A 57,235-nucleotide genomic window follows, 5' to 3' on the forward strand; every position below is an offset into this window, starting at 1 on the left:
TCTTCTCGGCTTCGATCCACACCATCTCGGTGCGCGGCACCATGACCGCGCGGGCGGCGGTGTCGCCGAGCTCGAAAACGCTTTGGATCATGCGGCGTTCGTCATCGGCCACCACACCGCGTTCACCGGCGAGGTCGACCACTTCGCGCAGTTCGATCTCGGATGCGAAGGGGCCGTTGCGGAAGCCCTTACCGGGAGTGATGGCATTACCGATGAGGATGAGCAGCTTGCTGATCGGACCCAGCAGCCGTCCGATGGCCAGCAGCGGCAGCGATGCGCCCAGCGCCAGCGAATACGCGTGCTGGCGGCCGAGCGTGCGCGGGCCGACGCCGATGACCAGGTAGTCCACCAGCACCATGACGGCGGCGGTGATGATCAGCGCGGCCGCTTCGCCGAGCCAGTCCATGAGCACCGCGGCCAGTAGTACCGTCGCGGTGATCTCGCAGGTCAAGCGCAGCAGCACCATGAGGTTCACATAGCGCGGCCGGTCGGCGATGATGCGCGCCAAGCGATTCGCGCCGGTGCGCTCGGCGCGCACCAGGTCGTCCACCCGGGCCGGTGAGATGGTGTTGAGCGCCGAATCCAGCGCCGCGAACACCCCGCCCGCGGGCACCAGCACAATGGCCAGCAGGAGCAGAACGAACGAATTCACGCGGGATCCAACGGATCACCGGCATCGGTGAATCCGGTCTTGCCCAGCAGCCGGCGATCCCGTTCCGCCAGTTCCGCGCGGCGCTGCGCCTCGCGCAGGCTCTCGTACCAGCCTTCGAGCAGCGAAGCCTGGAGCGCGAACATCTCCTTCTCCTCCTCGGGCTCGGCATGGTCATAGCCGAGGAGGTGCAGGACGCCGTGCACGGTCAGCAGCGCCAGCTCGTGATCCATGGAGTGCCCGGCCTTTTCGGCCTGCTGGGCCGCGAACTCCGGGCAGAGCACGATGTCGCCGAGCATGGAAGGGCCGGGCTCGGCGGCATCGGGCCGCCCGCCCGGCTCCAGCTCGTCCATGGGGAACGACATGACGTCGGTCGGACCGGGGAGGTCCATCCAGCGCTCGTGCAGTTCGGCCATGGTGTCGAGATCGACCAGCACCATGGACAGCTCGGCCGCCGGATGCACATCCATCTGACCGATCGCGAAACGCGCGACGCTGACCAGTTCTTCTTCGGATACCTCGATACCCGACTCGTTGGCGATCTCGATACTCACGGGCTAAGGGTATCGGCCGAGTTCAGTGCCTCGCCGTCCGGCTCGCGGCACGCCGCTGCGCCCGGTTGCCCGGATAGTGGCCCACCTGAGGCGCACTCTCCGCCTCGAAGCGGTCGTAGGCGTCGACGATCTCCCCGACCAGCCGGTGCCGCACCACATCACTGCTGGTGAGGTAGGCGATGTGAATATCGTCGATATCGGTGAGGATCTCGGTCGCCGCCCGCAACCCGCTGCGCGAATTGTTCGGGAGGTCGACCTGGGTGACGTCACCGGTCACCACGATCTTCGACCCGAACCCCAGTCGAGTGAGGAACATCTTCATCTGCTCGGCCGTGGTGTTCTGCGCCTCGTCGAGAATGATGAACGAATCGTTCAGGGTACGACCGCGCATGTACGCCAGCGGCGCGACCTCGATGACGCCCGCGGCCATCAGCTTCGGGATCGCCTCGGGGTCCATCATGTCGTGCAGGGCGTCGTAGAGCGGGCGTAGGTACGGGTCGATCTTCTCGTTCAGGGTGCCCGGCAGGAAGCCCAGCCGTTCACCCGCTTCCACGGCGGGACGCGTCAGGATGATGCGATTGACCTGCTTGGTCTGCAACGCCTGCACGGCCTTGGCCATGGCGAGATAGGTCTTACCGGTACCGGCCGGACCCACGCCGAAGACGATGGTGTGCGCGTCGATAGCGTCCACGTATCGCTTCTGGTTCAGCGTCTTGGGCCGGATGGTCTTGCCGCGCCGCGACAGGATGTCGAGGCTGAGCACCTCCGCCGGAGAATCCGAAGACCCCTCGGTGAGCATGGAGTAGGTGTGCCGCACGGCTTCGGGGGTGACCACGCGATTACGCGCGGTGAGTGCTACCAGCTGCGCCACCACCCGCTCCGCGAGGGCCACGTCGGCGGGCTTGCCGGTCAAGGTGACGGAGTTGCCCCGCACATGGATGTCGGCATCGAGGTGACGCTCGAGTTCACGCAGGTTCTCGTCAGCAGAACCCAGGAATCCGAACACCGATTCCGGTGCCAATTCGATGCTGGAACGAACGGTCCGCCCCGCCGGTCCGGACCCGTCGGCGCCGGCCCCGATGCCGGCGATGGGAGTGTTCTGGTCGCCGATTTCGCCTGGTGTTCTCAAAAGTGGCTATAGCCTGCTTCCCGGTCTCGAGCTCTGCTTCGTTGATGAAAGTTTAGCGCCGCAGACCGACAGCGCCCAGTGAATATGCCGCTACCAGCTGCGCAAACGCGCCGATGGAACACAACCGCCGCGGGTCCGCCGCCATTCCGTCATACACTCCGCCGATGTCTGATCAGTGGATGTCCATGGGCGGACCTGACAGCAAGTGGCCGGTCGGATCGGTGCGCCTGGTGCTGGGTGCCGCCGCGATCCTGATTTGCATGATCGCCCCGATCGCCGGGTACACCGGGCCGCGGGGGGATCACAGCACCCTGTGGGAGCTCGGCGAACACACCGGCCCGATGATGATGCCGCTGCTGCTCCTGGGCACCATCCTGCTGCTGGCCATCGGGCTGTTTCCCGCGCGAATCCAGGGTCCCGCTGTGCGGCATATCCTGGTCGTGGTCACCGCCGCGCTGATCGTGCTCATGCTCTTGGCGGTGGCGGCGGGATTCTCCAACGCACCGGTCCACCTCTATTCGGGCAGTTCCCGTGGCGAGAGCCACCTGGAGTACACACCGTGGTTGTACGTCCTGGTCGCCGGACTCGTACTGATCGTCTCCGCCACGATGGCTCGCTGGAACGCGAACAATGACGGGTCTACCAACGCGGGGTAAGGGCTCCCAGCGCGCCGAGAGCGACGGCGGCGGCCGTGGAGGTGCGCAGGACGGTGGGGCCGAGCAGGACGATGTCGGCGCCGGCGCCGGCGAGGGCGGTGAGTTCCGAATCGTCCAGGCCGCCTTCGGGGCCCACGATCAGAACGACCTCGGGGACGTCGGAGAAGTCGAGTTCGGTGAGGCGGCCCGCACCGGATTCGTGCAGGGCGGCGACGATCGCGCCGTTCGACTTGGCGGTGCGGACCAGCTCCAACAGCTCTCGGGTGGAGTGCAATTCGCCGACATCGGGGATGTAGGGGCGGCGGGATTGGCGGGCGGCCTGTTTGGCGGCGGCACGCCATTTCTCGACGCCCTTGCGGGCCTTGGCTTCCCAGTTCGAGACGCAGCGCAGCGCCTGCCAGGGGACGATGGCGTCCGCGCCCGCCTCGGTCATGAGCTCGACGGCCAGTTCCGACCGGTCGGACTTGGGTAGGGCCTGGACCACCGTGACCTGCGGGGTGGCCGGGTCCGCCACCCGCCGGTTCAGGATTTTCAGTTCCAGGCGATCCTTTTGGGCCGCTACCACTTCGGAGTCGGCGAGGAGGCCGTGCCCGTCGGAGAGGGTGATGGGCTCCCCGACCCGGATGCGGCGGACGGTCGCGGCGTGGCGGCCTTCCGGGCCGTCGAGGACGGCGGTCGCACCCGGTTCGGGGATCTCGTCGAGGTAGAAGACGGTGGCGGCCAAGGGGTCAGCGTCCGCTGAAGGAGGCGCGGAGGCGGGCGAAGAGGCCGGAGTTGTGCTCGGACTGGGCCGAGAGAACTTCGGTGCGTTCGTTGCCTCGGGTGGCCTTGTACTTTTCGAGCAGGTCGGACTGCTTCGAGTCGAGCTTGGTCGGCACCACGATGTCGAGGTGCGCGATCAGATCGCCGCGAGAGGTGGCGCGCAGCTTGGGCATGCCGTGGCCGCGCAGCACCGACGCTTCGCCGGGCTGAGTGCCCGGCGGGATGGTCAGCTCGACGGGGCCGTCGAGGATGGTGTCCACGACGACCGTGGTGCCGAGGGCGGCGTCGACCATCGGCACGCGGATGGTGCAGTGCAGGTCGTCGCCGTCGCGGACGTAGGTGTCGTGGGGCTGTTCGACGATCTCGATGTAGAGGTCACCGGCGGGGCCGCCGCCGGGGCCGACCTCACCCTGGGCGGCGAGGCGCACTCGCATGCCGTTGGCGACACCGGCCGGGATCGGCGCGGCGATCTCGCGGCGGGCGCGCACCCGGCCGTCGCCGCCGCACTTGCGGCAGGGATCGGGAATGGTCTCGCCCGCGCCGCGGCAGGTGGGGCACGGCCGCGAGGTCATCACCTGGCCGAGGAAGGAGCGCTGCACGGTCTGCACTTCGCCTGCGCCGCCGCAGGTTTCGCAGCGCACCGGCTTGGAGTTGCCGTTGGTGCCCGCACCCTGGCAGAGGTCACAGAGGATGGCGGTGTCGACGGTCAGATGCTTGGTGACGCCGACGGCGCACTCCTGCAACGACAGTCGCGTGCGCAGCAGCGAATCCGCGCCGGCCTGCACCCGTCCGCGCGGCTTGCGGGTGCCGCCGCCCTGGTTCATACCGCCGAAGAACGCCTCGAATACGTCGCCGAGGCCGCCGAAGCCGGCGTTGGAGAACCCGCCGCCCATGCCGCCGCCGGATTCGAGCGGGTCACCGCCGAGGTCGACGATGCGCCGCTTCTCCGGGTCGGAGAGCACCTCGTAGGCGCTCGACACCTCGCGGAACTTCTCCTGCGCTCCCGGGTCGGGGTTGACGTCGGGATGCAGTTCACGTGCCAGCTTGCGATAGGCGCGCTTGATCTCCTGGTCGGTCGCGTTACGTGCGACACCAAGCAGTGCGTAATAGTCCCGTGCCACTTGCGCTCTCTAGTCCTGTTTCGTCTCCGCGGCTCACCGTTCGGCGAGCACTTCACCGATGTATCGGGCCACGGCCGCGACCGAGGCGATCGTCCCCGGATAGTCCATTCGCGTCGGGCCCAACACCCCCATGCCTCCGAGCACCGTACCGGTCACCCCGTAGCCGGTACTCACCACGGCCGTTCCACGCATCTGTTCGAGCTTGGTTTCCTCACCGATCTGCACCGTCACGGTACCGGGTTGCTGAGCGGCGGCCAGCAGCTTCAGCACGATCACCTGTTCCTCGAGGGCCTCGAGTACCGAACGCAGCGACCCGGGGAATCCATTCCCGGCGAAGTCGGAGGCATTGCGGGTGAGGTTGGCCGTGCCGCCCAGCACCAGGCGCTCTTCCGGATGCTCGACGAGGGTCTCCACCAAAACCGTGGATACCCGGATCAATACGTCGCGCAGGCGCGGCGGCGCATGCTCGGGTAGCTCGGCCACCGACGCCGAGGCCGATGCCAGCCGTTTGCCCTCCATCGCCTTACCGAGCATGCCGCGCAGCCCCGCGAGGTCCTCTTCGCTGATCAGGTTGCCCAGATCCACCAGGCGCTGATCGACGCGCCCGGTGTCGGTGATGACGACCAGCAGCAGCCGCGCCGGATTCAGCGCCACCACCTCGATATGCCGCACGGTGGACGCCGACACGGTCGGGTACTGCACCATGGCGACCTGCCGGGTCAGCTGCGCCAGCAGCCGCACGCCCCGGCGCAGCACGTCGTCGAGGTCGACACCGCTCTCCAGGAACTCCATGATCGCCCGGCGTTCGGCGTTCGAGAGCGGCTTCACCTCGGAGATGTGATCCACGAACTGCCGGTAGCCCTTGTCGGTCGGGATCCGCCCGGAGGAGGTGTGCGGCTGGGCGATATAGCCCTCCGCCTCCAGCACCGCCATGTCATTGCGCACGGTGGCACTGGACACACCTAGGTTGTGCCGTTCCACCAGGGTTTTCGAGCCGATCGGTTCCTTGGTCGCGATGTAGTCCGCGACGATCGCCCGCAGGACCTCGAGCCGACGTTGCTCGGTGCTCGACATGGGGCCCCACCTCCTCGTTCGCCTTCGGGATCTGCCGTGCACCCGCCGGAAACCGGCACAGCGGTGACCGCGCGGATTCCCGGACATCCGAGATCCAGTTTAGTTGCCGATCGGCAAATTGCCCGCGCGGCCGGGTTCACCCGGGCGAGGGGTGTTGGTCACCCGGGTTCGTTACCGGCCTTCCACTTGATGCCGCAGCCGATGCTCGGGGTGTGTGGTTCGGGCACCGGCTCGCCGGCCAGCACCAGTTCGACGGCCGCGCGCAGCGCCGAACCGTCGGCGGAGACGCTGTTGCCGGGCCGCGCCTTGTCGAATTCGCCGCGATAGGCCAGCCGGCGGTCGGCGTCGAAGAGGAACAGGTCCGGGGTGCAGGCGGCGCGGTAGGCGCGGGCCACCTCCTGGTCCTCGTCGAGCAGGTACGGGAAGGTGAAACCGGCCCGCAGCACCTGTTCGCGCAGATGCTCGGCGTCGTCGTCCGGATAGTTGACGATGTCGTTGCTGGCGATGCCGACGGTGACCAGGCCGCGTTCGCGCAGTTCGGCGGTGACCGCGCCGAGCGCCTGCTCGATGCGCCGGACGTAGGGGCAATGGTTGGAAAGGAAGATCACCAGCAGGGCGGGGGCCTCGGCGAAATTGCCGAGTCCGACCTTGGTGCCGTCCACCGCTTCGAGGTTGAAGTCCGGGGCGGGAGTTCCGATCGGGGCCATGAACGATTCGAGCGCCATGGCACCCATTGTCCGGACGAGCGCCGATCAGTCCATCAGTTCGGCGCAGAATGCGCGAATGTCGGCGACCAGCAGCTCCGGGGTCTGCATGGCGGCGAAGTGGCCGCCGGAGTCGTAATCGGTCCAGCGGACGATGGTGTTGAGTTGCTCGGCGAAGCGGCGAATGGCCGGGTCGCCCTCGAAATTGGCTACGGCCGTCGGCGTTTTCGACAGCGTCGGGGTGTTCGGCGAGTGCAGCGTCTCGTAGTACATCTGGGCGGAGGAGGCGCCGGTGTTGGTGAACCAGTACACCGAGACGTCGGCGAGCATGTGATCGCGATCGACCCGCTCGGCCAGGGTGCCCGCGGTCCCGGTCCAGGCGTGGAACTTCTCGACGACCCAAGCCAGTTGCGCCGCAGGGGAATCCGCGAGCCCGAAGCCGAGGGTGTGCGGGCGGGTGCCCTGGATGCGGAAGTAACCGCTTCCGTCGGAAAGGAATTCGCCGAGCGATGCCAGCCGCCGCTGTTCGAGCGGGGTGAGGGTGGCGGCCACCTCGTCGGGCACCGGCCCGTATGGGATGAAGCCGCCGGTGGCGGCGTTGACGTGCACGCCAAGCACATGTTCGGGGTCGACACGGCCCAGATCCGGGCCGATGAACGCGCCGTAGTCGCCGCCCTGCACCAGATAGCGTGGATAGCCCAGCCGCCGCATGAGTTCGGCGTAGGCGCGGGCGGTGCGCATGCTGTCCCAGCCCGCATCCGGTGCGGGGCCGGAGAATCCGAAATTGGGGTGCGAGGGAATGATCAGGTCGAAGGCTTGGCTGCCGTCTTCGGGGTCGCTGAGCGGTTCGATGACTTCGAGGAACTCCACCACCGACCCGGGCCAGCCGTGCAGCATGATCATCGGTGTGGCGCCGGTGCGATGAGACCGGATGTGCAGGAAATGGATTCGCGCGCCGTCGATGACGGTCGTGTACTGCGGGTAGGCGTTGAGCCGTTTCTCCCAGCCGCGCCAGTCGAACCGGCCGGCCCAGTACTCCGCCAGCTCCCGCAGCTCCGCCACGGGGGTGCCGCGAGTCCAGCCGACCCCGGGAACCTGTGCGGGCCAGCGGGTTTCGTTCAATCTGCGGCGCAGTTCGAGCAACTGCGCCTGCGGCACGTCCACTTGGAACGGGACAATGTCATCGTCGAACATGACGACTTCCTCGCGACCGGAGCGCCACCCAACAGCGGCTCGTATGTTTCGCCAGCCTAGTCAGCGCCGGTCGCGAAGGTGCGTGAACCGGCGGATCGGCGCGTGACGCCGGGCAGATCAGGTCAGCAGGGTGCGCACCACGGCGTCGGCGAGCAAGCGGCCGCGATCGGTGAGGATCAACCGCTCGTTCCGGAGTTCGGCGAGCCCGTCCGCGACGACCCGCTCCGCGGCGGCGCGACCGCCGGCGTCGAGGTCCCGGATCGGAAGTCCGGTACGCAGCCGAGCGGTCAGCATGACGCGTTCGGTGTATTGCTCTGCGGCGCTGAGGTTTTCCCATCCGGCGGCGGGCAGTCCGCCGAGCGCCACCCGATCCGCGTAGCGCGCAGGGTGTTTCACGTTCCACCAGCGCACGCCGCCGATGTGGCTGTGTGCTCCCGGTCCCGCGCCGAGCCAGTCGCCGCCGTCCCAGTAGCCGAGGTTGTGGCGGCAGCGGGCGTCGTCGTTCGCGGCCCAGTTGGAGACCTCGTACCAGCTCAGGCCGGCCGCGTCGAGCCGCGCATCGATGCGCTCGTATCGCGCGGCCAGCACATCGTCGTCGGGCGCGGGCAGTTCTCCGCGCCGCACCCGCCGGGCCAGCGCGGTTCCGTCCTCGACGATCAGTGAATACGCCGACACATGATCGACGCCCGCCGAGAGCACCGCATCGAGGCTGGCGTCCAGGTCCACGTCCGTCTCCCCCGGCGTCCCATAGATCAAATCCAGGTTGACGTGCTCGAATCCGGCCGCTCGCGCCTCCTTGGCGGCGGCCACCGCCCGGCCCGGGGTGTGCGTGCGGTCCAAGATCTTCAGCACATGCTGGGCCGCCGACTGCATCCCCAGCGAGATCCGGGTGAACCCACCGGCGAGCAGTTTGTCGAAGAACTCCGGCGAGGTGGACTCCGGATTGGATTCGGTCGTCACCTCCGCGCCCGCCGCCAGCGTGAAGTTGTCCCGCACCGCGCGCATGACGTCCGCGAGCCCGTCCCCGCCCAGCAGCGACGGCGTGCCGCCGCCCACGAAGATCGTCTCGACCGCCGGGGTCGCGGTCGGGAAAGCGGCGAATCGCTCAGCCGCCGTGGCCAATTCGCCACGCAGCGCCTCGAACCAGGACTGCGGCGACGCGGAGGTCCCCAGCTCCCCCGCCGTATAGGTGTTGAAATCGCAGTACCCGCACCGGGTCGCACAGAACGGCACGTGAATGTAGATCCCGAACGGTCCGCCCCCGAAATCGCGCAGCGCCGGTACAGGCTGGTCGGCGACAGCGGCATCGGCGGACTTCGTCATCACTCAAGTGTGACGAGTAGCCCTCGTCACACCGCACCGGCCCATCCCGCCCTGCGAATCGACCGCGGCTCGAATAGCATCCACTGCCGTTAGGGGGCGGTATGCAGGACGACGATCGCACGGTCGAGACGGTGGCACGGCACGAGTTCGATGCCGGGGCGATCGCGGTGGCGGCCGCCGGTGAGATGCTGACCGGAATGCTCGTACAGGACCCGTCGGCTCGGCATCCGGCGGTCTGGTTCGGGGCGCGGCAGACCCAGCAGGCGTTGACCGCTCGATACCGGTCGGGCGCGACCGGTGCGGATCGTGGTGCCGATGTCGCCGGATGGCTGGCCGCGTTCTGGTGGGCGCTGATCGCGCGGGACGACGAGGCGATGGCGGCGCTCGTGGCCTACCCGGTGCAGCGGCTCCGCGAGTCCGGCGGCGGGGATTTCGATGAATGCCATTACGAGTGGGCGCGAATTCTCCAGGAGGGCAGGCGATTCGGGCCGGAATCGGTTTCCGAGCAAGCTTGGGCGATCGAAACGGGTAACCGGATCGGGGCAACGCGGGCACTGGATCGATTGCTGCGGCCGGTGATCGAGGTGTTCGTGCGGCTCGGCTCGGGCGACCGGGACGGATTCAACTGGGAGCTGGCCAATGCCCTGCGGCGGCATCGGGCCTTCTTCGATACCGCCGACCGGTGCCAGGATCCAGCGGGGCTGATGGCGCTACCGCTGCTCGGCCTGGCTTGCTGGGCACAGGATCTCGGCATGCGGGTCGATGTCGAATCGGATTATCTGCCGATCGGTTTCATGGAGCGGCGGGACTGGTGGCATTCCGCGGAGCTGGCACAAATGCGGGAGCTCGCCGAGACCACCGAGCAGCGCGCACGAGTCGAGCGGCATCGGATCGACGAGGTGCGGATCGTGGACGCCGGGTCGGTCGCGCCCATCGTGTACCCGATTCCGATGCCGCCGGTGCGGCCGGAAGGCCCGAATTTCGTGCGGTCGGCGACCTCGCTGTTCCTGGGCCGATTGCTGGCGGAGGTCGATCCGCAGGGCAACAACGCCACGACTCGGCGCAGCGCGGCCGATACCGCCGAGCAACTGGGCGGACGCTATCGGGCTGGTTCGATCACCACCGGATTCGACAAGAACGACCGGGTCGCCGGGTGGCGGGCGGCGTTCTGGTGGGCGCTGATCGCGCGGGATGCGCCGACCATGGCGATGCTGGCGGAGTACCCGGTGGATCGGCTGCGGAGTTTCGACGACGGCACGCTGTTCGACGAGTTCCACTACGAGTGGGCGGAGGTCTTGCAAACCGCCTGGCTGCGCGGACCGGAGGCCGCGGGCGAGCGCGCAGCGTCGATCAGCACCGAAAGCCGTTTGGGCGCACAGCACTCCGCGGACCTGCTGATCCGGCCGACGATCGAGGTGTTCACCCGCTTGGCGGCAGCCGATCCGGCCGGATTCAACGCCGAATTGGTGACCGCCCTGCGCAAGCATCGCGAGTTCTTCGACAACGACACCTGGCGTGATGATCCCGAGGGCGTGTTCTCGCTGCCGTTACTGGGCCTGGCCTGCTGGGCCGCGGATCTCGGCATCCCCATCGAGGTCGAATCCGCCTATCTCCCCGAGGGTTTCCTGCTCCGGCCGGATTGGGCGCGGTCGGCGGAGGTGTCCGCGGATCGCGGGGCCGGCGATTCCGGCGCGCACGAGACGACCCGGGCCGAGCTGTATCAGCGCATCGGTGCGGTGCTGGCGGCGACCGCACCGGCCGACCGGACCACGGCCTGGCTGACCGCGACCAGGACCGGTCATCGCATGCCGATCACCCCCGAGTACCTGACCGAGGACGGCGAACGCCGGCCCTTCACCCCCGACCCGGACGCGGTACGCGATCTGGCCGCGAGCCTGTCTCGCCTGTACGCGGATACCGTTGCCGCAGGCGAGAAATGGCCGCGGACCTGGACGCTGGTGCTCAATGCCGACGACAGCATGGAGCTGTTGCAGGGCCGGGCATCCGGAATTCCGCTGGGCGCGCTCGGAACCCGCTTCGTCGCGCGCCATGCGGGCCGCAAACCCGTCAACATCGAGCCGCGGTCCGACGCGGTGGCCGATGACGCGGTGAAGCCGCCCGCCACCACCGAAGAACTCCGCGAACTCGTCGAAACCGCCTACACCCGAACCGGATTCACCACCTTCACCGACGCCCACGGCCGCACCGACGATTTCCGCGACCAGCTCGACGCCCTCGCGAATGCCGCCACCGCACGCTTGCAGGCCGCCCTCGCCCCGGCCGGCCGGCAGCCGATCAGCGCGCTGCTCGCCGGCGAACTCCGCCTGGTCGAGCCCGCCGAGGGCAGCCCCGCCACCCCGTCCCTGGCCGACTACCTCGACGCCCTCTGGCCCGCGGTCATCACCCGCAATCACCGCCTCACCGATTTCCTGCTCGGCACGCACGGCCGTCCGGGTTTCCCCCTCGCCGCCACCCGTGACCCCGGCACCCCGGGCGACGATCTCCGCTATCACTGGGCCCATTGCTGGCAGTCGATCTGGACCGAAACCTACTCCGCCCGAACCGAAATCGAGACGGTGCTGTCCGCCGCCGATGCCGATGCCGACGAGTACGCGGCGCAGATCATCGCTCCCGCCCTGCGCATCCTGCACGCGGTGCTCTTCAGCTACAAGGACGAGCCCCACCTGGACAACGCGGTCGTGGCGGCATTGCGCAAGCACCGCGCCTACTGGTCCGCCCACGGACCCGCGGATCCCCGGGGCTTCATCGCCTGGCCCGTCCTCGCGGCCGTCTGTTACGCCGCCGACCGCTACAAACTCCCGGCCGCGAGCTCCGGTTACCTACCCGCCGCGCTCATTCCGGCCGATTGGACCGAGCCGTCCCGCAGGGACATCGTGCAGCGCCCCCGCGTTTCCCACGATGCCGACGGCGACCGCCTCTTCCCGATCCGGCTCGGCGCCGACGGCCGTTGGCAGACAGTTCGTTTCGCGATCTGAAGCGCCGCGTCAGTGATCGACGACGGGCGTGTTCTGGCAGAAGGTGAGCAGCCAGCGGCCGTCCTCCCTGGTGAGGCCGTAGAGCGGTGACCCCTCGGCTTGCAGTTCGTGGTCGTGGTTGAAGTACTGCTGGCGCACCTTGGCCACCGCCACGTCGTCGCGGATGAAGCGGAGGAAGTAGGGGGTGTAGGTGGCGTAGCCGTCCTTGGTGGCTCCGGTGATGACGGAGCGGGTGAAGGCGGAGATCTCGGGGAGACCGTTCAGGAATTTCCCGCCACCGGTCGTCCAGATGGCTTCGGGATGGAAGAGGGCGAGGAAGGCGTCCGCGTCCTCGGCGCGCTGCGCGGCGTCGACCGCGGCCACGACGGCGTGGATGGCTTCGATATCGGCGGCGCGATCGAGTTCTGACGTTGTCATGATCGAATCTTGAAACCTGAACCGCAGTGCAGGTCAACCGTCCAGGGTCGATCACCATTCGATCTATGACTCCTGTCACAAACCGGGGTTGCTATCCAGGGGATTTCCCGGAAAACTGCGGAAAATCTCGTCCGCCGGTCGGAACGACCCGTCTGACGTGGCACAATAAGCTCCATGACTGGACTTGGAGTACGACTCGTGGCGCGACGCCATGTCGACTTCAAGCGTGTCTGTAGCGCGAGCTGTCTGCCCGGATGCCTCCGGTAGATCGGCTCCCATTCTCTCCGGATACGGCGTACGTGACCCGTCGCCGCAAGAGCCGGTTCTGATCTCGGAGGCGTGAGCCAGCCCCTCCCGCCTGCCCGCAAGACCTTCAGGAGCGACCCCCATGACGTCGAGTACCGACGCCACCTCCGATTCCGCTCAGCCTGCCCGGCCCGCCCGGCGCGAACGCACCGTCGGTAAGCCGGTGCGCCGCAAGTCCGAGGGCCAGTGGGCGCTCGGCTACCGCGAGCCGCTGAACGCGAACGAGCAGAGCAAGAAGGACGACAACCCGCTGAATGTGCGGGCACGCATCGAGAACATCTACTCGAAGGCCGGATTCGACTCCATCGACAAGAGCGATCTGCGCGGCCGCATGCGCTGGTGGGGTCTCTACACCCAGCGTGAAGAGGGCTACGACGGCACCTTCACCGGCGACGAGAACATCGACCTGCTCGAAGCCAAGTACTTCATGATGCGGGTGCGCTGCGACGCCGGCGCGCTGAACGTGCGGCAGCTGCGCACCCTCGGCCAGATCTCCACCGAGTTCGCGCGCGACACCGCCGACCTGTCGGACCGCGAGAACGTGCAGTACCACTGGATCGAGATCGAGAACGTGCCGGAGATCTGGCGGCGGCTCGAAGCGGTCGGCCTGCACACCACCGAGGCGTGCGGCGACTGCCCGCGCGTAGTGCTCGGCTCGCCCCTCGCCGGTGAGTCGTTCGGTGAGGTGCTGGACCCGACGCCGGCCATCGACGAGATCGTCAAGCGGTACATCGGCAAGAAGGAATACTCCAACCTGCCGCGCAAGTTCAAGACCGCCATCTCGGGCCAGCAGGACGTGGTGCACGAGATCAACGACGTCGCATTCATCGGCGTCGAGCATCCCGAACACGGTCCGGGCCTTGACGTTTGGGTCGGCGGCGGCCTGTCCACCAATCCGATGCTGGCGCAGCGCCTCGGCGCTTGGGTGCCCCTGGACGAGGTGCCGGATGTGTGGGAAGCGATCGTGTCGCTGTACCGCGACTACGGGTACCGCCGCCTGCGCACCAAGGCGCGCATCAAGTTCCTGGTCAAGGACTGGGGCATCGAGAAGTTCCGCGAGGTGCTCGAGACCGAGTACCTGAAGCGGAAGCTGATCGACGGTCCCGCGCCGGTGCAGCCGGAGCGGCCGATCGACCACATCGGGGTGCAGAAGCTGCGTAACGGCTTGAACGCCATCGGCTTCTCCCCCATCGCCGGTCGTGTGTCGGGCACCATCCTGACCAAGGTCGCCGACATCGTGGAATCCATCGGCTCGGACCGGATCCGGTTCACGCCGTACCAGAAGCTGATCGTTCTCGACGTGCCCGACGACAAGATCGAATGGCTGATCGAGGAGCTGAAGCCCCTCGGCCTGCACGGCCGTCCGTCGCATTGGCGCCGAAACCTGCTGGCGTGCAGTGGCATCGAGTTCTGCAAGCTGTCGTTCACCGAGACCCGCAAGCGGTCCCAGGTGCTCGCGCCCGAGCTCGAGACCCGCCTCGCCGATATCAACGCCGACCTCGATGTGCCGATCACGGTGAACATCAACGGCTGCCCCAACTCCTGCGGCCGGTCCCAGATCGCCGATATCGGATTCAAGGGTCAGCTGGTCGACGACGGCGACGGGAATCAGGTGGAGGGCTTCCAGGTTCACCTCGGAGGCAGCCTCGGGCTCGACAGCGGCTTCGGCCGCAAGCTGCGCCAGCACAAGGTGACCAGCGAAGAGCTCGGCGACTACATCGAGCGCGTGGTGCGCAACTTCGTCAAGAACCGGGACGGCGAAGAACGTTTCGCGCAGTGGGCTGTCCGTGCCGATGAGGCCGACCTGCGGTAGTTGGAGGAAACAGCAATGACCACAACCAAACTCGCCGAAGCCGAACTGCGGGCGCTCGCGGAGAAGGGCGCGGCCGAACTCGGGCCGGATGCCTCCGCGCAGGACCTGCTGAAGTGGACCGAGGAGAACTTCGGGTCCAACTACATCGTCGCGTCGAACATGCAAGACGCCGTGCTGGTGCAGTTGGCCTCCCAGGTTCGTCCCGGCGTCGATGTGCTGTTCCTGGACACCGGGTACCACTTCGCGGAGACCATCGGTACTCGTGATGCCGTCGAGCTGGTGTACGGCGTGAACATCGTGAACGTGACGCCGGAACACACTGTGGCCGAACAGGATCAGCTGCTGGGCAAGGACCTCTTCGCCCGCGATGCCGCCCAGTGCTGCAACCTGCGCAAGGTGGTGCCGTTGCGGAAGTCGCTCGCCGGCTACAACGCCTGGGTCACCGGCATCCGCCGCGTCGAAGCCCCCACCCGCGCCAATGCTCCCCTCATCTCCTACGACGAAGGCTTCGGCCTGGTGAAGATCAATCCGATCGCCGCCTGGTCGGACGAGGAGATGGCCTCCTACATCGAGGCCAACGGCATCCTCGTCAATCCCCTTGTGGAAGAGGGATATCCGTCCATCGGTTGCGCTCCGTGCACGCGGAAGCCGGAACCGGGATCCGATCCGCGATCCGGCCGCTGGGCCGGGCTCGCCAAGACCGAATGCGGGTTGCACGCCTCATGACTTCAACAGAGACCGAATTCGACACCCTGGCCGCGCTGGAGTCCGAGTCCATCCACATCTTCCGGGAGGTGGCCGGCGAGTTCGAGCGTCCCGTGATCCTCTTCTCCGGCGGCAAGGACTCCACCGTGCTGCTGCACCTGGCGATCAAGGCGTTCTGGCCCGCGCCGCTGCCGTTCGCGCTGCTGCACGTGGACACCGGGCACAACCTGCCCGAGGTCCTGGCCTTCCGCGACAAGGTGGTCGAGAAGTACGGCCTGCGTCTGCATGTCGCGAACGTCGAGGACTACATCGCGGACGGGCGGCTCCAGGAGCGCCCGGACGGGATTCGTAACCCCTTGCAGACCGTGCCGCTGCTGGACGCCATCAACGAGAACCGTTTCGACGCGGTCTTCGGTGGCGGCCGCCGCGACGAGGAGCGTTCGCGCGCCAAGGAGCGCATCTTCTCGCTGCGTGACGCGTTCGGTCGCTGGGATCCCAAGCGGCAGCGTCCCGAGCTGTGGAACCTGTACAACGGCAAGCACGCTCCGGGCGAGCACGTGCGCGTGTTCCCCATCTCCAACTGGACCGAGCTGGACATCTGGCGCTACATCGCCCGCGAGGACGTGGAGCTGGCCAGCATCTACTACGCCCACGAGCGCCCGGTCTACCAGCGCGACGGCATGTGGATGACCCCCGGCGTCTGGGGCGGCCCGGCCGATGACGAAGAGCTGCTGATCAAGTCGGTGCGCTACCGCACCGTCGGCGACGGATCCACCACCGGCGCGATCATTTCCGATGCCGCCGACAACGAGGCCATTCTGGCCGAGGTGGCCGCGTCCCGGCTCACCGAACGTGGCGCGACGCGCGGCGACGACCGCGTCTCCGAAGCCGCCATGGAAGATCGCAAGCGAGAGGGTTACTTCTGATGTCCGACCTACTCCGACTAGCCACTGCCGGATCGGTCGACGACGGGAAGTCCACCCTGGTGGGTCGCCTGCTGTACGACACGAAATCCGTACTGGCGGACCAGATCGACGCCGTGACCCGTGCGTCGGTCGACAAGGGCCTGTCCACCCCGGACCTGTCGCTGCTGGTCGATGGTCTGCGCGCCGAGCGTGAGCAGGGCATCACCATCGATGTGGCGTACCGCTACTTCGCCACGCCCAAGCGCTCTTTCGTGCTCGCCGACACCCCGGGGCACGTGCAGTACACCCGCAACACGGTCTCCGGCGCGTCCACCGCGCAGCTGGTGATCCTGCTGGTCGATGCCCGCAAGGGTGTCATCGAGCAGACCCGCCGGCACGCCGCCGTGATGGCGCTGCTGGGTGTGCCGAAGCTGGTGCTCGCGGTCAACAAGATCGACCTCGTCGATGACGCGGCCGGTGTGTTCGACCGCATCCGCAGCGAATTCGCCGAGCTCACCGCCAAACTCGGCTGGGCTCCCGAAGACGTGCAGGAGATCCCGGTCTCCGCGCTCAACGGCGACAATGTGGCCTCGCGCTCGGAGAACACCCCGTACTACGACGGTCCCTCGCTCATCGAGCACCTGGAATCCGTTCCGGTGGACGCGGATTCGCACGGCCGCCACGAGATCGGCCTGCGCTTCCCCGTGCAGTACGTGATCCGGCCGCGCACCGCCGAATACCCGGACTACCGCGGCTACGCGGGCCAGGTCGCCGCCGGTGTGGTGAGCAAGGGCGACGAGGTCGTGGTGCTGCCGTCCGGCACCCGCACCACCATCGAGCGCATCGACACCCCCAACGGTGAGCTCGCCTCGGCGCAGCCCGGCCGTTCGGTCACGCTGATCCTGGCCGACAATGTCGATGTCTCGCGCGGTGATGTGATCGCCTCCGCCGCAGGCGCTCCCGAGCCCATCGACACCTTCGACGCCACCGTCTGCTGGCTGGGTGACAAGCCGCTGCGCGCCGGGGCCCGCCTGCTCCTCAAGCACGGCACCCGCACCACCCAGGCCATCGTCGGGGCGCTGGTCGAGCGCTTCGACGAACAGCGCCTGGCCGCCGACGCCAGCCCGGAGTCGTTGTCCCTCAACGATATCGGCCGCATCTCCATCCGGGTCGCCGACCCGATCGTGGCCGACGACTACAGCGTCAACCGCCACACCGGCTCCTTCCTGCTCATCGACCCCGCCGGGGGCAACACCCTCGCCGCCGGCCTGGTCGGCGACGCCCTGACCGCGGTCGAGGTCGGCGCGGAAGCCGGAGTCTGAGGTGAACCCGCCCGGCACCGGCGCAGTACCGGCCGTCCTGCCGGGCGGAATACTCTCCGCCGCAATCGCATTCGCCGGTGCAGGCAAGTCGCGGACGACCGGATCGGCCACTCGCGACAATTCCCGCCCGGCGCTGATCGCGGTGGCACACGGCAGCCGCGACCCCCGCTCGGCCGCGACCATGCACGCCGTGGTCGAGCAGATCGCCGCCGCCCGCCCGGACCTCGACGTCCGCCTGGCCTTCCTGGACCTGAACGCACCATCGGTCGATCAGGTCGTGGATGCCGTTGCCGCCGAAGGGCATTCACACGCGGTAGTCGTTCCGCTCCTGCTGGGCAGCGCCTTCCACGCCCGAGTCGACCTACCCGGCATGCTGGCCGCGACCCGATCCCGCCACCCGCGCCTGCACCTGACCCAAGCCGACGTCTTGGGAGCCGACCCGCGTCTGATCTCCGCGCTGCGAGACCGCGTGCTCGAACAGCTTTCGGGTCGCGGCCGGATCGGCATCGCCGTCGCGGCGGTCGGTTCGTCGTCCTCCGCCGCGAACGTCCGCACCGGTGAGGTCGCGCGCATGCTCACCGGGCTCACCGGCTGGGATACCGAGATCTGCTTCGCCACCACGGAACCGAATCTCCCCGAAGCGGTTTCGACTCTGCGGGCTCGCGGCGCGGAGCAGGTCATCGTCGCGCCCTGGTTCCTGGCCCTCGGTCTGCTGACCGACCGCCTCGCCGCCGCCGTGCCGGGCATCGTGCACGCCACGGCTCTCGGTGCTCACCCGCATGTAGCCGAAGTGGTCCTGGACCGGTACTTCGCCGCCGCGGCGCAAACACTCAGCCTGTCCGCCTGATTTCGATTCCGCCATAGGCGGACCCCGACATCAGGTGACCGATTCGATGCAGACTTGCGGCCCGACAATCCCAGCAGATAGTTTAGGCTTCCCTTAGTTCAAGGAAGGCTAGACATGCTCCACCCCGGCAGCGTCCGCCAGGACACCTGGCTCGCGCGAATCCCGCACGACTCGGGGCGGATGCTGTGTGCGTACGGACTACTGGCCACCGCCACGCTCGCCGGAGCAATCTGGATCGCGGCGCACGCCGCCATAACCCCAGCCGAGCACACCGCCGGCCTGTTCGTGCACCTCGCCTCGCTCGTACTCGGATTCGGCGGAGTACTGGTAGCCGACACCTTCGTCCTTCGCTGGCTGGCAGGCCGCGCAACGCTGGCCGACACCTTGCGGATTGTCAGCGCCTTGCATATGCCGATCTGGCTGGGTTTGGCCGGACTCGTAGCGAGCGGGTGCGTGCTGGAACCGAACCTGTCTTCCGCTATGACACAGACCAAAATGGGACTGGTCCTGGTGTTGACCCTCAATGGGATTCAAGCCTGGGCATTCGGGCGACGGCTGCACAAGCGTGGTGATGCGCCGCTCACGCCGGGACTGCTGGCCTGGGGCGTGGCGACCGGGCTGATCTCGCAGGTCTGCTGGTGGGGCGCGACGGCGATCGGGTTCGTCAACGCCCAGCACTGAGCGGGTCGATACGCTGGCCCGATGATCAAGGCTGTGGTGTTCGACGTGGGTGAGACGCTGATCGACGAGACGCGGATCTGGAATCGGTGGGCCGCGCGGATCGGGGTACCCGGGTTCGCGTTGCTCGGGGTGATCGGCGGAATGGCAGCCGGGGGGCGGCCCTTGACCGCTGCGTTCGAATTGGTGCGGCCGGGAATCGATTTGGCGGCGGAGGAGAAAGCGTGGGCCGAAGCCGAGCCGGAGAGTCTGCGCAACAACTTCGATGCCGACGATCTGTATCCGGATGTGCGGCCGGCGCTGAGCGAGTTGCGACGGCGGGGGCTGGCGGTGATCGTCGCGGGTAATCAACCGCCGCAGGCCAAGTCGGCGCTGGAGCGGATGGAGCTGCCGGTGGATGCCGTCTACACCTCCGCGGAATGGGAACTGGAGAAGCCGGATCCGAGGTTCTTCGAGCGGGTGGCCGAGGTGGCCGGGTTCGGGGCGGCGGAGATCTGTTATGTCGGGGACCGGGTCGACAACGATGTGCTGCCGGTGCGCGCGGCGGGGATGATGCCCGTGTTGATCCGGCGTGGGCCCTGGGGTTTTCTGGGCGCGGAGCATCCGGATGCCGTCCACGCCACCGTGATCGACAGCCTCGACGAGCTGCCGGAATTGCTCGCGCCCGCCTGATCGCGGGTAGTTGATACGTCAAACGTGAGGGCGGATTTCCGCCAGCGACACCCTTTGCGGCCGAGTTGAATATGACATGTCAACGAAATCGGTTCTACCGCAAGGGGAGATGCAGTCATGGGAAATCGCTTCGCGTCCAAGGTCGTCCTGATCACCGGCGCCACCTCGGGAATCGGGGTCGCCGTGGCGCGCCGGATCGCTGCCGAGGGTGGCGCGGTGGTGCTCGGGGCGCGCGGGAAGGAAGCCGGTGACCGGGTGGCCGAGGAGATCCGCGGTGCGGGCGGCAAGGCGCTGTTCGTGCCCACCGATGTCACCGTCGAAGCCGACGTGGCGCGGCTGACCTCCGCCGCCGTCGAGGAGTTCGGCCGATTGGACGGCGCTTTCAACAACGCGGGGGCGGTGAACGCGTTCGGCAATGTCGAGGAGATCGACGAGTCCGGGTGGCGGGCCGACCTGGAGCTGAATCTGACCGCCGTGTATTACGGTCTGCGCCAGCAGGTTCCGGCGCTGGCCGAATTCGGCGGTGGGGCGATCCTCAACAATGCCTCCAACCTCGGCGTGGTCGGCATGGGCCAGGTCGCGCCGTATGTCGCGGCCAAGCACGGCGTCGTCGGGCTGACTCGCGCGGTCGCGCTGGAGGCTGCCGATCGCTCGGTTCGCGTCAATGCCATCGTCTCCGGTGCGGTCGACACCCCCGCGTTCCGGAATTCGATGGGCGCCACCCCCGAAGGGGAGGCCGCCATTGCCGCCTTGCACCCGTTGGGCCGCATCTCACAGCCGGAGGAGATCGCTTCCTTCTGCGCCTACCTGCTCAGCACCGAAGCGAGCTTCATCACCGGTGCGGCCCTGGCGATCGACGGCGGCTTCACCGCCCGCTGAAAGACCCGGGTCCGAGCCGACTCGGAGACCCGGACCGAAAGAAGTCGCGCTCGAGGGGAATTGAAGCGACCGGGCCCACCGCCGCGCTGGGCACATTAAGCGCGGGGTGGGCCGGTCACTTCGACGACGGGGCCGGTGGAGGGATCGACTGCACCGCCCGGTCGCCGTCTCAGGGGTCGCCGGCCTCGGCCACGACCCGTTCGGGAAGCCAACGGCGACGGCCGCCACATCCCGCGCGCGAGGCTGACGGCCCGTACCGCCTCATCCCGCGCACGGGGCTAACGACCGAAACCGTCGCTCCCGCCTGTGGAGGGTTAACGGTGACCACCACCGCCACCTCCACCCCCTCCGCCGCCGCCTCCGCCGCCGTGCGAGCCGCCGGAAGAGGAACCGCCGGAAGAAGATCCACCGGAACCGGCGCCGCCCGAGGACGCGCCGCCGCCGGTACTGCCGCCGGAGCGGGAACCGCCCGCCGCGCCGCCGGACGCGCCGTTCGAAGCACCGCCGCTCGAAGCGCCACCGGAGGACGCGCCGCCACCGGACGCCCCTCCGCCCGAAGCTCCGCCGCCGGACGCACCACCTGACGTGCCGCCGCCGGTCGAGCCACCCGACGTGCCGCCGCCGGAAGTGCCTCCGCCAGTGCCGGATCCGCCCGTGGAACCGCCGGCGGTCGAGCCACCGGACGTGCCGCCGGTCGAGCCACCCGAGGTACCACCCGTAGAGCCGCCGGTCGAGCCACCCGTGGAACCGCCGGTCGCACCACCCGACGTGCCACCCGTGGTACCCCCGGTCGCACCACCCGACGTGCCACCCGTGGTACCCCCGGTCGCACCACCCGACGTGCCACCCGTGGAACCGCCGGTCGTACCGCCCGTAGTGGTGCCGCCGGTCGTGCCTCCACCGGTCGAGCCATCCGTGGTGCCGCCGGTCGTGCCACCGGACGTACCGCCGCTGGCGGAGCCGCCCGAGGTACCGCCGGTGGCACCACCGTCGGAAGTACCGCCGCCAGTGGGTGTTCCACCCGTGGTGCCGCCGGTGGTGCCACCCGTGGGATCGCCGGTCGTGCCGCCCGTAGTGGTGCCGCCGCTGGTGCTGCCCGCCGGATCGCCCGTGGTGCCACCGGTTGTCCCGCCGGTGGTTCCACCGGTCGTGCCGCCGGAAGTCGTTCCACCGCTGGTGGTTCCGCCGGCTGGATCTGCCGTCGTACCGCCGCCGGTCGTTGTCCCACCCGCCGGGTCGGTGCCTGGAGTGGTCGACCCGGGTTGGGTGGTGCCCCCGGTGGTCCCGCCGGTGGGCGTGGTGCCGGTGCCCGGTTCACTGATCGGGCCCGCGCCAGGCGTCGAACCCGGCTGCGTGGCAACGGTTCCCGGCAGGCTGATCGACGGGAGCTGGCTGGGCAGGGCGGTGAAGGAGAAGGAGCTGGTGAGGGTGGAGGTGGTGGGGAAAGGCAGGGGGTTCTTGAACTCCGCGGGATTGGCGTAGGTGACGTTCTCCCCGGGACTGCGGGTTTCGCAATGGTTTCCGGCCCGGGCGCGCTCCGAGGCGCGGCCGCTGGGCACGGTTCGAGTGATCATGGGCCCGTACGGCCGGACCGAGGCGGCGGTGGTGACGGCGTGCACGCGGGCGCCAGGAGCACCGGGCGCGCCGGTGGCGCCGACTTCGTCGAGGAGGAGAATATCGCCGGCGCCCACACCCGGCGCGCCGACATCGGCGGGTCCGGGAGCGGCTTGCAGGCCGGGCGGTATGCCGACGGGTCCGCCGAGCACGGTGGCGGCGGACATGGCGAGCGCGGATGCCACTGCGGCGCCGGAGAATACGGCGGCACGCGGGGCATAGCGGCCGATGGCGGAGCCGGTGTCGGCGCTGCGATAAGCGGCGATGGATGCGCCGACGGCGACGGTGTGCGCCGGGTCGGGCGAGATGATGACGGGGCGACCGAGGTCGGCGAGCACCCGGGCGACCTCCACGGGCCGCGCCGCGCCGCCGATCAGCAGCACCCGGTCGATCTCCCCCATGCCGATGCCGGATCTATGTACGCAGGCGCGCACCACCCGTAGCGAGTTGCGGATGTGCCAGGTCCGCAGCCGGTTCGTGTCGGAGGCGGGCACCACGGCCGAAACCGGTTGTGACGCACCGGGAGCGATGCTCCGGGCATATCGGGCGAGCAGCGTGCCGAGCGGCCGGCCGCCGTAATCGTTCGACCGTTCGGCCCGGCCCAGAATGCCGCGTTCGTCCCGATCCGCCTCGGTCCGCACCACCGCGATGTCGAGGCTGTTGCCGCCCAGGTCGTAGACGAGGGTGAGCCCGCGATCGGAGATGCCGTACTCCTCGTCGAGCCATTCGACGGCCGCCACGGGTTCCGGCATGAGCATCACATCCGCGGCCCCGGACCAGTCGAGTGCCCGCCGCAGCCGGTGAATGTGCTTGTCGGAGTAGCACGCCGGGTAGGTGGCGACGGCCGGAGCTTCGGGGGCGTTGGCGTGGATCAGCCCGTTCACCACCGCCGCCACCAGGTCCGCCGGTGACCAGATGCGGCCACCGATCACGACCGGGTCCGGATCGGTGGTGAGATCCGCGAAATCGGTGACCACGGGGGCGAAACGGGGAATTCCCCCGATATTCGGCCCTCCAGCCCGATCGAAGGTGACCGCCGTACGGCGGACTCGCACGGCGGGCCGTGTCCGTTCGCCCGTCGTGGTCGCCCATACGGAGTTCACTGTGCCGATGCTCATGCCAAAGCCAGCAGTCATTCGCTATCCCGTCAACGCACCGTGACCACGGCCCCTAGGGCATCCCAACCAGGCGGTCGCGGTCGTTTACCAAACAGCGCGTTCAGGTTAACTGGCACATGCCGGACTCGAATATCGATTTGGGAGAAAAGATTTCGCGTCCAGTAGCGAAGTTGGCGAATCTACTGGTCAGGCAACTGCTCGATCAAGATCGAATCGAACTGGACACCAACACCATTGAGCGAAGGGAGTGCTGTGGCTACAGCACAGCGAACTCAGAAGTAATACCAACCGGTACGTGAATGGCGTCCGAAAAAGAAAACCGCAATGTCAGTACGGAAGCGTGGATTACCGATCACTGGTCGGTTGCTGACCCCAAGTTCCCAACACTCGGTGAGTCGTGCCGTCCGTGAGTCACAGTGTTTTCGGCTCTACTACACGGGTTGTCGTCGCGAGCAAACGGAGCATTACAACTCGCACAACACATTCCATCCGTCGCATACGAGGGACGCCTGCGGGACCTAACCGATTCGCAGCCGACAGCGCCCCGGATAGGTACTGACACAAACAAAACCAGCACCGGCGGCGGGACGGCGGCTCCGGGTAGACCCCGGAACGCGAAACCGCCGCCGGCGATCCGGAGATCGCCGGCGGCGGAGATCGGCACGCGCTGCCGGCACCCCCGGCAGCCCGGCCGATCGTCAGGGAGCGCGGCTCAGCGGCCGCGCACGAGCAGCGGCAGCCGCCGCCGCGTCTTGTTCACCGCACCACCGCGAATGGCATGCGGCTGACGCTCACCGACCAGTCGGTCGAATTCACCCGCGGAGCGCACGGGCCGGCCCAGCCGCCCGGCATTGAAGTCGTCCACCAGCTGCCGCACGGTCTGCTGCGCACACGACTTGTTGGTCCCGATGAATCCGGTCGGCCCGCGCTTGATCCACCCGGTCACATACGACCCGGGCACCACCGCGCCGCCGGACTCCTCCAGCACCCGCCCGTCCAGATTCGGCACCACACCGGCCTTCTCGTCGAACGGCACACCGGGCAGCGCCACCCCGCGGTAACCCACGGAGGTCAGCACCAGGCCCGCTTCCAGGGTCTCGACATCCTCGGTGGCGACCGCGTGCACCACTCCGTTGTCACCGGTGACGAGCTCGTTGCGCACCACCTCGACGCCGGTCACCCGATCGACCCCGGTGAACGCCACCGGCGAGGACAGGTACCGGAACACGATCCGCTTGCGCCCGCCGACCGGTCGCTCCGCCGCGCCGCGCAACAGCTTCAGCTTGTGCTCGACCTTCTGCGACATGCCCGCGACCGGCTCCGGGATCTCACCCTCGACCACGACATCGACGTCGGAGCCCAGCAGGCTCACGAATTCCGGCACGGTGAAAGCGGATTCGGCCGGACCGCGGCGGCCCAGGATCACCACTTCCTCGATCTTGCTGCGCCGCAGGGCGGCCAGCGCGCGAGCCGAGATATCGGTTCCCGCAAGCTCTTCCGGATCGGTGGTGAGAATGCGCGCCACGTCCAGGGCCACATTGCCGTTGCCGACGATCACCGCGCGCCGCTGCGACAGGTCGAAAAAACGGCCCGCGTGATCGGGATGCCCGTTGTACCAGGCCACGAAATCGGTCGCCGACACACTGCCCGGCAGCCCCTCGCCCGGAATCCCGAGCTTGCGGTCGCTGGACGCGCCCACGGCATAGATCACCGCGTGATGCGACGACAGCAGCTCGTCGTGCGAAACATGTTCGCCGACAGTCACATTCAAGTACGAACCGAAGCCGGTCTGCGCCGAGATGACATCGAACAGCTCGCTCACCTGGCGGGTGCGAGTGTGATCGGGCGCGACGCCGAACCGAGCCAGGCCGTAGGGCGTGCTCAGCCGATCGAACACCGTCACCGAAACGCCCGGCTGCGTGAGCAATTCGTCCGCCGCGTACATGGCCGACGGCCCCGAGCCCACGATGGCGACCCGCAGCGGCTCGCGCCCCGGCTTCACCTCGGCCGCCGGAATCGGCTGCGCCAGTAGCGGTCTGGGCCGCGCTTGCCGATAGAAGTCGGCATTGATCTCGATGAACGGCTGCTGCGCCGGGGTCAGCTTGGTCGAGGAGGTGATGGCGTCGACCGGGCACGCGGTGGCGCAGGCCCCGCAGTCGACGCACGCCTGCGGATCGACGTACAGCATTTCCGCGGTCAGGAAGTCGGGCTCATCCGGAGTGGGGTGGATGCAGTTGACCGGGCAGGCGTAGACGCAAGACGCGTCGCTGCAACAGGATTGGGTGACAACGTACGGCATTGGACGTTCCCTTTCCTACGCGCCCTTGCCGGAGCGGATGGGCTCCGAGCGGTAACGCGACTTCGGACCGTCGATGCCGAGCAGCTTCCAGACCCGCTTGGCGATCGGGTTCATCAGGCCGATCTCCTCGGCCAGCGCGCGCACGTCGATGAAGTAGTCGCTGAAGACCTGCTTGGCGTCCTTGGACCCGTAGAACAGTTCCTTGCGGACCTTGTCCGGGATGTCGAACTCGGTGAAGAACTTCTTCGGCGGCGTCGCGATGGAGCGGCCGAGGATGAACATGACGATCGGCATGGCGATCGAGAGCACGAAGCGGTTGGCCGCATTGCCTTCCGGCACATGGTGCTTCAGGAATTCGTGCGCGAAGGAGATGTGCCGCGCTTCCTCGGCGACGTGAATGCTCATCACACCGCGCATGATCGGGTGCACGTCCTCGCCGGAGCGCAGGATCTGCTTCTGGATGTGGTCGATCGGCTCTTCGCCGGCGAGCACGGCCATGAAGAAGAAGTTCGGGAACAGCACCGCGACCGGCACGCCGAGCAGACGCAGCTGGCGCACCAGCGGGCCCATGCCCGGGACGTTCACGCCGATGCGGTTGACCATCTCCTGGAACATCAGGGTGTGGTTGAGCTCTTCGCTCATCTCGTGGGTGCAGTACCGGAATTCCGGGTCACCGTTGGGGAGGGTGAACGAGGTGTGGTTCACCATGCCGCTGATCAGGATCGACTCGAACTGCAAGCCGACCTTGGCGATGTTCGCCTGCCGGTACTTGCCGACGGCGATCTTCTGCTCCTCGGTCAGGGCCTGGTACCAGGGGTGGCGGCCGAGCGGATCCGCGGACTTGGGCAGGATCCAGCGCTCGGGCTTGGCGTTGGCGTCGAAGTCCGGGTTTTCCCAGTCGATGTCTTCGTAAGGATCGAAGCTCTTGTTCACCGAGCCTTCCGAGAGCAGGAGCAGCTTGTTCGCGTACTCCATGGCTTCGGCAACTACCGGGTCGTCAACGGGTGTTGTAACCGGGGACATCGTCGTCACCTCTCACTCAGTGGCGTTTACCTGTGTCCAATGGTTACACCAAACCCGAGTTACGTCAACAAGCGCTAGCAGCATGCTTGCACGAGTGAGCAGCAGACGTCACGGAAAACTCGGCGAACCCGCCGGTAATTGGGGTGGGAGACCCGGACCTCTCCCCTCTCCGAGGGTGGGCGGGCCGCCTTGCTCAGATGGCCGCTACGCGGGTGACGCGGCGCAGGAAGCCGGTCAGCGAATGGTGGCGGTGTGAGGCGGACTCCTGGTCCGCGAGGGCCTGGCGGGCGGCGATGGCCGCACCGTCGGCGATCGTGCGTTCGGGGTCCGGGGCTATCACGACCGGGCGGGCCAGCTGTTCGGCCAGGACCTGGGCTACCTCGGGCGGGCGGGCCGCGCCGCCGACTACCAGGACGCGATCCACGTCGGCCATGGTGACGTCGGCTATGCGGAGGCATTTCCAGACCAGCGCCAAGGAACGGCCGATGTGCTCGGCGCGCAGTTCGGAGGCGTCGGCGTCGGAGACCGAGCGCGCCACGACTGGCGCGCTCGGCGAGCGGTGCACCCGCTCGGCCACCAGGCCGCCGAAGGCTCGGCCGCCGTATTCGGCGGAGTGCAAGGGCAATCCGACGATCGGATTGCTGGGCGCGCCCGCGCCGACGCGCACCAGGGTGACGTCCAGTCCGGAACCGCCGAGGTCGTAGACCAGGGCCAGGCCCGGGGTGAGCGGGCCGCGTTCGGATTGCAGCCAGGTCGTCGCCGCGATGGGTTCGGCCAGCAGGGCGGCCTGGCTCAGCCCGCTGCCGTCCAGCGCGGAACGCAGGTCGGCCACCAGTTTCTCGGAGTACCCGGCCGGATGGGTCAGGGCGATGCCGGTATCGGCGCGCCCCTGCTCTCCCGCCGGAGCCTTCCCCAGCACCTCCTCGAGCACGCTGACGGCAACGGTCGCAACGAGATCCGCGGCCGAGAGCGCCCGGTGACCGACCCGCGCGACCGGTGCACCCCGTTGGGTGAGATCGGCGAACTCGGTGATGACACGCCCGTGCCGGGGTATGCGGCCGACGCGGGCGGTGCCGGAACTGTCGAAGGTGAGGGTGGTGCGCCACGTGGTGGGCGGTGCGCTGCCCCGGCGAGCCGCGAAGGGGACCCCGCGGCCCGGCGGATACTTTCCGGATCGGTCGGTGGCTGTCGCGCACACCGTATTGACCGTGCCGATACTCAAGCCCACGCCGAAAGCCATCACATCCACCTCGATCGACGAGTCGTGTTGCGTCAGACTTCCTGACCCGACCCGGCATTCATGCAACTCCTGCGCCGGATGCTTGCCAACCACCGGACACGCGGTTGTCCGCTCGTGCGCCTGTTCGCCGGGACAACCCCGCTGTCCAGCACGGGCACGGCGGACACGCCCGAAGCCGGGCTCGGTCGCGAAATGTTTGCCCGACTTCCAGCCTGCGCCGGATGCCGGTACGACAACTCTCGTGGCTGTCAGGGGTTCCCCCTGAAACCCGAAGCGACTCGGGCCCGCGTATGGGCCCCGGCGGATCCGGATACGCGAAACTCCGGGACCCGTGTGGGTCCCGGAGTTCTTGGCGGCGTGACTATTTCGCGGGCGAGGTCAGGATCGAGGACGACAGCGCCGAGACGACGCTGTAGGCCAGGTTGACCAGGTCGGCGGCGACGCCGTTCTGGCCCATGAGCATCTTGGCCAAGGGGCCCATGAATTGCAGGGCGGTCTGGACCAAGGAGGTCATGGAGTCCAGGTCGAGGTCGCCGGTGCCGTTCTTGCCGTTGGCGCCGGGCGATTGGGTGCCCGGATTATTGCGGCCGCCAGGGGATTGCGTGCCCGCACCCGGCGATTGCGTGCCCGCACCGGTTCCGGGTGATTGCGAGCCCGTCTGGGTGCCGGCGCCCGGAGCCTGAGATCCGGGCTTGGCGTCGGTGCCGGGGGTTCGATTGCGCGGGGCCGCAACGGGTTTCACGGCCGCGGGGGCAGTCGCGGGGCGGATTTGCTCCGATGCCACCGGCGGCGGCGACGTCGGGACCGCGGCCTGCGGCGCGCCGGGCGCGGGCTGCGAGCCGGGCTGGCCGGCCGGTGGCGATTGCGGCAGTGGAACTTCCGGCGCGGCGGACTGTTCCGGCTTCGCCTGCTTCGGATCGGCCTGCTGCCCGCCGGCCGTCTGCGGCTCGGTGCCGGACTGCGACTGCGCCTGCGGCAGTGGCGATTCCGGCGCGGCCTGCGGTGCGACGCCCGGAGCTTGCGCCCCCGGCTGCCCGGCGGCCTGTGGCGCTACCCCCGCGGCACCCGGAACGGACTGCTGCTCAACCGGATTCGTGCCGGCGTCCGGCTGCACCGGCAGGGTCTGCGGTGCGGCCTCGTACTGCGCCGGCGCCACCGGTGCGGGTTCGGGTGCGGCCGCGGCCTGTTCGGTATCGGCGGGAATCGGCATGCCCAGCAGATAGGACACCGCACCGGTGGTGATGGTGACCGCGTGCTTGAGCTGCCCTTCGGACGATTCGAGCAGCTGGGCGTCCTCGGCGTTCGCGCCGTTGCCCATCTCCAGGAAGGCGACCGGCACGTGCGTCAGCGCCGGACCCGCGATGTCGTTGCGGGTTTGCAGACCGTCGGCCGCGCCGTTGTAGGTGGCGGCGGGAAAGCCCGCCTGCACGTAGGCGTCTCGCATGGCCCGGCTGGCATTCAGCCCGGGCCCGCCCTGCACCTCGTTGGCCTTGGCATCCGGAATCGGCAGCTGCGGCACGATGAGGTGGAATCCGCGCGCCGCACCGGGCGCGCTGTCGGCATGAATGCTGATGGCGAGGTCGGCATTGGACGAATTGGCGGCGGCCGCCCGCTCGTCGATGCACCCACCCCATCCGGTGTCGTCGGGGCGGCTGAGCACCACCCGCGCCCCGAGCCCCTCGAGCGAGGTCCGGACCAGTTGCGCCACATTCCAGTTCACGGTGTGCTCGGGCACCCCGTTGAGGGTGGACATGCCGGTGGTCTGACACGGCTTGGTGCCGCCGCGGCCGTCGTTGACCTGGCGTGCCACATCCTGATTGTGATTGGGCCCCTGATGACCGGGGTCCAGGAAGACGGTCTTGCCCAGCAGTCGCTGGGGCAGGTCGGGCAGTACGGGTGATGCCAGTGCGGCGCCCGGAATCAATCCGGCCACCGTCGAGAATGCCGCGGCCGTAACGGCGGTGCAGATACCGGCCTTGACCATGCTCGGCTTCATATGGTGACGGCGCTCCAGGAAGAAGCGCCCCTCCCTTCCCACTAGTAACACCAACCCCAAGTGACCACTCTTGCAACACCAGTTACACTCTGGCAAGCGACGTGATCGAACTGTTATCGGTGGTCAGCGGGAAATCGCACTAGCTCAAGGGTGACCGACAACCAGCGAGCAACCCGTCATTCGGCGGATGACGCGCCGGTCCGCACTCGGCAGCCGAACGCGATCAAGCCGAGAGAATCCGGTCCCCCTCGACGGTGATGGTCTTGCCGTCCAAGGCCCGGGGCGCGGGCCCGCCCGCCACCGATCCATCGAGCCGGAAGGTGCTGTTGTGGCACGGGCACTTGATCAGGCCCGCGCTGACTTCGCTGACCTTGCAGCCCAGATGGGTGCAGGTGCTGGAGAACGCCTTGAACTCCCCCGCGTTCTCCTGGGTGATCACGGTGTCCCCGCTGATCAGACCGCCCCCGACGGGCACATCCGCAGTGCGGGCCAGTTCGGTCCCGTCCTGCTTCTTCTCCTGTTTCACCCCGCCCTGCGGTGCGGCCGAAGCGGTTTCGCTCGACCCGTAGCTGCTGCACGCGGCCACGGTGAGGGCGGTCGCCGCGACACCGGTGGCGGCCAGGGCGGTCCGGCGGTCGAGCCGGTATCCGGTGGGCTGTTGCTCGGTCATGGTCTACTCCTCGATCGCGACGGACCGAACTGGCCCGCTCTTGCTTGTTGGACGTGTTCGCGGGGTCCCGGGTTCAGCATTCGCGCGGATTGCTCAGGCCCCGAAGCCCTCGACCCGGAAGAACCAGACCGCCGAGCTGAACCAGAGCCCGACGAATCCGGTGAACAGCAGCCCGCCCGCGACCGGAACCACCCAGCCGGGCAGCCCTTTCCGGGTGAGCAGCAGCATCTTGGTGACGAAGACGCCGTAGACCAGGCAGCCGAGCAGCGAGTGCAGCAGTACCCGATGGTCGTAGTCGGCGAATCCGAAGGCGTAGAGACAGTGCACGGCCACCGGAATGCTGAGCAATACCGCGGCGCGCCCGGACCAGACGTGCCAGCGCGCGGCCCATTGCCCCGGCCGAACCTTCGGCAGCACCCCGTACATGGCGAGCGCGCTCACGTCCTGGCTCGCGGCCAGCAGCACCACGATGGTGGCCAGCCAGGACTTCACCGCACCGGGACTGGAGAATCCGGCCACACTGATCGCCGCCCCGGCGGGAGTATGCAGCCGGCCGTAAACCCCCAGTGCGATGGCCGTGGCCGCGCCCGCGCAGACGATCAGCACCAGGCTCAGTGCGGTGGTGCGCCGCGCCCGCCCGGGTTCAGAAATCGTTGTCATCGCCGTGCACCTTCCGTGCGTTGGGGGCCAATTCCGGTGCGGCAGTGGTGGATCCGTTCGGATTGCGGCGCACCCCGGTCACCGAGCCGTCCGGCGCGACGATCCAGCTGTCCCGGCCGGCCGCGGAATCGGCGAGGTACAGGCCGGCCGGAGCCGCCGCGGGCGGAGCGGTGAAGTCGTAGGTCTTGCCGTCCAGCAGCAAAGAGCCGGCGAGGGATGCCCCGGCGAGCTGGGCTTCGAGGCGGGAGTTGTTGCCGCTCAGCGTGGTGCGCCCGGCATCGGCCGCGCCTTTGAGCCAGCTCTCCACGGCCGCGCCATCGCAGGCATAAGCCACCGCTTTGGCTCCGGTGATGGTCACCGACAGCGTGATCGGCCGCCCGGCGGTCGCGATGACCGTGACGTAGTCGGCCTGCGCGGGGAACCCGGGCCTGGTGGTGACCGGCGCGCTCGGGGCGGCCGAAGTGGTGACGGCGGTCCGGGCGGTGGCGGAGTCGGTGCCGCCGTGCGTGGCGGTGTTCGCGATCAGCAAGCCGCCGCTCAGTGCGGCCGCGGCGGCCAGGGTGAGGAGGGGTCCGGCAGGTTTCATGACGGCTCCTGGCAGAGAGAGATCGGGGCAGCGGCAATGGCGGGAGCCGGGAAGTTCAGCGGGAGCCCGCTCAGGCGCTGATCGGCAACCGGCGCAGGGAGCGCAACGCGTAGTGGACGCGGGTCTTGACGGTGCCGACCGGCACCCCGAGGTCCGCGGCGACCTCGTGGTACGCCCGGTCGCGCAGGATGACCTGGACGACGGCGTCCCGCTGCGGTCCGGGCAGGTGATCGAGTAGTTCGGAGACGAGCAGGCAGTCGCTGAGCGCATCGGTGAAATCGGGCCCGGCGCTGCGGCCTTCGGTCTGTTCACCGAGCTCGTCCCAGTTGGTGTCGCCGGGCCGGGCGGCCCGCACCCGGGCGATATCGGTGAGCACGTTCCGTTCGATGGTCAGCAGCCAGGTGCGCACACTGCCGCGCGCGGGGTCATAGCTGGCGCAGGCCCGCCAGGCCCGGATCAAGGTCTCCTGGACGGCGTGTTCGGCGAGTCCGGAATCGCCCAGGCGGCGCACGGCCCGCCAGTGCAGCAGGGCTTTGTCGGCGGCGAGGACGGCGGCGATGCCGGTGTCGGTACAGAGCCGGGCGCAGTGCGTGGTGCATCCGGGCGGACCGGTGGTGGTCCCGTCCGGGAGGGGTCGAAGTCTTCTCATGCAAGGAATATCGTCGGCGGGCCCGCGAACAGCATCGGTGGTTTCTGCCTATTTCCCACATTCCCGCCAAACCGCCCGGTGTTTTCTGATAGACCCCTCCGAAGAGATGCGGGGATCTCGGGAACCGCGGATAGCGTTAACACTTCCGCGGCAGGCAGGGAACAGAAATATAGGGAGGAACATCGTGCGGGCACGCGTGTTCGTGATGGCGGGGGCCTGCGCCTCCGCGCTGACGCTGACGGCGGGTGGAACGGCCGCCGCCGAACCGGCCACCGAGATCACGGTGGATGGTTTGTACCTGGTGAACACCGATATCCGGCCGGGCACCTATCTCGCCGACGGGACGCCGGACCCGGCCGCCGGCGGGTGTTTCTGGCGGCGGCTGTGGAAGGTGCAGACCGACACCGATTACAACGATCCGAACTACTACATCATCGCCAGCGATTTCACCCGCACCAAACCGGTGCGCGTGGTCATCAAATCCAGCGATGTGGCATTCAAAACCGAGAATTGCGGCGCGTGGCGTTTGGTTCCGGATACCTCCACGGGTTCGTTCGGCGGCTGATTCGCATTAGGGTGGCGAGCATGACCAGACGCAGAATTCTTATTACCGGAGCGAGTTCCGGGCTCGGTGCGGGCATGGCGCGCGAATTCGCCCGCCGGGGGCGCGATCTCGCGCTCTGTGCGCGGCGACTGGACAAGCTGGAAGAGCTGCGCGCCGAACTGCTCGCCGCCCACCCCGGCATCACGGTCGCCGTGCGCGCGCTGGATGTGGACGAGCACGCCACCGTTCCGCAGGTCTTCGCCGAATTATCCGGCGAGCTGGGCGGTTTGGACCGGGTGATCGTGAATGCCGGTCTGGGCAAAGGCGCGCGGCTCGGCACCGGCCGCGCCGACGCCAATATCGCCACGGCCACTACGAATTTCGTGAGCGCCCTGGCGCAGGCCGAAGCCGCCCTGACCATCTTCCGGGAGCAGAACGCCGGGCACCTGGTGCTCATCTCCTCCATGAGCGCGGTGCGCGGGCTGCCCGGCAAGAAGGCGGCGTACGCGGCCAGCAAGGCCGGATTGTCCGCGCTCGGTGAGGGTCTCGCGATCGAGCTACGCCGCTCGCCGATCAAGGTCACCACGGTGCAGCCCGGTTATATCGCCACCGACATGTCCGATCGCGCGGGCGACGTCAAGCTCATGACCCCGCTCGACAAGGGCGTGAACGCCATGGTGTCGGCCATCGAACGCGAGGCGGTGCGCGCCAGCGTCCCCGAATGGCCCTGGCGCGTACTGGGTGTCGTCATGCCCCTGCTGCCGCGCGGAATCATGGCCCGGATGAGCTGAGCCGCCACCACCATCGGCGTGGGCGCTAGTACTGGCGGCGGTGCGGCACGAATTCGAGGGTGAGCAGCGCGGCCGCCGCGATGACGACCTCCCGCCAGCGGAGCAGTACGAAGCGCTGGTCGGAGAAGGCGTTGAATTTGCGCAGGAATCGGTAGAGCGATTCCAGGCGGATCAGCGGATCACCCAGGCGCACCGCCACATACACCAGCTGCCCGATCCGGGTCCGGTGTTTGTCCGCGAACAGCTCCGGGAACGCCGCGAAGGCCAGGGAGATTCGGGTGACGCCGTGTGCTCGCGCGTACTCGATCAGGTCGATGATCATTCGCTCGTCGAGGCCGTTGGGGGCGTCTTTGCGCCGCCACGGCACATCGAGGCTGAGTTCCCTTCCGCCGCCGGAGATTCCGTAGCGCTGGAAGCCGGCGACCTGCCCGTCCGCATCGCGCGCCAGCACCACCAGCATGCCAGGGTTCCGCCCGTCCAGCAGGTGGTCGAGGATCATGGAGAACCCGCGCGTCTGCCGCCCGCTCCCCCATTCGTCGACGATGCCGAGCAGGGTTTCGCGCTGCGGTTCGGTGAGCGCCGCCTCCGGCACGACTTCGGTGGTGACCCCGAAATTCTGTGTGCGGCTGACGGCTTGGCGCAGATTGCGGAAGCGCCGCCCCACCATGTCGAAGCTGCCGACCTCGAGCACCACGTCCCGGCCCACGGCGACCGCACGCAGTCCGCGATGGTCGAAGGCGCGCCGCTGCCAGTTCGGCACCATTTCCGGGCTGGCGCCCAGCACCGCGATCCGCCAGCCGTGATCGCTGGCGAAAGCCGAGAATTCCGAGATCAATTCGTTGAAGGCCCGCTTGTCCCCGATGGGATCCCCGGAGACCACCGCGATTCCGAACCGTGCCCGATACGCGATGGCCGCCGAGGCATCGGCATTGAAGTAGTAGCTCTTGGCCGAATGCAAGGCGAACGGCGCGAGCGGATCGATATCGGTGCGCCGCACCAGTTCCGCCACGCGCGGCAGCTGTTCGGGTTGCGGTTTGCTGCTCTGCGGCAGCATCAGCACCAGCCCGCTCAGCGCCAGGAACCCGAAGCCGACCCCCGCATGTTCGGCCCGGTAGCTGAAGTTCGCCACCACCAGCATCATGGTCGCGCCGGTGAGGTGCGGCAGCGTGACCGGCCGTCGCAGATGCAGCCCGCGCGCCACGAACAGTCCGGCGATGGATACCGCCACGAACCACCCGTGGTCGGTGCCTTCCCGCGGCGCCCGTTCGGCGGCCCACACCAGGACCAGGCTGCCCAGCACCAGCACACCCATCAACGGCACCCGCGTGCCGGGCCCGGCGGTGAAGGCCGTGTCCCGGTAGGCGGTCAGCCCCGACCCCCGCACCGCCATGCGTTCCTCACCCATGCGTGCCCCGTTTCACCGCATTCGGCCCGCTCACCGGAGTTTTCCCCATGGTGACCTCCCTCAGGTCCTCTCGACACACTATGCCGGAGAGACGATTCGGGGCATACGGTTATTCCGGCCATCCCGATCGTGACGTCTCCAGTACCGGGTCGGTGATGCCGCCGTGACAGGCCAGCGAGCCGGCGTTCCACCCGGCCAGCTCGGCCCCGCCGGCGTAGGCCGACTGGAAGAAGCCGATCACGGTCCCGATGGGGTCCGCGGCGTTGCGGGCAGCGTCATAGGCCAGGTAGGCGTTGTGCCCGGAGCCGGATTCCACCCAGTGCGCCGCCTTCGGATACAGCGGCACGGTGGCGAGTCCGGTGGGTTCCGGGGCGGTGTAGGAGTAGAAGGTGGGTTCGGGGGTCTTGTCGTCGCCGAACCAGAAACCGGCGCTGATCACCTCCCGCGAGTACGCCTCGCGAGTGACCGGATCCACAGCTGTGGTCATGTCGATCTTGCGGTCGGAGAAGCGCTGCACCGCGATATCGAAGGTGTGCCAGAACAATTGGACGGGACTGATCTTGCCGGAGTAGCCGGCGCTGAACTGTTCGAGGATCCGCCCGACCTGGCTGTGGACGTGGAAGGCGCGCAGTGCGGCGCCCGCGTCGTAGTGGTGGTGTTCCTCGTCCTCGTAGAAGGGCCGGCCGTGATCGGGCAGGTCGTAGGGGGTCGGCCGGGCGATGGCGACCTTCAGCCCGAGTTCGTCGAAGGCGTTCATGGTCTCGATGTAGAAGCTGGCGACCGATTGGCCCGCGAGCGGGATCTCGGCCTGGATGCCGGTGGTGGCCGAGATCCGCAGCACGTGGTCGAAGAAGTCGAAGGCGCAGGTGAACACGGGTCCGTCGGTGGCGGTGCCGAGCGGGACGGTGGTCCAGCCGCGGGCGGTCAGCCGGTAGGTCATATGCCACCAGTGATTGCGCCGGATGCCCTTGGCCAGAGCCACCTTGCCGATGATCTGGGCGTAGCGGTGCAGCGTCTCCTTGGTGGGCCGCCAGGCTTCGAGCGGGATGGCGGGTAGTAGGTCCGCGGTGTGCTCGGTCATCTCGCTACCCGCCTTCGCTCAGAGGGAAGTGCCAGTCTTTACCAATGCTACCCAGTTACTAAGTGGCTATAACATCGGTCCGGCGGTCGGCCCGGCCGCGGTCGCCGGCCAGCAATTGCTCGAAAGGCACCGGCGCCGCGTAGGGGTCGGCCTTGACCGAGCTCGGCCGCATGGCGACCTGATCGGCGAATTCCCCGGCGGCCCGCAGGATTCGATCGGCGAGGCCACTGTCCGCGCCGCCGCCCGCGCCCCAATCCTCCGACGCCGCATACACCGTGGTCGGCACCACGACGGCGCGCAGGTAGGCGAAGAGCGGCCGGACCGCGTGCTCCAGGGCCAGCGAGTGCCGGGCGGTGCCGCCGGTGGCGGCGGCCAGCACCGGCTTGCCGATCAGCGAATCCGGTTCCAGCACATCGAAGAAGGTCTTGAACAGGCCGCTGAACGAGGCGTTGAAGATGGGGGTGACGGCGATGATCCCGTCGGCCCCCACCACCTGGTCGATGGCCTCCCGCAGGCCGCCGGCGGCGAAGCCGGTGACCAGGTTGTCGGCGAGGCCGTGGGCGTGATCGCGCAATTCGATCACGTCGAACTCGACGTCGGATTCGGGCAGCGCGGCCCGGGTGGCGGCGGCCAAGCGATCGGCCAGCAATCGGGTCGAGGAGGGCTGAGACAGCCCGGCCGACACCACGGCGATGCGGGTCATGCGGTCACCTCGTCCTTCCGCTCGTCGATGGCGGCGTCGCGTGCGGCCACCAGGCGCGCATGCGTCGGCCCGTCCGGCACGTGCGCGGGGCGCAGCGCGTCGAACTCCTTGCGCAGCACCGGAACCACCTCTTCGCCCAGCAGGTCCAGCTGTTCGAGCACGGTTTTCAGCGGCAGTCCGGCGTGATCCATCAGGAACAGCTGGCGCTGGTAGTCGCCGAAGTACTCGCGGAAGGTCAAGGTCTTGTCGATGACCTCCTGCGGGCTGCCCACGGTCAGCGGCGTCTGCTCCATGAAGTCCTCGAGCGAGGGGCCGTGCCCGTAGACGGGGGCGTTGTCGAAGTAGGGCCGGAATTCCCGGATGGCGTCCTGGGAGTTCTTGCGCATGAACACCTGCCCGCCCAATCCCACGATGGCCTGGTCGGCGCTGCCGTGCCCGTAGTGCTCGTAGCGCTGCCGGTACAGCCGGATCAGGCGCTGGAAGTGATGCTTGGGCCAGAAGATGTTGTTGGCGAAGAATCCGTCACCGTAGTAGGCGGCCTGCTCCGCGATCTCGGGGCTGCGGATGGATCCGTGCCATACGAACGGCGCGACATTGTCCAGCGGGCGCGGCGTGGAGGTGAAGCCCTGCAACGGCGTCCGGTACTTGCCTTCCCAATCCACTACGTCCTCGCGCCACAACCGGTGCAGCAGATGGTAATTCTCGATGGCGAGCGGGATGCCGTCGCGAATGTCCTTGCCGAACCAGGGATATACCGGCCCGGTATTGCCGCGCCCCATCATCAGATCCACGCGCCCGCCCGCCAGATGCTGGAGCATGGCGAAGTCCTCGGCGATCTTCACCGGGTCGTTGGTGGTGATCAGCGTGGTCGCGGTGGAGAGGATGATGCGGTCGGTCTTGGCGGCTACATAGCCGAGCATGGTGGTCGGCGAGGACGGTACGAACGGCGGGTTGTGGTGTTCGCCGGTCGCGAAGACGTCGAGGCCGACCTCTTCGGCCTTCCGGGCGATGGTGACCATGGCCTGGATACGCTCGGCCTCGCTGGGTGTCCGGCCGGTGGTCGGGTCGGTGGTGACATCGCCGACGCTGAAAATTCCGAACTGCACGGGGTCCTCCTCGAGAGCCATCCGCCATTGGTGGATATGTCAACCTCATGAACATCGTAGGTCGCGCGGCTATTCCGACTTGGGCAGAGGTGACCCGCAGCACTGTTGCGGGTGTCACAATTACCCGCAACCGACCTGGTACAACAGTGAAAGACCCAGTAAGGCAAGATCTTTCGAAGTATCCTGAACACTCCCCGTGCAACGCCGGAGATTTCCGGGGTCGGGGAGGCGGCCTCGAGCAGGGACAGGGGGTAGGTCCGGATGACGGACAACACCGTCGGGAACGCATACGCCGTGGTCGTCACCGCGGTCGCCGACCCGATGCAGGTGGACGGCCTGGAGTGGGAAGACGCCGTCGAATACCTGCCGAGCATCGACTCACGCGCCATGCAGAGCTGGGTGCGGTCCCAGGAAGGCAAGGGGCAGGTGCCGCGCACCGGCGTGGTGATTCCGGGACCGCAGCGGCGGGTCGGGCAGCGGCATCCGTACCGGGAGGTGTGCGTGCCTTCGGCGGAGTACCAGTTGTTCAGTGCGGCGGTGCGGACCCGGCCGCGAACGGCTTCGGAAATCACTCGGCCCGAGGAAGATTCGCGCCGTCATGCGGGGTTGATCAGCGCTTGAAATATCATGCTCGAAATACCACGAAGCTCCGGTGGGGTCAGGTCCCCACCGGAGCTTTCGGAGTAAGAACGGGACAGGCGGCCGGCGCGATGGCGGGGCATATCCTCGCTAAGCAGGCGATTCATTTGCTTCATCTGGAATGAAGTTGGATCCCGTCGTGCCCGGCTCAGTTCCCGTACTACTATTCAATCCTCGATTGCCCTGTGGCGCAATCCATTTAATTCAGTACCGGCCGGGCACCCAATCCACCGGGAAGATAGAGGCGTAGACCAGGCGCTCGTGCTCGTGCACGAGCTGACCGGTGATGCCCTCGCCGTACACGGTGAGCAGGCGCAGGTCCAGGTAGCGCTCCTCTTCCTTGCTGGTCATCCCGCCGGCCGGGGGCATCCAGGACAGCACCTCGTCGCGCTGCCGCGCCCGGGACCGCGCCAATTCCGCACGCAGACCGGCGATATCGCCGGCCGCGAGCGGCTCGGCTCCGGGCATCGCGCGGTCGTCGTGCCAGGCCGCGACGCCATAGGCGAAGCACACCAACGGCATCCACATCTCCGCGAAGTACCCGGGGTCCGGGGCGATCTCCAGTCCGGCGAACTTCTCACCGATGAAGAAGACCGCGCCGAGCTGACCGGGCAGCAGCTCCAGGCGATTGCGGAACTGGGTCAGCACGGCCCGCCGGCGGGTGAGGATCTGCTCCAGATGCCCGCGGGCGGGCAGCCGGTAGCGGGCGTTCAGGACCGTGATGTCCTGCCACAGCTTGGAATAGCCCGGCCGGCCACGCAGCGCGAGCGCCTGGGCGCGCAGCTCCAAGGGCAGCACGAAGAACCACTGGTCGCGGCCCTCCAGGTAACCGCCCTGGGCCGCCTGCACGCAGCAGGCGTCGTCGAAGCGGCGGGTCTCGCCGGCGGCGAGCAGCGCGGCCGAGCAGAGTGCGTGATTCTGCGCGCCCTCCTGGATATAGCCGATGTGCAGCGGCACGATGGCGACCCCGGCGGGCGCGGGATTGCGCAGCTCCACGCTGCCGTAGCCAACCACCTGCTTCAGCTTCAGTCCCGAGCGCGGCGGCACGATGCCGGGACGCTCGGGGCCGTGGATCGGCACCATGGTGAGCGCGCCCGCGCGCTGCGGGTCGCCCAGCCGGTAACCGGTCAGGTCGACGGGTGCGTGCACGAGAGTATCGAGTCGCGTCATGCGTTCACTCCTTCCAGTCGGGCGTCGAGGAACCGCAGCGCCGCCGCCCGGATCCACTCCGCCCCGGACGGGCCGTGCGCGAACATCCACGGCAGTAGCTCGCCGAAATCGTCCTGATGCCAGAAGCCCTGGCGCGGCAGGTTCGGCGCGGGGTTGCGCAGGGCAAGGTCGTCACCGCTGGTGAACATGGCCTGCGCCAGCAGCACCGGGGTGGTGATGCCGATGCGCCGCAGGGCCGCCGTCACGCGTGCGAGGTCGCCCGGCATCCGGTTCTCGTAGCCGTCGGTGACGATGACGACCACGTCCGGCGCGATATGCCGAACAGCTCCGGTCGCGAAATCCGCTCCGGCATCGGAGGTTCCGGCGCCGGCCTCGATCGCGTCCAACAGGCCGTTCGCGAGGTCGGTCGCGGCGGTCTGACCGTGCCCGACCTCGATGACGGTGAGTCGCTCGCACACCTCCGCCAGGACCAGGCGCAGCGCCTCGGCCTGGGACAGCAGCGCCCACTCGCGCTCGCCGTAGCCGCGCATGGACTCCGAGGTGTCCAGCACCAGGGCCACGTGATCGGGATTGCGCGGCAGATCGCGGGCGGCTGCCGTGACGTAACCGGCCAGCGCGGAACCCGATTCGGCGCTCTCGCTGCCGCGATAGACGCGCACCAGGGTGGCGGCGATATCGCCGCGATTGCTCACGGTGACAATGGGCTCGCGAACCCGCCGCGGCTCGATCGGCGCGACCGGCTCGGTGAGCGTGGGCACACCGTGCATGCCGGGCGCGTACAGCTCCCGCACCCGCTCGATCGCGACCGCCGGATTCGCCGTGTACCGCAGCAGCTTCCGCCGCAGTTCCGCCGAACCGGCATCGCCCTCGGCGATCAGCCGCGCGCATCCACGTGCCGTCGCCTTGCCGAGCGCGTGCTCGAAGCAGTCGACCAGCGAAGGGCGACGAGCCGGAATCAGCAACTCCGCGTCCGGGTGCTCCAGTACGAACGCCAGGATGGCGCGAGTGACGTGCTTGTGGTTGGCGCGCATCCGACGGAGCGCCAGCAGCACGGTGATGACGAGGTCCGGCCGCACCCCGAAAAGCAATGCGCGCGTCGCCTTGTCGAGGTGCTTGCGGGTGTCCGCGTCGAGCCCGGCCCGGGACGCCGCGAGCACCTGCAACAGGGCTCGTGCGCGCTGCGTCTCCCGCACGCCGGGCACCAGGGCCAGCAGCGCGTATCCCTCGGGGTCGGCGGTGTATGCCTCCCGATGGAATTCCGCGTCATCCCACTTCACGACCCCGGCCCTGGACAACGTCAGAGCCGTGTCGTGGGTGCGGAGGTGATCGAGGAGTCGTGCGGTGTTCATCGACCGAGTGTAGGAACGGTCACACTCATTGAGCCATTGATTTTCCTTGCACTCCAGCGGGTCTGGCCGCGGCGGGCGGGAAGGTGACGATTTGGCGGATGGCTTCGCCGGCGGACAAATGGTCCATTGCTGCGTTGATGGCGTCGAGTTCTATTCGGGCGGAGATGAGGCGCTCTACCGGGAGCAGGCCCGCGCGCCACATCTGCTCGTAGCGGGGGATGTCGCGGGCGGGGACTGCTGAACCGAGGTAGCTGCCCACGATGGTGCGGGCTTCGGCGGTGAGGGTCAGTGGCGGCAATGTGACGGTGGCGTCGGGGGCGGGTAGGCCGACGGTGATCGTGGTGCCGCCGGGGGATGTTGCCGCGTAGGCGGTTTCGAAGGCGGCAGGGTGGCCCGCGCACTCCAGCACGTAGCGGGCCCGGATGCGTTCGTGGCGCACCCGGTCCGGGGTGTAGGTCTCGGTGGCTCCGAGTTCCTGTGCGGTGGTGAGCTTTTCCGGCATGCGATCCACGGCGATGATGCGTTCCACGCCGATGGCTTTGGCGGTGAGCAGGGCGGCCATGCCGACGCCGCCGAGGCCGACCACCATCAGGCTGTCCTCGGGGCGCGGCTTTGCAACGTTGAGCACCGCGCCGCCGCCGGTGAGGACCGCACAGCCGAAGAGGGCGGCGATTTCGGCGGGTACGTCGTTGCCGACCGGGACCACCGAGGCGCGGTCCACCACCGCGTGGCGGGTGTGGGCGTAGGGCCGTTGCCGCCCGGTCTCTTCCAGGACCGCGCCGCGAATGTGCATCAGATCTCGGCCATCTGGTGATCGGCGATGTGGGCGGCCAGGTAGCGCAGGTGGTCGCTGGAGTCGCCGAGGGTGTGTTCGATGGCGGTGAGGCGGGCGGTGTAATGGCCGACGGGGTATTCGGCGGTCATGCCGATGCCGCCGTGCAGCTGGATCGCCTCCTGGCCGATGTGCCTGCCGGAGCGGCCGATTCGGAGTTTGGCGCGGGAGGCCACCACGGGGTCCACCATGCCGTCGGCCAGGGACATCGAGGCGTACAGGCTCATGCTGCGGGCCAGTTCGAGGGAGACGTACATGTCGGCGGCGCGGTGGGTGAGGGTTTGGAAGGTGCGTAGCGGGACGCCGAACTGTTTGCGGGTCTTCAGGTATTCGGTGGTCAGTCGCAGGGCTTCGGACATGGCGCCGACCGCTTCCGCGCCCAGGGCCGCTTGGGCATGGATGGCGGTGGCGGCGATGAGGCCGGAACGATCCTCGGTGGTACCCAGCAATTCCGCTGTGGCGCTGTCGAATTCGATATCCGCACCGCGCAGCCCGTCGTGGGTGTCGAAGGTGGTGCGCTGGACGCCGCCGGTGTTCGGATCGACCAGGAACAGTCCGATGCCGCCGTCCGGGAGCTGCGCGCTGACGATCAGCAGCTGTGCGCAGTCGCCGTGCGGGACCGGGTGCTTGCGGCCGGTCAGCTGCCACCGGTCGCCGTCGAGCAGGGCGCGCGAATCGAGCTCGGCGGCGGGCCAGCGCAGGCCGGGTTCGTTGTGCGCGAATGCCATTCGCAGTTCGCCCGCGGCGATGCGCGGCAGCAGTTCCTTGCGCTGCGTGTCGGTTCCGGCCTGGCCGATCAGGCCGCCGGGCAGCAGGGCGCAGTCCAGCAGCGGTTCGGGGGCGAGGCCGCGGCCGAGCTCCTCGAGCACCAGCATGGCTTCGATGGGGCCCGCGCCCATGCCGCCGTCCGCTTCGGCGAAAGTCAGTCCGAGCAGGCCGATTTCGGCGAAGATCGCCCACACCTCGGGGTCCCAGCCGAGTTCGGTGCCGATGATCTCGTTGCGGCGTTCGGGGGTGTAGCTGCGGGCGAGCACGTCGCGGACGGTGTCGCGCAGCATTTCCTGTTCAGCGGAGAGTTCGAAATCCATGGTGTTGCCTCACAATCCGAGGATCGTCGAAGCGATGATGCCGCGCTGCACCTCGTTGGATCCTCCGTAGATCGATGTTTTGCGGTAGTTCAGGTAGGTGGCGGTGCTGCGGTGCGCCCAGTCGGGGTTCGATTCGTCCTCGCGGGGCAGGGAATCCGGGCCGGCGATGTCCACCATCAGTTCGGTGACCGCCTGCTGTAGCTCGGTGCCGCGCAGTTTGAGGATCGAGGAGACCGGGTTGGGCTTGCCGTCGGCGGACCCGGCCGCGACACGTAGCTGCACGAGTTCCAGTGCCAGCAGCTCGTTTTCGAGTTCGGCCAGCCGGGCGGCGAACATGGGGTCGTCGAGCATGGTGCCCGCGCCCAGCCGGGTCTGCTTGGCGTACTCCTTGGCCAGCCACAGCCGGACCTTGGTCTGGCCGACGGCGGCGATGCCGGTGCGTTCGTTGCCGAGCAGGAACTTGGCGTAGGTCCAGCCCTGATTCTCTTCGCCGACAAGCTGATTCGCGGGGACCCGGACGTTCTCCAGGAACACCTCGTTGACCTCGTAGCCGCCGTCGATCAGCTTGATCGGCCGCACGGTGACGCCGGGGGTGTCCAGCGGGAACAGCAGCATGGAGATGCCGGCCTGCTTCTTGGGCGCGTTCGGGTCGGTGCGCGCGAGGCAGAACATCCAGTCGGCGGATTGTGCGGCGGTGGTCCAGGTCTTCTGGCCGTTGATCACGTACTCGTCGCCGTCCCGCACGGCCACGGTGCGCAGCGACGCCAGGTCGGAGCCGGCGTCGGGCTCGGAAAAGCCCTGGCACCACCAGATGTCGAGGTCGGCGGTCGGCGGGAGGAAGCGCTCCTTGAGCTCTCGCGAGCCGAAGTGGGCGATGACCGGGCCGATCATATTGGTGTTGAAGGTGAGCGGTTCGGGCACCGAGGCGAGCTGGAGTTCGTCGTGCCAGATGTGGCGCTGGATGGGGGTCCAGTCGCGGCCACCCCATTCGACCGGCCAGTTCGGTGTGGCCAGGCCGTGCGCGTTGAGGATGCGCTGGGTGGTGACGATGTCGTCCTTGCTCAGGTCCTGTCCGTGCCGGGCGCGATTGCGGATCTCGGCGGGAATCTCGCTGCGGAAGAAGGCGCGCAGCTCGTCCCGGAAGGCGAGCTCGTCTTCGGTGAGTGCCAATTGCATGCCGGGTATGATACACAGAGTCTTCAATGTCTCAAATGGCATCATGAACGCAGACCGCGGCACCAGCGCGGCAGACCGAAGGGAGGGCGGGTGGCCGACGAGAACACCGCCGGGGTCGGCGAACTCCTGGCCTGGCGGCAGCGCACCGGCAGCGTGCCGGGGCGACGCCGGGACGGGGAGCGCTTGGCGCTGGTCATCGAGGGCGGGTCGTCACGCGGCGCGTATTCGCACGGAATGGCCATGGCGCTGGAGGAAATGGACCTGCTGAGCTGCTTCGACGGCGTGTACGGGGCCTCGGCGGGGGCGCTGAACGGGGCCTGGCTGCTCTGCGGCCGGGCCCGCGATTCGCGCCGGGCCTGGAACCCCGAGGTGATCAATCGGGTGATCTCGCCGGGCCGGGCGCTGCGCGGCGGGCGGGTGGTGGACACCGACTACCTGGTGCACACCGTCTACGAGCGCATCGTCCCGATGGATTTCCCGGCGATCCTGGCCAACCCGGTCACCTTCCACCCCATCGCCACCGATGCCGATACCGGTGCGGCCGTGGACCTGCACGACACGCTCACCGATCCCCGCGCGGTGCAGGCGTCGCTGCGCGCCTCCACCTGCCTGCCGATTCTGGCCGGCCGGCCGGTGCGGATCGGTGAGCGGCGGTTCGTGGATGCGGGTCTCTCCGAATCCGTGCCCATCCGAACGGCTTTGGCGCAGGGCGCGACCCGCGTGCTGGTCTTGCGCACCCGCCGCGAGGACGAGATCTCCCGTCCCCCATCGAATCTGGAGAACCGCGTGGTGACCCGGTTCCTGGCCCGGCACGCGCCCGGCACGGTCGAGCCATGGCTGGCGCGCGCTACCCGATTCACCGCCGACGAAGCCGAATTCGCGAACGACCCGAACCTGCTCCAGATCCGCCCGCCGCACGGTGCGCCCGATATCGGCCGCATCGCCCGCGATCCGCGGGTGCTGACGCGGGCCCTGGATCTGGGCCGCGCCGCCACCACCCGGGCGCTGGCCCCGTTCCTGACCCCTAAGCTGTCGGCGTGACGCGCGGCGAGGGAACCAGGGCACCGGGCCGGCCCGCTTCGGCCAGCCGGGAGGATGTACTCAAGGCCGCCATCGCCATGTTCCTGGAGGGCAAGCGGGTCGATGTGAACGCCATCGCCGCCCAGCTCGGCGTCGGCCGGGCCAGCATCTACCGGTGGTTCGGCTCGCGCGAGGGCTTGCTGGGCGCGGCCATCGCGCGGCAGCTGGAGCGCATGGTGGCCTATCAGGACAAGCGCTGCCGCAGTACCGGCGGCGAGCGGCTGAACGAGATCCTGGACGGCACCATTCACTGGATCGTCGAAGACGATTCGCTGCGAACGTATTTCGACAACGAGTCCACCGCCGCGCTGCGATTGATCACGCGCAGTGACGGTGCGGTGCATCGGTCCGCGGTGGCCACCGTGGAGGGGCTCATCGAGCGCGCCGAGCAGCAGGGCTACGAGCCGCCGATCGAACGGGACACCCTGGCCTACGCATTGGTGCGGCTGTGGGAGGCGTTCCTCTACAACGACGCGGTCGCCGGTTTCCGCGGTGATGTGGAACGGCTGCGGCAGGTGCAGGCCGCGCTGCTGCGCGCCTGATCCCGGATACGCGAAACGCCCGCCGGTCCGGATGGATCAGCGGGCGTTTCGAGCTTGCGGCCGGCTCAGGCCAGGCCCCACGCCTTCAGGATGTAGGTGATGTTCGCGGTGATCGAGGTGACCGTGCTCGCGAGATCCAGGGCGGCGGAACCAAGGTTGATGATCGGCATGACGCAACTTTCCGTTCGGGGATTCGGGGTTCGAATCCACGGTAGTTATCCGTCAGCCACCCGGCATCATGAAGATGTTCACGGCCGTGAGCGGGTGTTGTCCACGCCACAATCCGGCTTCATCACCGCAGAAGTGAATCTCAGTTCCGCTCCGGCAACTTCAGTCGGCGCAGCGACAGCGCATTGAGCGCCACGATCACGCTCGACCCGGACATCGACAGGGCCGCGATCTCGGGCCGCAGCGTGAAGCCGAAGGCGGGCTCGAACACACCGGCGGCGATGGGCAGGGCCAGCGAGTTGTAGCCGACCGCCCAGGCCAGGTTCTGATGCATCTTGCGCAGCGTGCCGCGACCGATGCGCAGCGCGGTGGGAATGTCGAGCGGATCCGAGCGCATCAGCACCACGTCGGCGGTCTCGATGGCCACATCGGTGCCCGCGCCGATGGCGATGCCCAGATCCGCCTGGGCGAGCGCGGGCGCGTCGTTCACGCCGTCGCCCACCATCGCGACCTGCTTGCCGCCCGCCTGGAGTTCGGCGATCTTGTCGGCCTTGTCGCCCGGCAGCACTTCGGCGATGACGGTGTCGATGCCGAGTTCGGCGGCGATGCGCGCGGCGGTGGCCTGATTGTCGCCGGTCAGCATGACCACTTCGATGCCCATATCGTGCAGGTCCGCAACGGCTTTCGCGGAGGTCTCGCGGGGTGCGTCGGCGATGCCGATGACGGCCGCGGGTTTGCCGTCGACGGCGGCCAGTACCGCGGTCCGGCCCGATCCGGCGACCTGTTCGCGCACGGAAGCCAAGTCGCCCAATGCGATTCCCTCGCGATCGAGCAGCCTGCGGTTACCGATCACCACCCGCCGCCCGTCGACGGTGGCGACCGCACCGTGCCCCGGAACGTTCTGGAAGTCCTGCGCCCGTTGGTCTTCCGCGCCGTGCTGTTCGGCATAGCGCACCACCGCCGCGGCCAAGGGGTGCTCGGATTCGCGCTCGACGGCGGCGAGCAGCGGCAGCAGTTCGTCCTCGGTGAATCCGTCGACGGTGGCGATCTCGGTGACCTCGGGCTCGCCCTTGGTGAGGGTGCCGGTCTTGTCCATGACGACGGTGCGGATGCGCGCCGAACTCTCCAGCGCCATGGCGTTCTTGAACAGCACGCCCCGCTTCGCGCCGAGCCCGGTGCCGACCATGATGGCGGTCGGGGTGGCCAGGCCGAGGGCGTCGGGGCAGGTGATGACCACGACGGTGATGGCGAAGAGCATGGCCTTGGCGAAGGTGGCCCCGGCCAGCAGCCACACCGCCAATGTCAGTGCGCCGCCGATCAATGCGACCAGCACCAGCCAGAAAGCGGCGCGGTCGGCCAGCTTCTGCCCGGGGGCCTTCGAATTCTGGGCCTGCTGCACCAGATTCACGATCTGGGCCAGGGCGGTGTCGGAGCCGACCTTGGTGGCGCGGACCCGCAGGGTGCCGTTCTCGTTGAGCGTCGCGCCGATGACGGCCGAGCCGGTTTCCTTGTGCACCGGCAGGCTTTCGCCGGTGACCATGGATTCGTCGACTTCGCTCTCGCCCTCGACGACCTCGCCGTCGGTGGCGATCTTGGAGCCGGGGCGGACCAGCAGGATGTCGCCGACGATCACCTCGGCCGTGGGGATTTCGACCTCCCGGCCGTCACGAATCACCACGGCCTGCGGCGGGGCGAGGTCGAGCAGGGTGCGAATGGCGTCGTTGGCCCCGCCGCGCGCCCGCATCTCGAACCAGTGTCCGAGCAGTACGAAGGTGGCGAGCATGGTGGAGGCTTCGTAGAAGACCTCGCCGCCGCCGGTGAGGGTGATGGCGAGCGAGTACAGCCAGCCGGCGCCGATGCCGACGGCGACCAGCACCATCATGTCGAGGGTGCGGGCCTTCAGCGCCGCGACCGCCCCGGTGAAGAAGATGCCGGAGGAGTAGAAGATCACCGGCAGGCTCAGGATCAGCGCCCAGACGTCCTGGCGCAGCCCGAACGGCGTGGGCAGGTCCAGGCCGAACATATCGGCGGCCATCGGGGACCAGAGCATGACCAACAGCGAGAACACGGCCGCGACCAGGAAGCGATTGCGCATGTCGCGGGCCATATCGTCCATGGACATGCCCGCGTGGCCGCCGTGTCCGCCGTGCCCCATGGCCGCGTGGTCCATGCCCGCGTGGTCGGCGGAACCGTGATCCATCACTTCGTGAGTACCGTGGTCCATAACCCGACCATATACCCACTAGGGGTATATGGCCAGCGCACCCGGCGCCCGCGAGCCGCTAGCGAATGCCCGGTGTGGCCGGATCCGGCCCCAGGCAACCGAGGATGAAGCACCCGGCCGGCCAGTTCGAGAACGGCGGCGACATCGGCTTGCCGAGGCACTCCAGCACCCCGCATCCCGGGTACGCCATCGGCCCCAGACCGAGCGCCGCCAGCGCCCCGTCCGGATTGGAGATCGACGGATCGGTCACCTGAATGTCCTCGCGCGGGATGAACGGCCCCGGGTCGGTGAGCTTCGGCGACAGGAACGCCAGCTCGATGGCGCGCAGCACGTCGTAGGGGAAGCTCACCGAACTGCCCGGCACCGCCACCCCGGTCCAGCTGACCACCAGCCCGAGGCTGGGCACGATCACATTGTCCTGCCGCCACATTCCCGACATCTGCACCGCGTCCTCGGGCAGTCCGGGGAAGACGTCGGCGCAGTCGGGGTCGCGGTTGACCACCATCAGCATGCCGTAGCAGGGATTGGCCGCCCGCTGCGATGCCGTCGACAGGAAGCCCGCCGAGATGATGCGCTTGCCGCCCCAATCGCCTCGATTGGCTACCAGCAGACCGAGTTTCACGTAGTCGTCCGGCGGCAGCACCAGATGCGCGTGCCCGTAGGTGTTGCCGCTGCGGTCCCGCGCCCAGTGATAGTCGGTGCGCGCAATCCCCAAGGGATCGAACAACCTTCGTTGCGCGAACGCCTGGAAGTCCTCCCCCACCGCCTGCTGCACCACGTACGCCAGCAGGTCCACGCCGCGCTGACTGTATCCCCACTTCTCGCCCTGCGGGTTCACGATCGGCATGCCCAGCGCCTGCGCCACCACATTCGGGTCGAGGCCGATCAGCCCGGTGATGCCCTCGGAGGCCACCGCCACCTGCATGCCCGAGGTCTCGGTCAGCAGGCTGCGCACGGTGATGGCGCGATGCTCCGCGTCACCGAGCCCCTCGGGCAGATAGTTCCCGATGGGCGCGTCCAGCCCCAATTTGCCGTCGTCGATGGCGATTCCGGCGAGCAGCGCCACCACGCTCTTGGTGCCGCTCCACAGATTCCACGGCACCCCACCGGCTTTGGCATTGTTGGGCCCGCCCGCGATCAGGCAATTGTTGCGGAAGATCTGGAGGGTGAACCGGGTCTGATCGGCGGCGAAGGCGACCGCTTTGTTCAGCAACGCCGAATCCACGCCCACCTCTTCGGGTTTCGCGGTCTCGGGTTGGCGGCCGGAGCTGACCTGGCACTGCTTGAGCCCGTCCGCCTCCGCCCGTGCCTGTGTGCCCGGCACCCCGACGAGCATCATCGCCGCCGTAATCATCGCCACCACAAGGCTTGTCGTCGCCCGTACCGCCACCTGGTCTCCTCCTCCGTGCACCTACCCAGCACATCGGCCCGCTGACCAGCCCGTTATCGGCTCTGTGACCCCCGACTTCCCCTGCCCCTACCGCTCGGGGCACCCCGTGAAACACCCTCGGAAACAACAATGCCCGGTGTCTCCACCGGGCATTGTGAGGTAGCGCGTGCCTACGGAACGTCGATCGTGCCCGAGCAGTTGATCACCGGCACCGGCACCAGTCCGTTGTTCGTCACCGACAGGTCGAACCGCACCGGACCGCCGCCGATACCCCAGGCATCGAAGTTGTTCTGCGCACCGGTGCCGAAGAACGACGAAACCGGCGCCGAACCGCTTCCGCCGCCGGTGACACCGGTGTTCAGGTTGGTCCAGGTGATGGTCGGGTTGGTGGTGTATCCACCCCAGACGCTGGCCCCGGTGTGCACCGTGACCGAGGTCCAACCGGGCCGGCCCGCGTTGTACTGACCGAGGTACACCCGCCCCGAATAGGGCATGTCCACGATATTCGGGCTCAGCCCAACACAATTCATCGGAACCTCGGCGGAGAAGTCCGCCGACGCCGTGCCCTGTCCGGCGAGCACACCCGCCGTCACCACGGCCGTAGCGACCGCTGCCCTGCCAATAACCGAACGCTTCGAGGTCTTCTCACGCTGCGGCATAAGTCGACATCTCCCCTCGTCATCATTGATCTTGGTGGATCTCAGACGCTAACACCGGAACCGGCTCGCCCCGATTTTCAGGGGCATCGACAGGCAGTAGCAGTATTTTGGCGAGCAGTGGCGGACAGTACCAATTCCAGCGGCCGAGGAGCGAGACGGTGGCCGGGAGCAGCAGGGATCGGATGATGGTGGCGTCCAGCAGGATTCCGAGACCCAGCCCGGTAGCCATGATCTTCAGGTCGGTGCCGGGGCCGGTGGACATGGCGGCGAAGGACAGGAACAGGATCAGGGCGGCGCAGGTGACCAGGCGGCCGGTGCGGCCGATGCCTTCGACGACGGCGGTGTCGGTGTCGCCGGCGCGCTCGTACTCCTCGCGGATGCGCGCCAGGATGAAGACCTCGTAGTCCATGGAGAGCCCGAACAGGAACGCGAACACCAGGATCGGGACCCAGACGGTGATGGCTCCGGTGGCGGGCAGGCCGTAGAGCGGTTCGGAGCCGAAGCCGCTCTGCCAGCACAGCACCATGGCTCCGACGGCGGCGGCCAGCGAGGCGATGTTCATCAGCACCGCTTTGAGCGCCAGCAGCGGTGAGCGGAAGGCGCGGGCCAGCAGCAGGAAGATGAGCACCGACAGCACCAGGATGACCCAGCCGAAGTTGTCGTAGACGGCGCGCTGGAAGTCGCTGCGGGCCTGCCCCAATCCGGTGAGCCCGAGGACGCCCTCGTGCGTGCCGACAGCGGCCTGTGCGCGATCCACGACGGCCGTGGTGGGTCCGCTGATGGTCTGCTCGACCGGCAGCGCCAGCAGCATGGTCAGATTCGGCCCGCTCCCCTCCCGCGGGCGATTCAGCCGTGCGTCATCCGGTTTCGCCACCACCACCTGCCAAATGCCTTGTACCCCATCGAGTTCCGCTGCCACGCCGGCCGCCTGCGCCGAGTCGACGGCCACTTCGATCGGCGTGAGCGCGCCCGCCGGAATGCCTTCCGTCCGCAACCGCTCGTACAGCACCTGTTCCGGCCCGCTGCCGGAGAGCGATTCCGCCGCCGCGACGCCGAATTCGGCGCGTACGAACGGCACCGTCAGCCCCGCCAGCGCGACCAGCGCCAGCCCGGCGGCCGGCCAGCGGCGGCGCACCACCAGCGTGGCCCAGCGCCGCCAGCCCGGTCCCACCGCGGTTTCGTCGCGGCGGCGCGGCCAGTCCAGTCGCGGGCCGACGGTGACCAGCACGGCCGGGGTGAGCGTCAGCGTGGCGAGCACGGTGACCAGGGGAATCAAGGCGCCGCCCAGTCCCACGCTGCGAATCCACGGCACCGGCAGCACGATCAGCGCGAGCAGGCCGATCGCCACCGTCACCCCGCTCATGACCACGGCCCGCCCCGCCGTCTCCATGGTGGCGATCACCGCGGCCCGATTGTCTTGCCCGCGTTGGCGTTCCTCACGCCAGCGGGTGACGAACAGCAGCGCGTAATCGATGCCGATGCCGAGTCCGACGAGCGAAATCAGGTACTGCACAACGAAAGACACATCGCCCGCATAGGTCAGCGGCAGTAGCAGCAGCAGGGCCGCCGGGATGGAGACCATGGCGGTCAGCAGCGGCAGTACCGCCAGGAAGGAGCCGAATACGAAGGCCAGCACCAGCAGTGCGCCCAGCGCGGCCACCGCGAGTTCCAGCATCACGCCCAGTCCGATGCCGCTGCCCTCGCTCACCGCGAGGGCGTCGCGGCCGGTGACGCCGAGCTCCCAGCCGGCCGGCAGCGCCTGCCGCAGCGGCTCCAGCTGCCGGCTCGGCGGCACCGGAACGGGTGTGCGCGGCGGCGGATAGAACACGTAGGCCAGTGCGGTGCGCCCATCACCGGTCACGAACGCCGGGGCCGACGCACCGGTGGTATTGCCCGCGTGGAACACCTGCAACGGGGTGTCGTACATGGTGGCGGTGGACAGCGATTCGAAGGCTTGCGCGATGCCCGCCGCATTCCCCGCGACCGTCTGCCCCTCGGGCACGGTAATGGTGACGATCAGCGGCGCGCTGGCTTCACCGGCGGTTCCGAAGGTGCCGACCAGGGCCTTGCCCGCCGTATCACCGGGCTGGCCGGGGAGCGCGAAATCCACCACCAGCCGATCGATGGTCGTCTGGGAGAGCCCGCCGCCCACGGCCAGGATCACCAGCCAGGCTCCGATGACGGCCCACGGCCGCGCCACCACCACTTCGGCTAACCTGCGCACCTTGCTCCTCGTATTCCGCTGTGCCGTAGCTGGTTTCAGTTCGCCAGTGCCTGCGCGGGCGCGGCGCCCGGCACCTCGGCTCCGGGCTGGTCGCTGACCCGTTGTCCGGCGACGGTCGCCAGCCCGGGCATCATGCGGGGTTTGGCGGTGCCGGTCATGGCGTCGCCGTCGATGCGCACCGTGACCGACAGGTTGATCCGCATGGGCTTCTTGATCAGCTGCCGCCACCCCAGTTCGTCGCCCTTTTCAGCGACGTCGGTGACCAGGAACTGCTCTCCGGTCTTGAAGCTGCGCGCGGTGCCGGTGAGCGAACCGTCCGCGTGCCGGGTGATCTCGACGATCCCGTCCGCGTTGCCGAGACTGGATTCCATGGACAGACGCCAAGTACCGACGGCATTCATGATGTGATCCTCTGATTCGTCAGGGGTGGATGAAAGATATTCCGGCTCAGCGGAATTCCTCGGGAAAGCTGCTGTACACGCCTTCCACGAGGGACTCCAGGCCGTTGCGATCGGTGGCCCGGTCGTCGATGCGGGCGGCCAGCACCACGCAGTCGTAGCGGGCGTCGCCCTCCTTGTACCAGGCGGGCAGATAGCCGCGAACCGCGAAGCGGCGCTTGGGGTCGGTCGCTTCGGGCCGGCACAGCTCGGCGATCAGGTCGAGCTTGTCGGCGAGCACGTACAGCGTCACATGCTCGATGGGGCAGGGTGATTCGGCGGTGCCGTCCAGCAGCTCCCACATCACCCGCCGTATCGCGACCGCGCCGGCGGCCGTCACATCGGTGACGAACGCGGTCCGGCTGGGCGCGAACACGCTGTAAGCGACCGTGCCGTAGTCGGATTCGTGCAGGTAGTCGGCGTGGCCGCCGGGCGCGATCCGATCCGGGTAGGTGCCGTCCACCAGTTCGGCGCGCACTTCGGCCATTTCGCGATAAACCACACTGTCCTCCAACACGATCGGCCGCGGCGGCGGCACGCGCTTGGCGGTGCGCAGCGGATTGACCGACACTCCGATGAGATGCTCCTCGCGGTCGCCGAGGAAGAGATGCTGGCCGCCGTCGGTGCCCACCCAGCAGATGCGATAGCTGATGCGGGAGAACAACTGTCGCGCCCGCTCCGACCGCGCGTACCCGTACACCAGCTCGCAGTCCGGGCGGGCCAGGGCGGCCGCGACCGTCATATCGAACATGACCGCGAAGTTCCCGCGGCCCGCGTACTCGTGGCGTACCGCGGCGCGGCAGAGTTCGTAGGTGTCCTTCCCGGGTTCGGGACGCCCCACCGAGGCCCCGATGACGGTGTCGCCGTCGAGCGCCAGCACCCAGATGTGCTCGTCGTTGGCGACGATCCGGCGCACCAGGGCCGGGTCGGTGCATTCGGCGAGGGGGTACGAGCCGAGGTAGACATCGTGGTAGAGCTGGGCGATGCCCTCGGCGTCCGCCGGTGTGGCGAGCCGGAATTCGATGCCGGTCTCTTCGCCGGCCTGCACGCCGAAGGTCTCCACGCTCATGCGTGCACCTCCACGGGCAGCACGGTCAGATGCTGGGCGAGCGGGCGGCGCGGGCTCGGGACGGCGGCGGGTTCGGTGACTCCCGCGACCACCCGGAACGCCACTCCGACCAGCGCTTCCGAACCTTCGAGCAGGGATTCCCGCAGTTGCGCCAGGTGCGTGCCGATCTCCTGCTGTTCGGCGGCGTCGAATACGTCGGCGTCCTCGGTCAGCAGCAGTTCGGCTTCGCAGAGCAGCGCGGTGGTGGGATGGATGCCGATCCCGGCGGCGGTGGCGGTCAGCCACAGGCGCTGGAAGGCACGGCCCGCCTCCACCACATCGCGGCGGGATTCGCTCGCGCAGGTGAAAGCGCCTACCAGGGAAGCGTTTTCGGCCCAGTCCTGGCTGAACTGCAACAGCGCTGTACCTTCACCGCGCTCGTGCAAGAACTCGGCGACCTTCGGCCGGCGCAGCAGCCGCAGCGCGGTGCGTTCGGGGAAGGTCAGTTGCAGGTTCTCCACCGGGACGCCGTCGAGCCGGTCCGGATGGTCGGCGCCGAAATAGAATTCGTGGAATGCCTCGGTGTGCATGCGGTCCACCAGCACCCGCAGCCGGTTGCCGACAGCCACGCCGGCCCCGAACCGCTGCTTCACCGTCGCATCCGAGCTCAGATGCAGCCTCGAGCTGAATCCCGTTGTGGCGCTTACCAGTGCCGCCCGCTCCCGTTCGCCCAGCGCCCGGCCGGTGGCACGGGTGCGCTGGGCGAAGCGGGTGGTCAGGGCTTCGGCGAGGGCGATCTCGGCGGGCTCCGGGTCAGTACCGGCGGCCAGGGTGATGCGGGTGTAGACATCGCTGTCCGTACCGTGCGGGTCGTACTCGACGGTGGCGTCGAGGCCGCGGGCGCGCGCGGCGACCACGATGCTCTCGGTGACCACGCCCATGACGATGCGATGCGCATTGCCGCGGCTGTCCATCAGCGGGTGCGCGGCGGTGCGCTCGGGCGCGTGCGCCACCTCGATCACGCTGCCGCGCAGCAGGAATCGCCATTCCTGGGAGTTGCCGCCCGAGGGTGAGCGCATGGCGGCCTCGAGGATTTCCCGAATGTCCTCCGGCAGCTCGGCGGGTTCGGCGGTCACCGGTTCGGCGATGACCGGCCGCGGCGCGGGCAACGGCGTGAATCCGATGCCGTGCGGCAGCTCCACGCTGCGCCGGCCCGACGGCACCTGCTGCCCGAGCAGGATGCCGCGCACCGCGGTGGCGACCACGGCCCCACCGTGATTCACCTCCGAGGCCAGTTGCGGCCAGGTGGTGAGGGTGCGATCCATTTCGATGACCGAGGCGGCGATGCGATCGGAGATGCCGTCCACGCCGATCATGGTGGCCATGGCGGCCAGCTGCACGTCGAGGTCGGCCTCCTCGAGCATCTCGGTGCTCAATTCGCCCAGCAGGCCGTGCATGATCGGCCGCTCGGGTTCCAGGTCGAAGCGCTCGATATCCAGGACGCCGCGGTCGCTGGCCTCCATGACCACGGGAATGCCGCGCGCCCTGGCGCGTTCGCGCACCAGCAGCTTCACGAACGGCATATCGCACTCCTCGACGACCAGGTCGAGGGGGCGTTCGCCGCCCAGGAACATCTCGATATTGAGGTCGTCGACGCCGTCCTCGTACACCTTCACATCCAGGTACGGGTCGAGTTCGGCGATCCGGCGGGCGGTCAGCACCGCCTTGTTCACGCCGATCTCGGCCACCGCGGCGGACAGGCGATTGAGGTTGGACAGCTCCAGCTCGTCGAAGTCGGCGAGTTTGATGGTGCCGCAGGATCTTTCCAGCGCGATGGTGAGCGCGACCGCGCTGCCCACGGACAGGCCGATCACGCCGACGGTCTTACCGCGCAGCAGTTCCTGTTCGCGGGCGGTCAGCTTGTTGCGGTTGGCGGCGGTGCGGACCTCCACGAACTCGGCTTCGTCGAGGGTGTGCACCAGCAGGCGCGACCACGGGTAGTGGACCCAGACGCCGTACTCGGCGCGCGGTGTGGCGCCGAGCAGGTCGGCCACCACGTCGTCGCGGTCGGCGAAGCGGCCGCGATCCGCGCTGCGGATCTTGGCCAGGTTCTCCAGCTGGGACTGGATTTCGTCACGGCGTTCGGCGATGGCGCCGGACCGCTCCAGCTCCTGGACGGCGGCGGCATCGGCCGGCTCGCCCAGCCGGTAGATGGTCGGGCGGTAGTTCACGAGCTGCCCTCCCGGCGCGGGCGGGCCAGGATGACGCGGTGCATGGGCGCATCCAGCAGCGCCACCCGCTCCAATTCCGCGACGCGCAGCCATTCGTCGTATTCTGCGAGTCGATAGGTGGCGCCGCCGCCGGTCACCATCATGGAAACCGCGAACAGGGCCGCGAATCTGTCCTGCGGAGAATCGGTCTCCGCGCCGCCCACCTGAATATTGTCGACAATGCAGATGATGCCGTCGTCGGCGACCGATTCACGCGCCTTTTCCAGAAGTTTCTCCGCGCCACTCGGATTCACCAGATGGAAAATGTTCGCGAATATCACCAGATCGCGTCCGGTACCCCATTCGGAGGTCCAGAAATCGGCGCCGCGGGCCTCGAACCGCTCCCCCACCCCGAGCGCGGCGGCCTGCTTGGCGGCGATCCGGAGGATGTTCGGCGCATCCACCCCGGTGGCGGTGGCGGCCGGGAAGTCGCCGAGCAGCAGCTGCCCGTAAACCCCTGAGCCGCAACCGATATCGAGGACATCGCGGGCCTCGCCCGCACCCCACCCGGCGGCGCGCAGCCACGCGGTGATCTTGTCCACGATCGGCGGCGCCCAGAAGTTGATGCCGGTGACCAGGTCCTCGTAGGCCACGGCCGAGATGCCGTTGTTCTCGATCTCACCGTCGTGCCCGGAAATACCCTCCCGCACAACGCGATCCAGCTTCCGCCAGGCGTCCCCCGACACCGACCGGTTGTAGCCGATCTTGCCGATCAGACTGTACATCGACCCCGCGGTCAGGCAGGCCG

Annotated in this window: 51 protein-coding genes and 1 pseudogene (2 of these 52 cut by a window edge); 16 read left to right on the forward strand and 36 right to left on the reverse strand. The window is 68.3% G+C overall.

From position 1 onward, the window contains the following. The 3 genes in view from NI1_RS21205 to NI1_RS21215 are tightly spaced (at most 22 nt apart) and all read right to left on the reverse strand, a layout consistent with a single transcriptional unit that may run on beyond the window. A protein-coding gene (locus NI1_RS21205; RefSeq protein WP_067823558.1) for a hemolysin family protein crosses the window boundary here: on the reverse strand, positions 1 to 652 show its 5' end (the start). Its footprint begins 677 nt before the window's first position; 652 of the gene's 1,329 nt are visible here — the first part of the coding sequence; it begins with the start codon at positions 650 to 652; its stop codon lies off the left edge, out of view. Then, positions 649 to 1,203, reverse strand: a complete 555-nt coding sequence (ybeY, locus tag NI1_RS21210) for an rRNA maturation RNase YbeY (RefSeq protein WP_067823562.1) — start codon at positions 1,201 to 1,203, stop codon at positions 649 to 651. Before ybeY ends, NI1_RS21205 begins: the two co-directional genes overlap by 4 nt. Positions 1,204 to 1,225: 22 nt before the next feature. Continuing rightward, positions 1,226 to 2,293 carry a PhoH family protein gene (locus NI1_RS21215; protein ID WP_067823924.1) on the reverse strand — a complete coding sequence of 356 codons (1,068 nt, stop codon included), beginning with the start codon at positions 2,291 to 2,293 and terminating at the stop codon, positions 1,226 to 1,228. Between the two features lie 203 nt (positions 2,294 to 2,496). Between NI1_RS21215 and NI1_RS21220 the strand changes: the two genes are divergently transcribed. Beyond that, on the forward strand, positions 2,497 to 2,988 hold the full coding sequence (locus NI1_RS21220; RefSeq protein WP_157535240.1) for a hypothetical protein: 492 nt from the start codon (positions 2,497 to 2,499) through the stop codon (positions 2,986 to 2,988). Here the strand turns inward: NI1_RS21220 and NI1_RS21225 are convergent. The 6 genes from NI1_RS21225 to hemW form a co-directional block, all read right to left on the reverse strand. Beyond that, positions 2,972 to 3,712, reverse strand: a complete 741-nt coding sequence (locus tag NI1_RS21225) for a 16S rRNA (uracil(1498)-N(3))-methyltransferase (protein ID WP_067823568.1) — start codon at positions 3,710 to 3,712, stop codon at positions 2,972 to 2,974. The genes NI1_RS21220 and NI1_RS21225 overlap by 17 nt on opposite strands. A 4-nt stretch (positions 3,713 to 3,716) precedes the next feature. Next, positions 3,717 to 4,871, reverse strand: coding sequence for a molecular chaperone DnaJ (gene dnaJ / locus NI1_RS21230; protein WP_067823571.1), 1,155 nt, complete (start codon positions 4,869 to 4,871; stop codon positions 3,717 to 3,719). A gap of 33 nt (positions 4,872 to 4,904) precedes the next feature. Beyond that, positions 4,905 to 5,945 carry a heat-inducible transcriptional repressor HrcA gene (gene hrcA / locus NI1_RS21235; RefSeq protein ID WP_067823574.1) on the reverse strand — a complete coding sequence of 347 codons (1,041 nt, stop codon included), beginning with the start codon at positions 5,943 to 5,945 and terminating at the stop codon, positions 4,905 to 4,907. Positions 5,946 to 6,103: 158 nt separating this feature from the next. Beyond that, positions 6,104 to 6,670 (reverse strand): thioredoxin family protein, encoded by a 567-nt coding sequence (locus NI1_RS21240; protein WP_067823926.1) that lies wholly within the window; start codon positions 6,668 to 6,670, stop codon positions 6,104 to 6,106. Between the two features lie 27 nt (positions 6,671 to 6,697). Continuing rightward, on the reverse strand, positions 6,698 to 7,843 hold the full coding sequence (locus NI1_RS21245; protein ID WP_067823578.1) for an epoxide hydrolase family protein: 1,146 nt from the start codon (positions 7,841 to 7,843) through the stop codon (positions 6,698 to 6,700). Between the two features lie 117 nt (positions 7,844 to 7,960). After that, entirely contained in the window at positions 7,961 to 9,166 is a 1,206-nt protein-coding gene (gene hemW, locus NI1_RS21250) for a radical SAM family heme chaperone HemW (RefSeq protein ID WP_067823581.1), read from the reverse strand. A gap of 101 nt (positions 9,167 to 9,267) precedes the next feature. Here hemW and NI1_RS21255 point away from each other — a divergent pair, with 101 nt between their 5' ends. Beyond that, the gene (locus NI1_RS21255) at positions 9,268 to 12,162 is read left to right on the forward strand and encodes an Imm49 family immunity protein (RefSeq protein WP_067823583.1); all 2,895 of its coding nucleotides are present in this window, start codon (positions 9,268 to 9,270) and stop codon (positions 12,160 to 12,162) included. A gap of 9 nt (positions 12,163 to 12,171) precedes the next feature. On the opposite strand, the gene NI1_RS21260 is transcribed toward NI1_RS21255, so the two are convergent. Continuing rightward, the gene (locus NI1_RS21260) at positions 12,172 to 12,579 is read right to left on the reverse strand and encodes an SgcJ/EcaC family oxidoreductase (RefSeq protein WP_067823586.1); all 408 of its coding nucleotides are present in this window, start codon (positions 12,577 to 12,579) and stop codon (positions 12,172 to 12,174) included. Between the two features lie 174 nt (positions 12,580 to 12,753). On the opposite strand from NI1_RS21260, the gene NI1_RS40135 reads away from it, so the two are divergent. The 9 genes from NI1_RS40135 (at position 12,754) to NI1_RS21300 (ending at position 20,706) form a co-directional block, all read left to right on the forward strand. Then, positions 12,754 to 12,846 (forward strand): Ms4527A family Cys-rich leader peptide, encoded by a 93-nt coding sequence (locus tag NI1_RS40135; RefSeq protein ID WP_369690151.1) that lies wholly within the window; start codon positions 12,754 to 12,756, stop codon positions 12,844 to 12,846. Between the two features lie 121 nt (positions 12,847 to 12,967). Next, entirely contained in the window at positions 12,968 to 14,698 is a 1,731-nt protein-coding gene (locus NI1_RS21265) for a nitrite/sulfite reductase (protein WP_067823589.1), read from the forward strand. A gap of 15 nt (positions 14,699 to 14,713) precedes the next feature. Then, entirely contained in the window at positions 14,714 to 15,424 is a 711-nt protein-coding gene (locus NI1_RS21270; RefSeq protein WP_067823591.1) for a phosphoadenylyl-sulfate reductase, read from the forward strand. Next, positions 15,403 to 16,329, forward strand: coding sequence for a sulfate adenylyltransferase subunit CysD (cysD, locus tag NI1_RS21275; RefSeq protein ID WP_067823595.1), 927 nt, complete (start codon positions 15,403 to 15,405; stop codon positions 16,327 to 16,329). The genes NI1_RS21270 and cysD overlap by 22 nt, the downstream gene beginning before the upstream one ends. Beyond that, on the forward strand, positions 16,329 to 17,630 hold the full coding sequence (locus tag NI1_RS21280; RefSeq protein ID WP_067823598.1) for a sulfate adenylyltransferase subunit 1: 1,302 nt from the start codon (positions 16,329 to 16,331) through the stop codon (positions 17,628 to 17,630). Before cysD ends, NI1_RS21280 begins: the two co-directional genes overlap by 1 nt. Positions 17,631 to 17,763: 133 nt before the next feature. Beyond that, positions 17,764 to 18,477: a sirohydrochlorin chelatase gene (locus NI1_RS21285; RefSeq protein ID WP_281179510.1), complete on the forward strand. Its 714-nt coding sequence runs from the start codon at positions 17,764 to 17,766 to the stop codon at positions 18,475 to 18,477. A gap of 114 nt (positions 18,478 to 18,591) precedes the next feature. Then, complete coding sequence (locus NI1_RS21290) at positions 18,592 to 19,158, forward strand: hypothetical protein (RefSeq protein ID WP_245663335.1); 567 nt, start codon at positions 18,592 to 18,594, stop codon at positions 19,156 to 19,158. Between the two features lie 21 nt (positions 19,159 to 19,179). Next, positions 19,180 to 19,827 (forward strand): HAD family hydrolase, encoded by a 648-nt coding sequence (locus NI1_RS21295; RefSeq protein ID WP_174564515.1) that lies wholly within the window; start codon positions 19,180 to 19,182, stop codon positions 19,825 to 19,827. A gap of 117 nt (positions 19,828 to 19,944) precedes the next feature. Next, a complete protein-coding gene (locus NI1_RS21300; protein ID WP_067823601.1) occupies positions 19,945 to 20,706 on the forward strand; it encodes an SDR family NAD(P)-dependent oxidoreductase in 762 nt (253 codons plus the stop codon). A gap of 314 nt (positions 20,707 to 21,020) precedes the next feature. Here NI1_RS21300 and NI1_RS21305 read toward each other — a convergent pair whose 3' ends face one another. The 9 genes from NI1_RS21305 to NI1_RS21345 all read right to left on the reverse strand — a co-directional run bounded on the left by NI1_RS21305 (position 21,021) and on the right by NI1_RS21345 (position 32,561). Continuing rightward, positions 21,021 to 23,423 (reverse strand): acetate and sugar kinases/Hsc70/actin family protein, encoded by a 2,403-nt coding sequence (locus NI1_RS21305; RefSeq protein WP_157535241.1) that lies wholly within the window; start codon positions 23,421 to 23,423, stop codon positions 21,021 to 21,023. A 727-nt stretch (positions 23,424 to 24,150) separates the two neighbouring features. Further along, positions 24,151 to 25,737, reverse strand: a complete 1,587-nt coding sequence (locus NI1_RS21310; protein ID WP_067823607.1) for an FAD-dependent oxidoreductase — start codon at positions 25,735 to 25,737, stop codon at positions 24,151 to 24,153. A 15-nt stretch (positions 25,738 to 25,752) separates the two neighbouring features. After that, positions 25,753 to 26,760 carry an AurF N-oxygenase family protein gene (locus NI1_RS21315; protein ID WP_067823610.1) on the reverse strand — a complete coding sequence of 336 codons (1,008 nt, stop codon included), beginning with the start codon at positions 26,758 to 26,760 and terminating at the stop codon, positions 25,753 to 25,755. Positions 26,761 to 26,953: 193 nt separating this feature from the next. After that, positions 26,954 to 28,000 (reverse strand): Hsp70 family protein, encoded by a 1,047-nt coding sequence (locus NI1_RS21320; RefSeq protein WP_084523526.1) that lies wholly within the window; start codon positions 27,998 to 28,000, stop codon positions 26,954 to 26,956. Between the two features lie 361 nt (positions 28,001 to 28,361). Further along, positions 28,362 to 30,038, reverse strand: coding sequence for an N-acetylmuramoyl-L-alanine amidase (locus NI1_RS40265; RefSeq protein WP_439957286.1), 1,677 nt, complete (start codon positions 30,036 to 30,038; stop codon positions 28,362 to 28,364). Positions 30,039 to 30,219: 181 nt separating this feature from the next. Continuing rightward, positions 30,220 to 30,666, reverse strand: coding sequence for a Rieske (2Fe-2S) protein (locus NI1_RS21330; protein WP_067823618.1), 447 nt, complete (start codon positions 30,664 to 30,666; stop codon positions 30,220 to 30,222). 93 nt (positions 30,667 to 30,759) lie between these two features. Next, entirely contained in the window at positions 30,760 to 31,326 is a 567-nt protein-coding gene (locus tag NI1_RS21335) for a DUF6529 family protein (RefSeq protein ID WP_067823621.1), read from the reverse strand. Next, the gene (locus NI1_RS21340; RefSeq protein ID WP_067823624.1) at positions 31,310 to 31,912 is read right to left on the reverse strand and encodes a hypothetical protein; all 603 of its coding nucleotides are present in this window, start codon (positions 31,910 to 31,912) and stop codon (positions 31,310 to 31,312) included. Before NI1_RS21340 ends, NI1_RS21335 begins: the two co-directional genes overlap by 17 nt. 70 nt (positions 31,913 to 31,982) lie before the next feature. After that, complete coding sequence (locus NI1_RS21345) at positions 31,983 to 32,561, reverse strand: sigma-70 family RNA polymerase sigma factor (RefSeq protein ID WP_084523497.1); 579 nt, start codon at positions 32,559 to 32,561, stop codon at positions 31,983 to 31,985. Positions 32,562 to 32,745: 184 nt separating this feature from the next. Between NI1_RS21345 and NI1_RS21350 the strand changes: the two genes are divergently transcribed. Continuing rightward, positions 32,746 to 33,126, forward strand: a complete 381-nt coding sequence (locus tag NI1_RS21350; RefSeq protein ID WP_245663336.1) for an Rv1352/Rv1906c domain-containing protein — start codon at positions 32,746 to 32,748, stop codon at positions 33,124 to 33,126. Positions 33,127 to 33,146: 20 nt separating this feature from the next. Next, positions 33,147 to 33,896, forward strand: coding sequence for an SDR family oxidoreductase (locus tag NI1_RS21355; RefSeq protein WP_067823630.1), 750 nt, complete (start codon positions 33,147 to 33,149; stop codon positions 33,894 to 33,896). A 25-nt stretch (positions 33,897 to 33,921) separates the two neighbouring features. On the opposite strand, the gene NI1_RS21360 is transcribed toward NI1_RS21355, so the two are convergent. From NI1_RS21360 to NI1_RS21375, 4 genes are all read right to left on the reverse strand, one after another. Continuing rightward, complete coding sequence (locus NI1_RS21360) at positions 33,922 to 35,301, reverse strand: bifunctional lysylphosphatidylglycerol flippase/synthetase MprF (protein WP_067823634.1); 1,380 nt, start codon at positions 35,299 to 35,301, stop codon at positions 33,922 to 33,924. Between the two features lie 109 nt (positions 35,302 to 35,410). Next, a complete protein-coding gene (locus NI1_RS21365) occupies positions 35,411 to 36,382 on the reverse strand; it encodes a DUF5996 family protein (RefSeq protein ID WP_067823637.1) in 972 nt (323 codons plus the stop codon). A gap of 58 nt (positions 36,383 to 36,440) precedes the next feature. Next, positions 36,441 to 37,085: an FMN reductase gene (locus NI1_RS21370; RefSeq protein WP_067823640.1), complete on the reverse strand. Its 645-nt coding sequence runs from the start codon at positions 37,083 to 37,085 to the stop codon at positions 36,441 to 36,443. Beyond that, positions 37,082 to 38,191 (reverse strand): LLM class flavin-dependent oxidoreductase, encoded by a 1,110-nt coding sequence (locus NI1_RS21375; protein ID WP_067823941.1) that lies wholly within the window; start codon positions 38,189 to 38,191, stop codon positions 37,082 to 37,084. Before NI1_RS21375 ends, NI1_RS21370 begins: the two co-directional genes overlap by 4 nt. Positions 38,192 to 38,452: 261 nt before the next feature. On the opposite strand from NI1_RS21375, the gene NI1_RS21380 reads away from it, so the two are divergent. Further along, positions 38,453 to 38,812 (forward strand): hypothetical protein, encoded by a 360-nt coding sequence (locus NI1_RS21380; RefSeq protein ID WP_067823643.1) that lies wholly within the window; start codon positions 38,453 to 38,455, stop codon positions 38,810 to 38,812. Between the two features lie 222 nt (positions 38,813 to 39,034). On the opposite strand, the gene NI1_RS21385 is transcribed toward NI1_RS21380, so the two are convergent. From NI1_RS21385 to NI1_RS21405, 5 genes and pseudogenes are all read right to left on the reverse strand, one after another. Continuing rightward, positions 39,035 to 40,000 (reverse strand): ARPP-1 family domain-containing protein, encoded by a 966-nt coding sequence (locus tag NI1_RS21385; protein WP_067823646.1) that lies wholly within the window; start codon positions 39,998 to 40,000, stop codon positions 39,035 to 39,037. Then, on the reverse strand, positions 39,997 to 41,349 hold the full coding sequence (locus NI1_RS21390) for a vWA domain-containing protein (protein ID WP_067823649.1): 1,353 nt from the start codon (positions 41,347 to 41,349) through the stop codon (positions 39,997 to 39,999). The genes NI1_RS21385 and NI1_RS21390 overlap by 4 nt, the downstream gene beginning before the upstream one ends. A gap of 25 nt (positions 41,350 to 41,374) precedes the next feature. Beyond that, positions 41,375 to 42,079 (reverse strand): annotated as a pseudogene (locus NI1_RS21395) (zinc-binding dehydrogenase); the annotation flags it as partial. A 62-nt stretch (positions 42,080 to 42,141) separates the two neighbouring features. After that, positions 42,142 to 43,269 (reverse strand): acyl-CoA dehydrogenase family protein, encoded by a 1,128-nt coding sequence (locus NI1_RS21400; RefSeq protein ID WP_067823652.1) that lies wholly within the window; start codon positions 43,267 to 43,269, stop codon positions 42,142 to 42,144. 9 nt (positions 43,270 to 43,278) lie between these two features. After that, on the reverse strand, positions 43,279 to 44,445 hold the full coding sequence (locus NI1_RS21405; RefSeq protein ID WP_067823655.1) for an acyl-CoA dehydrogenase family protein: 1,167 nt from the start codon (positions 44,443 to 44,445) through the stop codon (positions 43,279 to 43,281). Positions 44,446 to 44,535: 90 nt separating this feature from the next. Here NI1_RS21405 and NI1_RS21410 point away from each other — a divergent pair, with 90 nt between their 5' ends. Beyond that, positions 44,536 to 45,486 carry a patatin-like phospholipase family protein gene (locus NI1_RS21410; protein WP_067823657.1) on the forward strand — a complete coding sequence of 317 codons (951 nt, stop codon included), beginning with the start codon at positions 44,536 to 44,538 and terminating at the stop codon, positions 45,484 to 45,486. After that, the gene (locus tag NI1_RS21415; protein WP_067823660.1) at positions 45,483 to 46,067 is read left to right on the forward strand and encodes a TetR/AcrR family transcriptional regulator; all 585 of its coding nucleotides are present in this window, start codon (positions 45,483 to 45,485) and stop codon (positions 46,065 to 46,067) included. Before NI1_RS21410 ends, NI1_RS21415 begins: the two co-directional genes overlap by 4 nt. A 310-nt stretch (positions 46,068 to 46,377) precedes the next feature. Here the strand turns inward: NI1_RS21415 and NI1_RS21420 are convergent, their stop codons facing one another. The 8 genes from NI1_RS21420 to NI1_RS21455 all read right to left on the reverse strand — a co-directional run. After that, positions 46,378 to 48,435 carry a heavy metal translocating P-type ATPase gene (locus tag NI1_RS21420; RefSeq protein ID WP_245663350.1) on the reverse strand — a complete coding sequence of 686 codons (2,058 nt, stop codon included), beginning with the start codon at positions 48,433 to 48,435 and terminating at the stop codon, positions 46,378 to 46,380. 82 nt (positions 48,436 to 48,517) lie between these two features. After that, positions 48,518 to 49,849, reverse strand: a complete 1,332-nt coding sequence (locus tag NI1_RS21425) for a serine hydrolase domain-containing protein (RefSeq protein WP_245663337.1) — start codon at positions 49,847 to 49,849, stop codon at positions 48,518 to 48,520. 170 nt (positions 49,850 to 50,019) lie between these two features. Further along, positions 50,020 to 50,508 (reverse strand): hypothetical protein, encoded by a 489-nt coding sequence (locus NI1_RS21430; RefSeq protein WP_157535242.1) that lies wholly within the window; start codon positions 50,506 to 50,508, stop codon positions 50,020 to 50,022. 22 nt (positions 50,509 to 50,530) lie between these two features. After that, positions 50,531 to 52,732, reverse strand: coding sequence for an MMPL family transporter (locus NI1_RS21435; protein WP_084523500.1), 2,202 nt, complete (start codon positions 52,730 to 52,732; stop codon positions 50,531 to 50,533). A 35-nt stretch (positions 52,733 to 52,767) separates the two neighbouring features. Then, positions 52,768 to 53,133, reverse strand: a complete 366-nt coding sequence (locus NI1_RS38530; RefSeq protein WP_067823669.1) for a hypothetical protein — start codon at positions 53,131 to 53,133, stop codon at positions 52,768 to 52,770. A 46-nt stretch (positions 53,134 to 53,179) separates the two neighbouring features. Next, positions 53,180 to 54,238 carry a GNAT family N-acetyltransferase gene (locus NI1_RS21445; RefSeq protein WP_157535244.1) on the reverse strand — a complete coding sequence of 353 codons (1,059 nt, stop codon included), beginning with the start codon at positions 54,236 to 54,238 and terminating at the stop codon, positions 53,180 to 53,182. Beyond that, positions 54,235 to 56,448 (reverse strand): Rv1355c family protein, encoded by a 2,214-nt coding sequence (locus NI1_RS21450; RefSeq protein ID WP_067823675.1) that lies wholly within the window; start codon positions 56,446 to 56,448, stop codon positions 54,235 to 54,237. The genes NI1_RS21445 and NI1_RS21450 overlap by 4 nt, the downstream gene beginning before the upstream one ends. Beyond that, positions 56,445 to 57,235, reverse strand: the 3' portion of a protein-coding gene (locus NI1_RS21455) for a class I SAM-dependent methyltransferase (RefSeq protein ID WP_157535245.1). The gene runs 298 nt beyond the window's last position; the window shows 791 of its 1,089 coding nt (coding positions 299–1,089); its start codon lies beyond the right edge, outside the window; it ends in the stop codon at positions 56,445 to 56,447. Before NI1_RS21455 ends, NI1_RS21450 begins: the two co-directional genes overlap by 4 nt.

This window comes from Nocardia inohanensis NBRC 100128, assembly GCF_001612945.1.
Classification (GTDB): Bacteria; Actinomycetota; Actinomycetes; order Mycobacteriales; family Mycobacteriaceae; genus Nocardia; species Nocardia inohanensis.

What these genes read in the sequence shown, in the direction of transcription:
- NI1_RS21220 (WP_157535240.1), top strand. Translation starts at nt 2,497, where the DNA reads ATGTCTGATCAGTGGATGTCCATGGGCGGACCTGACAGCAAGTGGCCG.
- hrcA (WP_067823574.1), bottom strand. Translation starts at nt 5,945, where the DNA reads ATGTCGAGCACCGAGCAACGTCGGCTCGAGGTCCTGCGGGCGATCGTC.
- NI1_RS21240 (WP_067823926.1), bottom strand. Translation starts at nt 6,670, where the DNA reads ATGGCGCTCGAATCGTTCATGGCCCCGATCGGAACTCCCGCCCCGGAC.
- NI1_RS21245 (WP_067823578.1), bottom strand. Translation starts at nt 7,843, where the DNA reads ATGTTCGACGATGACATTGTCCCGTTCCAAGTGGACGTGCCGCAGGCG.
- hemW (WP_067823581.1), bottom strand. Translation starts at nt 9,166, where the DNA reads ATGACGAAGTCCGCCGATGCCGCTGTCGCCGACCAGCCTGTACCGGCG.
- NI1_RS21255 (WP_067823583.1), top strand. Translation starts at nt 9,268, where the DNA reads ATGCAGGACGACGATCGCACGGTCGAGACGGTGGCACGGCACGAGTTC.
- NI1_RS21260 (WP_067823586.1), bottom strand. Translation starts at nt 12,579, where the DNA reads ATGACAACGTCAGAACTCGATCGCGCCGCCGATATCGAAGCCATCCAC.
- NI1_RS40135 (WP_369690151.1), top strand. Translation starts at nt 12,754, where the DNA reads ATGACTGGACTTGGAGTACGACTCGTGGCGCGACGCCATGTCGACTTC.
- NI1_RS21265 (WP_067823589.1), top strand. Translation starts at nt 12,968, where the DNA reads ATGACGTCGAGTACCGACGCCACCTCCGATTCCGCTCAGCCTGCCCGG.
- NI1_RS21270 (WP_067823591.1), top strand. Translation starts at nt 14,714, where the DNA reads ATGACCACAACCAAACTCGCCGAAGCCGAACTGCGGGCGCTCGCGGAG.
- cysD (WP_067823595.1), top strand. Translation starts at nt 15,403, where the DNA reads ATGCGGGTTGCACGCCTCATGACTTCAACAGAGACCGAATTCGACACC.
- NI1_RS21280 (WP_067823598.1), top strand. Translation starts at nt 16,329, where the DNA reads ATGTCCGACCTACTCCGACTAGCCACTGCCGGATCGGTCGACGACGGG.
- NI1_RS21290 (WP_245663335.1), top strand. Translation starts at nt 18,592, where the DNA reads ATGCTCCACCCCGGCAGCGTCCGCCAGGACACCTGGCTCGCGCGAATC.
- NI1_RS21295 (WP_174564515.1), top strand. Translation starts at nt 19,180, where the DNA reads ATGATCAAGGCTGTGGTGTTCGACGTGGGTGAGACGCTGATCGACGAG.
- NI1_RS21300 (WP_067823601.1), top strand. Translation starts at nt 19,945, where the DNA reads ATGGGAAATCGCTTCGCGTCCAAGGTCGTCCTGATCACCGGCGCCACC.
- NI1_RS21310 (WP_067823607.1), bottom strand. Translation starts at nt 25,737, where the DNA reads ATGCCGTACGTTGTCACCCAATCCTGTTGCAGCGACGCGTCTTGCGTC.
- NI1_RS21315 (WP_067823610.1), bottom strand. Translation starts at nt 26,760, where the DNA reads ATGTCCCCGGTTACAACACCCGTTGACGACCCGGTAGTTGCCGAAGCC.
- NI1_RS21320 (WP_084523526.1), bottom strand. Translation starts at nt 28,000, where the DNA reads ATGGCTTTCGGCGTGGGCTTGAGTATCGGCACGGTCAATACGGTGTGC.
- NI1_RS21330 (WP_067823618.1), bottom strand. Translation starts at nt 30,666, where the DNA reads ATGACCGAGCAACAGCCCACCGGATACCGGCTCGACCGCCGGACCGCC.
- NI1_RS21335 (WP_067823621.1), bottom strand. Translation starts at nt 31,326, where the DNA reads ATGACAACGATTTCTGAACCCGGGCGGGCGCGGCGCACCACCGCACTG.
- NI1_RS21340 (WP_067823624.1), bottom strand. Translation starts at nt 31,912, where the DNA reads ATGAAACCTGCCGGACCCCTCCTCACCCTGGCCGCCGCGGCCGCACTG.
- NI1_RS21345 (WP_084523497.1), bottom strand. Translation starts at nt 32,561, where the DNA reads ATGAGAAGACTTCGACCCCTCCCGGACGGGACCACCACCGGTCCGCCC.
- NI1_RS21355 (WP_067823630.1), top strand. Translation starts at nt 33,147, where the DNA reads ATGACCAGACGCAGAATTCTTATTACCGGAGCGAGTTCCGGGCTCGGT.
- NI1_RS21360 (WP_067823634.1), bottom strand. Translation starts at nt 35,301, where the DNA reads ATGGGTGAGGAACGCATGGCGGTGCGGGGGTCGGGGCTGACCGCCTAC.
- NI1_RS21365 (WP_067823637.1), bottom strand. Translation starts at nt 36,382, where the DNA reads ATGACCGAGCACACCGCGGACCTACTACCCGCCATCCCGCTCGAAGCC.
- NI1_RS21370 (WP_067823640.1), bottom strand. Translation starts at nt 37,085, where the DNA reads ATGACCCGCATCGCCGTGGTGTCGGCCGGGCTGTCTCAGCCCTCCTCG.
- NI1_RS21380 (WP_067823643.1), top strand. Translation starts at nt 38,453, where the DNA reads ATGACGGACAACACCGTCGGGAACGCATACGCCGTGGTCGTCACCGCG.
- NI1_RS21385 (WP_067823646.1), bottom strand. Translation starts at nt 40,000, where the DNA reads ATGACGCGACTCGATACTCTCGTGCACGCACCCGTCGACCTGACCGGT.
- NI1_RS21390 (WP_067823649.1), bottom strand. Translation starts at nt 41,349, where the DNA reads ATGAACACCGCACGACTCCTCGATCACCTCCGCACCCACGACACGGCT.
- NI1_RS21400 (WP_067823652.1), bottom strand. Translation starts at nt 43,269, where the DNA reads ATGGATTTCGAACTCTCCGCTGAACAGGAAATGCTGCGCGACACCGTC.
- NI1_RS21405 (WP_067823655.1), bottom strand. Translation starts at nt 44,445, where the DNA reads ATGCAATTGGCACTCACCGAAGACGAGCTCGCCTTCCGGGACGAGCTG.
- NI1_RS21420 (WP_245663350.1), bottom strand. Translation starts at nt 48,435, where the DNA reads ATGGATCACGGTTCCGCCGACCACGCGGGCATGGACCACGCGGCCATG.
- NI1_RS21430 (WP_157535242.1), bottom strand. Translation starts at nt 50,508, where the DNA reads ATGCCGCAGCGTGAGAAGACCTCGAAGCGTTCGGTTATTGGCAGGGCA.
- NI1_RS38530 (WP_067823669.1), bottom strand. Translation starts at nt 53,133, where the DNA reads ATGAATGCCGTCGGTACTTGGCGTCTGTCCATGGAATCCAGTCTCGGC.
- NI1_RS21445 (WP_157535244.1), bottom strand. Translation starts at nt 54,238, where the DNA reads ATGAGCGTGGAGACCTTCGGCGTGCAGGCCGGCGAAGAGACCGGCATC.